Raw genomic sequence first — 57,671 nt, 5'->3', positions numbered from 1 at the left:
TAGTTATCTGACACCACTTTTATTTGTCTAAGCGGTACAACTCTGTCGTCATAAATACGGTCAATGTAATTGATAAGGTTTGATAATGTTCCGATTGTGAAGATGGTTGCAAGAATAAAAAACACAGCAGGTATGCCTGAAAGCGACAACAATCTGCTTTTAACTGAAACCCTATTTAGCATAATCTGATTTATATTTTGGTAGACACTGAAATAAAGTATTACTCAAAGTCTTGGATTTACAACTCTAATTTTTAGATTGCGCAATAGTTTGTTGCTCCAGGTCAATTTATAAAGGTTTTTGCAATAAGCTATTCAAAACAAAGTGAGAACTATTTTTCTCTATATTTACCTTAAGGGTGATAAAATCAGACCGACTTCAACCCTAAATTAAAGGGGGACGCTGTACTACATCCCCTTTTATAATTTTACCTCAACATTACTTAGCTTCTAGATGGCTAACACTAAAGTCGAATACGGGTAGCCCGCCATCTTTCGCAACCAGTTCCCAATCAAATTCTAGAGCAATATCTTTATGAATATAAATAGGTTGCGCTAAAGTCATTAACTTCTGGCCACCATAGAATATCTGCAGTGAAATATCATAATCTTCACCTAAGTTAGCCAACGCCTGCTCGACCTCTTTCCCTTCTAACGCTACATCGTTGATCAGCCATTTAAATTCTAAGCTTTCAATTCCTTCACCTATAGCCTGTAATTTAATCACATTATTATACTGACTAAAGTTGATTTTCGGCTCAACTAAGGGCGGCTGGGTAGGATGAATATTGACTAACTTGGTTGCTGTAAAATCAGCATGTTGATCTACTCTCAAACTTAATTTAACCGCATAAATACCTTCCTGATTATAGGCATGGGACACATTCGGATCTGTGCTTTCCAAAGTAGCTTCATCCCCAAAACTCCAATAATAGGTAAGTTCTGATGGTATTTGGTCATGCTCAACCGTAAAAGAACATCTCAACCCTTCGGCTTTTTTGCATTTGAACTTCAAGTTTGGATCCGGGACTTTGACTATTGCAACGTCTTGTTGTTTAACTACAACGTCTCCTTTTAATATACGATAACTTACCGAATCCACGTTTTCTTTGAGTTTCAAGTTAAGTGTCTTATCTACCCCACGATACTCAACACCATCGATAACCCAAATAATTTCATATCCTTCTGGAAGCAGCTGGGATAAAGTAAAACTAAATAAATCATTCGTTTGTTTAATGACCACATCTACCGTAGGAACCTGATGTAATTCAATCACCTGGCTATGGTCAAACTGAACATTATCGTTGTTTAACAATAATGACAGCTTCACACTATGCTCACCATAATCCGCAAATTCATACTCAAACGGCGTATTATTACTGCGCTCAATAATTTCCCCATCAATATTCCAACGATACTTTAAAGCACCAACTATTTCACTATGTACGCTCTGTAACAAACAACGCCTCTCATTTTGTTGGCACTGGATTGCAATGTTCGGTACACTGATTGGCACAACAACTTTTGATATGCTTTTGACCGTTACATCATCCCGTATTAGATCAAGCTTTACTTCAATCCCTTCATCCAATTCACGAGTCAATGTGTAAGAACGCGTTTCAATAGTTTCTCGACCTATTGTCCACTTAAAGCTGTATGCATCACTGAATTGCTCTTGAATATTCAAAGTAATTAACTGATTTAACTGAGTATAAGAAAAACTTATTGATGGTGGCTGATATGTCCCACCTTTAACTGAAGACTTAACATCAATTACCTGAGCACTTTCATTCAAGAAACAAGTACTACTTCCTTCCGCTTCCTCTATGATAACCCTTAATAAAACGGGTCCTTGTTGTAGCGCATCAAGTGCCTCTAACGAAAAAGTTAACTTGTTGCCTAACTCAGTTCTTGATAGGACAGTTTCTGATTGTTCATCAAAAAATCCATTTCTATCTTTATCAAGTAGTACTTTGATAAATCGACCTGAGGTAAACCTTGCAAATTTAAGTATCTGTGGATTATCTATGAAGATATCATCTTGCAGAACAACGCTTGTATAGCCATTTTCTAAATCAAAAGATTCTCCGTTAAGCTTTAGCTGCTCCGCGTTGCTTGCTGCAACGTTCTCAGGCACACACAAAGCAGAGTTTATTAAAAATGCTATGCGTTCACTGGTAAACTGATTTCCATTTTTATCAATGATCTGCCACCTAATAGAGTGCTCTCCTGCACTAAGCGTTAAGGTGGCCTTGTGGGCTGCTTCCCAAGGAATACCACTGCTTTCACTCCACGAATAATACAGCTCATCGTCTACATGTATTATGAGTGTTTCAACGCTACTTTCCTGAATTCGAGGATCTGTAATTTGATAATGTACTTCCTCTAACAACCTTGACATATCTACTTTTAGTGGCTCAATTCCCATCTTCTGCGAATGGAAACCTACTTTTTGAGCCAACTGTCGGAGGTGAGTTTTATCCTGTTCATCTGCGCTCTCAATAATGCATTGAGTAGCATGCGCCATATCCGTGCTTTCATCAAAGCAAGATATCATCGCTTTAATAACTAAAGAGAATGCGCGTTCAACTCCCCAACCAGATTGGCTGGCGAGTAAATAGAAAAATTTATTTAACGCACCGGCACGGAAATGCGACTGTGTAACATCGTCATAGTCCCTATAATCATCGATGCTAACACCATCTAGTCGCGGTTGTTTAACATTACGCAAGCTAAGATCTCTGACGAATGCATCCCAACCAATTCCCCACATATTTTCATCATCACTGTATAGTTTTTGATATGCGTCGCTCTGTTTCCAATTACCCTCTGGTGGTGTTGCTGACAGATGGCGTGCATAATAGTCTTTTACACCCATCGCAAAAATATCAGCAAAGCTTTCGTGAAAAGCCAACCTCTGACTTCTCGTCTCAAGCGGTTCAGCGCTCACATCCGAAACAATGTTATTGGTATTCCACTCCAAAATCGCATGGCCCATTTCGTGAGCTACGATATCCAAAGACGTACCATGAGAAAAACGACTAAGATTAGCGTTCTGATTTGGTGCTAAATTAATAAATTCACCGTCCCAGCTACTTGAATAGTCTGAGTCTCCTCCAAGCCTTACTTTAAAAGGATTTACACAATAACCATTGTCCTCACAGAACTGTGATTGCTGGGGATACAATTCTTTAAACTTTGAGAGAATTGTCTGTACTGTTACACCGGCAAATAGGTGTGCATCATTGACCGGTTTGAATACACCAAATCGACTGTAATATAGATAAGGGTCGCTATCTATACCATGACTTTCTACTACCCCACTCGGACAAGGATAACTATAAGGTTCACTATCTGTGTCTACATCATAGGTAGTGATCCATTCATTTTCATATAAGCACTTACCTTGCTCAAGCTTGACAATCATTGGATAGCCAGAAAATGTTTCGAATGCACCAAAACTATCAGGTCTAAAAAACAGCTTGCTTCTTATTGGGGGGTCGGGCCACCGCGCTTTTGTCATTGGATGATCTAATGGGAGTACTGCGTTTTCACACAATTGCGTTCGCATATTTGGGGCTTGATGACAATTTAAGCCAATTTTATAATTTCCGGTCATCGTCGCTACAGCGTGATAGCTAAAAGCGGATGTGGTTACGTTAGGGTGCGCCTGAAGTTTCTGTTCGCCTGAATAAGAATGCTCAAGCAATGAAGTGTGAGCTAGTGCGGGAGTTGAGCTCAATAACAATGCACATATACTTCCCAGTATTCGCATAGTGTTTTCTCCTTAATATGCAATACAAATATTTTACATAATTTTGAAACTCAATCCAGTTTTTAATCTTCCTATTGCAGCACTTAGAATAACTGCCATTAAGTTGCGCTTGATTGCAATAATAAAAAAGCTGATCGTATGATCAGCTTTTTTATTGCTTAAAACGCATCTATAAATTTACTTCTTATCAATCTCTAAGCTATTTAGATAATCAGCATGCCATTCTTGAGGAAGGCGCTTTAATACATCTTCAACAGACTCTTTGCTAGTATTGACTTCATTTTCAGTTTGCATCGCAAGATCCCCGACCGAGATTCCATTTGCATACATCACAAACGTTTCTCCTTCTTCTTGCTTACCGTTTACGCGGGCTAACTTAAGGTTATAAACATTGTCTTTATAATCAACTTTTTCATAAGAAGTGATTGTCGCAAGACCTTGTTCGGTTTGAATAACATCACCTTGCTGCACATTCAAAGCCCATGCAGCCATTCCGCCTTCACGTACCAACGGGTGCGATTCAGTTAACGTCAGGGTTTGGCCCTTATCCGTAGTAATTTTTATCATCGGTAAATGTTCCACACCGACAGACATATCAACTACTCGTAACACTTCTTTCTTCTTGGTTGAAAACTCACTAGAACCCATCACCAAGTCGCCAACATTAAACTGCTCAATTGATTGAGACTGCCCATTCGGCATAAGGATTTGCGTACCTTTTGCTAAGCAACTATAGCTAAATTGTAATGGTGCCTGATTATATACAGCACTATCTTTGGGCAATTCAGGTGCCTGAGATGAAGCAATAATATAGGAAGTGTAGCCAGTTATGTCATTGTACTCTGCCTCAGAAACCCCAAAGTACGTTTTCGCGTCTTCTAAGTTCCCCATCCAGTTAACTTCTAGGCCAATATTCATGATCCAAAAAGCATCAGCCCGCCTTGTGAAGATCCCTGGCTTAGCAAAGATGCCTGCGTTTCTTGGAATGTCCCAAGACAGCACGGAAACAGGCATCCAATCTGCCGCATTAAAGTGATACTCAACTTTAAAGTATTTAGCAAAAATGCTTTTCATATTCGTATTGTTATAAGACAACCTATCAATAAAACTGTCCTTACCTTGGACTAAAATATCAGTAGGCGTAACGTTGTTATTTTCAAGCTCTGCATCCTCTTTAAACAACACTCTTGAGATATATGTTGGTAGCGTTATTTGGCCCTTGAATGGGATAGTTACATGAGGGATATCATTATAATCCCCTCCAGCTAATACCGTCGGGTAGTCACAATCACCATAATCACGATTTAAACAAACCATAATTTTACCATCAGCACCTGGTACACTATATTTCTGATCTGGCGCTGACTTTCTCCAATCTTTAGGATGTTCAACCGTATGTTCAAAAAAATCACCAACACTTGTCGTCCCAAAGTGCTGAGTTTGTGCTAGCTGGTTGGCTTGTTCAAGTTTATTCGCAACAAGTGGATAAGATGCAATCGTAGCAGCTTTGTTACTAAGCGGAAGACCAAGCTCTTTACCGAGCATGCCTAGCAGTGCATTACGGTCGTACTTCACTCTGACTTTTTTGAATACTTTGCTGTCGTCATTAAAAATAACAAAAGCAGAGCCTTCTGCATAAACCTCTTTAGAACGACTAACATGCTCATATGCTGAAGACAAAGTCGCTTCCCCACCTAAAACATCGCGATGGTCATCCGGAGTCTCCGCGCCAAAGAAGCGTCTTGTCTGTTGCGTTGTAATTTGCTCGCCTTTCTCATTGACAAGTTTTATGGTCAATGTCGTTACTTTTGTTAATTGCGGCTCTGAATTTAAAAGTCGAATTTTAAATAGTTTGGAATCACCTGTTCCAATGATATTAAAACCTAAATGGCTAAAGTAAGATTCCAGTTCCATTTCCTCAGTACCGAGGCTTTTCACCATCGCTAGAGGTGCAATTTTTGTGCTCTTGTTTTGTGGCGTATGAAGTTGCTTAAATAACTGAGGGCTATTTTTTTCATTCCAACCAGCGTCATTGAAAATGCTTTTCAGCTCTGCAATAGCTGCAGGACTATCTGGATCAAGGTATTGTACTCCATCTCTAGCTTGTTTAGTTTCTTGCTGAGCAAGTTTTGCATCAAGAACAGTTTGAGCGTGAGCAGGTAAAGAACCAAAAGCAATAGTAGCTCCGATTGAGAACGCAAGTAGCTTAATTTTCATTTTATTTTCCTTAAAGTTATATTTAGAAATTACTGCACAATTTTAAATTGCATGCTGTCCCTTCCTTGAGTAGGGTCACATGGTACTACCGAAGGTCCTTGAGCCTCTGTATACGCAACTACACATACATTTACAGCGCCCTCAGACAAATTAAATGTCGACGTTATATTTTTTTCATTCGTTTGAAATTGATTATCTCGATTAAGATCAATCCAATACTCACTCAGAACAGCGCTACCATCACTGCTAGAGCCATCTACAGTGATTTCCGAAACACACGCTATAGGAAAGTTCCAGTATGAATTGAGTTCATTATCGCCTTTTGCCAATTGGTGAAGCTGAGAGTGATAACACATACTATATGAGCCATATTTCATCATCACTTGAGCTTGGTTAATGGTTGCTTTTGGCTGTTGGGTATTTGCTTTTACATTGATGCTCTTGCTTGTGGTATGGATACTTCCATGACTATCAGTAATCGCCATATAAACTGTATGTACACCAGGCTCACTAAACGTATGCGTCCATGTTCCGGATAAGTCAGATTGACGCACCCAACTTTGTTCGATATTCCACCTAATGTCAGTCACTTCCACTCCAGCTAAATCTGGCGTAAATATAAGTCGCTGACTATTGCTTGCATCAACACGATAATCGAAGTTGAAATCAGGAGTAGACGTGCTGATATTGACCACAGTCGTTGCTTTGAATTGAGTATTTAACTCATCAATAAATAGCTCAAGTACAGCTTCATATTGGCCATGCTGTCTATAATCGAAGTTAAAGCTGTTAGCGTTATAGCGAGTATCTTTGGTGTTATTTACATCACCGAATGTCCAGAAATATCTCGCACTAGCTGGCAACTGCTCATGAGAAATATTAAATTCACAACTGCTACCTGTTACCTGACATTGGATAGCTAAATTAGGATTTGCTACTGGTGAAACAACACGCTCTTCACTTGCTACCACTTGGCCTTTAGAGAGCATATCAACTCTCACTAATGTTGCGCCTGACAAGACTTTAGTAAATTGAGTTTTATTTTCTGCAACTAAGTGACTATCAAAATACCAGTTATAACTTAAATCAGTTGCACCTGTTCCATTAGCTTTAAATGTGACATCGTTATTTACTTGAGAATGGCTAAAGTCGACGGCAAGATTACTTCCCCCTTGTTTGAAATTAACAAGAAAGTCAACTACCTGACCGGAATTAATCGCATTGCATGCAGACTCTTGTTGGTCATCAATTCGAATGCGCATTAGTAGCGGCCCAGCCATAACTGAGTCAGGATACTCAAAACGAACAGCGACACTATTGGCTACATCTGGTTGACCAAAAATAAGTTCATTGCTTAATGGATCCGAGAACACCTCAAATACTCGATTACGATTGCTATCACTAAATAATGAAACATAACGATTGTTCAGCGCCGTCAAAAAATCTATTTTTAGTTCATCCAAAGAGTGAATAGGAGTATTTAATTCGACGAATTCATAACTATTATCCAGCCTAAACAGTTCACCGTTTATGCGAATATCAGTCAGTGCAGGAGTCATTGAGTTTGGTATACATCTTGGCTCTGATGCACCATACAGTAGACGATAACCTGTTTTTATTTGGCCATTTTTCAACTCCAGTTCTAATGCTAATGTATTTGCCCCCTGCTGAAGTATTACTCGACCCCCCTTAACAGATTGGTAATTACCCTGTCCGTTGTTTTTGCGCCAATAGAGCTGAGATTCACCGTTTACTTTTACGTTTAAAGACTGAACTTGGCTGTTGTAGAAACTATTATCAATAATTTGATAATTAGCCTCATCAAGTAACCTATCAATACTAAAGTCTAGGTTATCTACATTTGCGTTAGAAGGGACGATCCCTACTTGTTGTAACAAGTGGCTTACAAGCTGCTTTTCAACTGTAGATTGAATTAGGCAGTAACCAGCATGTTCAATACTGCTTTGTCGGTTGAAACAATCTTTGGCCGCAGTTAACACTAATTTATATGCTCGTTCGATATCCCAGCCATTTTGGTTGCTCAGCAGATAAAAAAACTTATTTAGCACACCTGACTGCTGATGAGGTCCTACAGCATCTGCCAGATCCCTATGATCATCAACACTATATAAATCTAAACGAGGATAGTTCAAATAACGGACTGGACTTTGCGAAAAGTTACGATCAATACCAAACCACCATTTTTTTTGATTGTCTTGTTGCCACGCGAGAGCCAACGGACTGGTGGTAAAATTACTCTCTGTTACTTGTAGATGTTTAAAATAATAATCTCGGACAGCGACAGCAGTCATGTCGGAAAAAGCCTCGTGGATGGCTGACTGCTCCCCCCCCTGATACAGCAAATCACTATTCCAACTTAAAATGGCATGACCTATCTCATGTGACACAATATCTAATGCACTACCATGAGCAAATTGCCTAAATGTATTTCCTCCAGGAGCGAGATTTACATACTCCCCATCCCAATTACTGCTGTAATCTTGGCCTTCATGTGAGTAGTTCACTCGAAGTTGAACCTGCTTTATACAATAACCTGAAGATGGGCATAACTCCGCTTGGTTAGGAAAAAGATCTGAATAATAATCCAACGCCATCTGCATCGTAACACCAGCATAAAAATGCGCGTCATTTTGTGGCTGGAAGGCGCCAGATACAGTATATTTATAGATCATTGAGCTATTATCAAAACTCTCTCTATTCCCCTCAGAACAAGCGTACTCATAAGTTTTAAATAGCTCAGGTGATACGTTGCGCTCGGCTAAGATAGTATTCACGAGTGGGTTGCGTAGGTAACAAGTGTCTTGCGACATCTCTACAACCATGGGATAACCCGAAAACTCACTAAAGGCCTTCGCACTCGGGTTTCGATACATCACATTGTATTGAGAAGGCGGGACAGGAAATTGCGCTTCTATTCTTGGATTGGTGGGTGGAATAAATTGCTGGCATTGGGATGCAATGCCATTATTACCAGCCTCAGCTGGTGCATGAACACAATTAATGCCCATTTTAGCGCTACCTGTAAAAGCAGGCACTGCTTTATATTGTGCGGCATAACTCGATGACGCAAATGCAAGTGCGCACATAGTAGCGCAAATAGAATACTTCACTTTAATCTCCTTTTAGATATTTCACAGGGGTATTTCAGATATAATTGAGTGTTGTTTTGTCCGTAAATTCAGTAAGAATTGAGCGTGATAGCCCTGCCTGATCCGCTCATAAAGCAGAAACTCGACATTAAGTAATTGATATGAAATCGTACCGGTCTTTAGCTCGATATCGGTTCCCGAGGTATTATTGTAATAGAGCTCAAATGTAAGACCGTTGCGATCGTCAGCGATTATACCGGACACAAACCTATCAACCCCAGCGCCAAGATCTATCTGCAGGTTGCTGCCAATTGCAACTTCATTCATAGATACAATGTTAGGTTTATAATTACCGATGAGCCTTTCGACAGCGTTAATATGAGCGATATTAATAAAGGTACTGGCGTCGTCCGCTAATACCACTTGATCATCACCACTTCCCCCGTCCAATAAGTCGACTGATGAACTCAGTGTAAAAGTGTCATTGCCAGCTTCACCATAGAAATTACCTTGGCCAGCATGGGCAAACATTAGATCATCACCGTTGCCTCCAAACACGGTATCCTTACCTGAAAAGCTAGTAATTTGGTCATTACCATCCCCTCCCATCAAGGTTTCATTTCCGTTACTGTCATAGATTTGATCGTCACCTTCCAAGCCCATCACTTTACTTATACCGCTTGCAGGAACTAGTCGGTTCCCTAAATGGTTACCAACCATCATTTCTACGTCTTGAATATATGTTGTGAGTGCAATTAAGTCCGTGCCACCGCTCAGTTGAATTGTATCTTGCCCTCTACCTCCAATAATGTGATGGCGATTTAGTCCTGCATCATTTAATAAGAAAAAGTCGTTCCCTTCACCACCATCGAACTGATCTGTTCCTTCAGAATCATAGAAAGTATCATCTCCCCAGCCACCTTCTAAAATGTCATCCCCTTGCTCACCATAGAGATGGTCATCATCATCACCACCTTTTAGGATATCATTACCCGCACCACCAAAAAGATGGTCTCGGCCTGCATTACCAGATAGCCTATCAGCCCCCTCATCACCATAGAGTTGATCATCACCACCGTCACCATAAAGCACATCATCGTGCAGACCACCGCGGAGTATGTCTTTCCCGTCCCCACCTTCTAGGTAATCTTGTCCCGACTCTCCAAATAGGGTATCTTCGCCATCGCCGCCAAATAACTCATCGTCATCATTCCCGCCTTTTAAGGTATCGTTACCACTACCACCCCAAAGCTTATCTCGACCTTCATTACCATAGAGTTCATCGTGCCCAGCATTACCATAAAGTAGGTCGTTTCCAACTCCACCATCTAAATAGTCATTACCTATTTGGGAACTAAGCTCATCGCCCAAAAGAATATCGTCTCCACTTTCACCATATAATTGGTCGTCACCATCGCCTCCGTTCAATTCATCATTTTCAGAGCCGCCCTTGAGCACATCATTTCCTTCCCCACCATAAAGCTTATCTAAGCCTTGGCCACCGAATAATTGGTCATCTCCACTATCACCATATAAGCGATCGGCTCCTTCTTCACCGAACAAACTATCTTGGCCTTGTCCTGCGCGCAAAATGTCATCATCTTGACCGCCATGAAGTACATCATCACCACTCTCTCCATTTAAGGTGTCGTTTCCACTGCCACCAATAAGCTCATCATTACCCTCACCGCCTATAAGTAAGTCTTCCCCTTGACCACCATCTAGTTTGTCATTACCAGCTAATCCCACTAGCTCATCATCGCCGTTATTACCGATAAGCACATCGTCCCCATCTGTACCCAATACAGGCTCGTTAATCGTCAGAATATTGACAAAATTGGCAATGTCATAAGACTGTCTCGGATAGATCAATGCAGTCTGTTTTATCTCAAACGGTAATTGCGCTAAGCTTTCCGGTAAGTTTGGGTTTATGACTGTCATAGCAACACTGAAACTAATTATCACCATCTCTATTCCTTGATTCCTTGGCTGTTCATGTCCCGCACGAGCATTACTGCTGCCCCTGCAGACTCAAGATCCCATGATTGGATCTGTAAATTATCCACATTCAGAAGTAATAATCCTGCTGAAGCTCCCGATGCACCTGTGGTCCCGCTCCACACACGGTTCAAATTACTCGGAAATACAAAAACCGAATTACGTTGACTCGCGGTACATTCATCTTCGAATAAAGCATGTAACTCCTTAACGTTTGGTAATCTCCAATCATCATATCCCGCAATACTTGTCGCTGCGGCAGTTTCAATTGCACTAAACCCAGATACGTTTATTCGGTTTAAAGTCGGCGTCACACATTCGTTAAGTGATAAGCCAACAACACAATTAACCCAACTAAGGCGATGCTTTAAATCATGTACTACCTGCTGCGAGTCAGATTGAAAGCGTGCTGCAGGCGAGATATCACAATTAGCAAATACATTGCTGCAAACGAGAGTCAATAAGGTAATCATCAATTTGTTCATACTATTGTCCTGCCATCAGTAAGAAGTGCAATTCACTCTGTTCACTCCGCCATAACGTGCTTAATTCAGTGCCATACCAATTCACGGTGTAGACCTTCTGATCTTTAACGGCTGTGGTACGTAGGCGTAGGTATGGAATTGCTGCATTTAGGTCATTCGTCAACCAAGTAAGTGTCGAAGCATTACGATTCAAACTTAATACAGAAAGCAACTGAACAGGGCTTGGTAACCGCCAGTCAGACTTGCCGCATTGCTGCTGTCGGTTGAGTTGCAACTGGATCTGTTCAATACTACACTCGGCCACCTCACACGAAGAGGCTAATGGCAATTGCTGGGTGATAGCGTGGCGCTGTGCGTGTTTGATTAACCACACAAAGCCTGTGGCGTTATCTTGAAGACATCTTGCAGTATCTGAAAAGTCAGGAACAATCGTACCGTCACTTGAGAGAAAGGAAAAATCAAAGCCATCAGGACCATTACCTAGCTTCACTAGATCAATATCAACATCTCGACCTACCTGTGCGTCTAAGCGTGGTAATAAAAAAATCGAAGAAACATTTGAAGTCCACTCACCTTGATCGGAGATATGGCGCTTATCACCGGTATCATTAAGCACTTGAGTTGCGACGGTCTGAATTTGTGTAACAGCAGAAACCACAACATTACCACTTAGTTTTACTGCAATTTCAAATTCATATTGTTGAGGTAGATGCAAGGATTCAAATCCTGACTGCAACTCAACATAACTTAATAGCTCTCTTGAGCTACCCGCTATTTGCTGCCAATGTATTTCCTTTATATCTCCAGCTTCAACCGCTAAATGCGCAATCAACGGAATGTTACTTCCTGCATAGTGTGTAGATTGATGCTCAAATTGAATCTCGGGTAATGCCTTTATACTAATTGGGATATATTCGAGACGCTCATGACCGTGTATATCGGCAACTCTAAGTTCAAAGTTACCTTGCAGAGGATGATCAGCTTTAGCCGTGATCTTGTAACTTGTATCTGATAGCTTTTCTAATAAAAACTGCTGTGAATTCGGGTTTATAACAACAATACTGTATGCTTCTTGCTCAGGCTCACTAACCGTGATATCCAACAAAGCGGAACCTGTGCTCCAAAGCTCATTTCTTTCTAATTGATAACTAACTTCCGGACTTCTGTTAGGCTCAATTGTTATATCAAACTCTTTTTCTAACACAGCTTGTTGTGTTTGAGTGGTTATCGTAGCTTGTATTGATAACGTGGCTTTTTTACTTGCACCAACATCCTCGGCAACCAATCCTACCGTTTTGAAAGCTGTCCCCTGCAGCTCGACAACACTTCCTTCAGGTTGTTTAATCACCGACCATAAATAAGAAATCTCAGCCTCTGAGGGAATATTTTCAAGCTGCACGGTAGCGCTTCCCTGAACTAATGCAGTGTAATTCGGGTCTAGCTGCAAGGTTAGTTTCGGATTAGGCTGATTAACCCCAACGCTTAATGTTTTATCAACTTGATATTGCCACCCTTGAGTTGTGACAAACGCATACAACTTAAAAGTGCTGCTCCCCGAATATGTATCTGTTACCAACAATGTAATCTGAGTACCATTTTGCTCAACTATAACTTCTCGCAGCTCTCCATTTTCATCAGCGACTTGCCAAATCACATGAGCATCAGAAGGTAAATTTTGCAAACTGAAATAGCTAGCTTCACCTTTTCGTAAATTATCAGCACCAGCTATTGTGGCATTTAAAAGCGCAGGCTTATCGGTACGAACCATTAACTCCGAGTTTGCTATATCGTAATTCCAACCGTTTAAACCAAAAGCACGCAATAAGATTTGTGAGTCTCGGCTTAGACTATCTAAATGTAGCTGTATAAGATGCTGCATTTCACCACCTGGCATAAAATCCCCTTGAAACCTCGAGGTTTGCCACTGGATATCTTCATATTGCTGATAGTCTGGAACAGATAGGATCACCGTTTCACCTGGCTGAATATATTTCGGGCCGATGATTTCCATCGCCTGAATAGAAAAAGAGAAGCAAATCGCAAGCAATAGATATGAGCACCTACACAACATAAGTAACTTTCCTTATAAATTTGAGATCAGGGCCAGTTTATATGGCCCTGTAAATCAGAGATTATTACTGTGCAACAAAGGTTAGGTATTTATCCTTTGGCATATAGGTAATTTCTGTAGACTTTTCCGTGTAGAAGCGACTCTTGTCGCTGTAGAAGCGGCTGTAATTACGACGATTGTCTAGCGTGCCAACAATCCAACCAATCGCACATCCGTAAGGACCGAAGCTACAACCAATTTGTTTAGCACCGTCAGACCAACGCTGATGTTCATCATCATTAAGTGGAGCTGCTGAAATTCGAGGGTAGACACTGTCTAACACACCAAACGCTATACGACGAGCAATTGCTTCGCGGACCGTTTCTTTCATATCTTCAGTCCAAAACTTACTATATGGTGCATTTGTGAATGTGATTTCAAAATCTTCGCTGTTTTTACTCCACTCGTAGAAGCTACTCTTACGCTTCTTCCAGAATAAAAATCCACTTGATTTATTTGATGAAACTTGGCTAATGATACTATGTGCTTTATATTTTGCTTCATAGCCAAATGGCACTTCAATCAGCCACTGTAGGCGTAAGCCCGTTTGAATATAAGAGTCCATTTTAGACGCAAGTTCACTTTCGGAAATGTTGTCCTTCTTAAGCTGACAGGCACCGAATAGGTTCATTGCAACACTCGCACTTGAAGAACCAAAGCTACCATACACCAATGTATCCACATCATTAGGGTTGATGTTATTCATGTATGCGCCATCTTCGGTTGACTTATCTTCGCCGTCATAAGATTCAAACAGATTCGAGAAGCCTTTAGGCTGGAAACTAATCAATTGTTTAGCCACATTCACAGAGTGAATTGGGTGTAGATTATTCAGTACTGCATCATCTGGATCGGCTTGCTGCATATACGCAGGGTTCATGTTTGTGAAGAACTCAGCCGCTACCAGTGGCATTTGACGCCACGAAGTAATTTGCGGGATATGGCCATTTAAACGACGTAAATTATCTACATGAGCTTCATAATCTAGCTCATATACAATTTCGGTATTTGCACCATAAATGGTCGCAAGTTCGATGTAATTTGACTTTGAACGATCTTCAATATCGTCTGCATAGTTATCGTACTTGATAATGCGGTCATCAATCGCCACGATTTGATCTTTTAAGCCTTCAATTTCAGCTGTTAACTGATCGATTTTATAAAGGTTTGTGCGGTTTTCCGCGCGGTAGTTATTATAGGCATCACGAGCTTCAAAATATGCAGTCTCAATGCCTTGCTTTTCTGCGATACAATCGTCTCGAGTACGCATCGGATTGTTTAAACATGCACTGTATGTACTATAACGGTTACTATATTCCATCAAGTTAATTTCATAGCTTTGTTTAAGCGCACTAAACTGCCAATAATCGATTTGTGCTTTCAACGTATCCAGTTCAACTTGAGACTCGATTTTTGCATCTTCAAGAGGTGCTTGCTCAAGAAGTAATGCTTCTGACTTATCACGCCATACCTTTGCTCGCGCTTGTGAACTGTCATAGTCATCTTTGGCAACGTCCATATTTGAACAAAACTCAATGCCTTGTGTTTCAACATGGCCACCTAATGATGCTCTGCCCGTATTTGGCGGAGCGACATAAGCTGTCTTACAATTTTGGCTAAACATTACATCAGCCCCACCTGTATTTACTGTACCACCGCTAAATTGGCAGTCTTCACGTAAACTAGGTAACGCCATTGCTGTGGACGGAATCGTCACGATGGCTAATGCTATAAGCGTTCTTTTCACTGTCTTCATCCTTATAAATTAATTTGAGTCCCCAGACTCATTTAGTGAGTTATCGAACTTCATTTTCTTCGTTTATTACTTCATGTACTTCTTGGTTTTCCATTTTCTCTATTTCCCGCTTCCACTCCCTCCTTGCTTGCTTACGTTTTTCTAATGTCTCAGCCACGGTATTACGTACAAAGCGCATATCCTCAGCAAACGCATTTTCTCCATAAGTATGCGTAAACTCTCTTTCTATGTGCTCTGCCTGTAGCTCACTTAATTTTCTAGTAACTTGATTTAAATGCGTATATGCACGCTTTAAGGCTGCGATATCTTCGGTAGATAATGCATCATCATTTACTTTCTCCACCGCCTGCTTAGATTCAAGTTGTGCGCGTACAAAATCGTATTCAGATTCAAGTTCACGAATATCGTGCAGCTCTTCTAATGGCCTTAACGGGAAATCAAAGAGTGAATTTGATGTTTTTGGAACTAATGCAAGCTCGCGTTCCAGTGATTGTGATTCTTTTGGTATTGCCGTATCAGATTCGGTTAACACAATTATATTGCTTTGCTTCCCTGTATTAACGTTTGCAGCAGCATTGGCTGCATCTGCGTTATTGTCTATTTTATTTACGAGCCATATTGCACATAGCGCCGCCGCAACAAGCCCAACCACGAAGGGTGTATGCCTTTTGTTCACCTACCTCTCCTTGAGTATGCACAAATGATTCTTTAGTGAATGTAAAGAGTTATTCGTGTTTTGAGTAATTAAACTAAATAAATTATAAACACTATCAGGTACAAAAAATCAACAATTAATTTTACATTTTGTTAATTTTAATTATACAAATAAACACATTTAAACATTATTGAAACAAATAAATTAACAAATTTCGCCTTCTACATGTAGCAAACTTGTCGACTAAGCATTGAATCATGGTTAATATAACGAGAAGAAAATCGACAGGAGTTCAACATGTACCTTAAAAGGATATTTTTGTTACTTGCTCTTTCATCCAGTCATCATGGGTTTGCTACTGAGTATTCCTATATGTGGCAGTTTGGTGACGGGCAAAGCAGCACAGAAAAAGAGCCTCAGTATCAATATAAACAGCCTGGTTTCTATACAGTTCAGCTGGAAGTTTTTGCTAATCAGAACCTTAGTTATAGCAAGACACACGAAGTGGATGCGGTTACCCCCTTCGTTAAAATGTTAAACATTGCTTCATCCAACAATATTATGCTCAACAAACCAACAACCCTGAGTGCCGAATTGCAATCCGTTAAACCATTAGCGCTTGATTACCAATGGAATATGCCTGACGGTTCGGCTAAAAAAGGAAAGAAAATCACATATACTTTCACCCAAGCTGGTGACCAAAAAGTAAAGCTCATAGGCTCATTTGAGAATAGGGAAATTATCAGTCAAGAAGTTAGCTTCAATGTAAAAGCTTCTGATAAAGATGGTGATAGAGTGGATGATGATGGCTCTGGAGGAAGTTTATTTTGGCAATTGCCATTGTTAGCTTTACTATTTCTTCGCAGACGGTTTGTATTTAACCTGAGCTGCGGATAATTAATGCCTTTCTAGCAGCCAGTTTTAGCGCTAACTGCGTTGAATTCACTTCCAATAGCCAGCTATTGGTGCGTAAATTCGCCTTGCCTACAGGATGTAGGTACCTTAGCGAGAGCAGGACACGGAAGCGGTGTTTTCCCTAAAACTCTCTGGCTAGACAAGGAAAAAAGTAAGTTGTGCTCTAGAAACAATGAGTTGGAACATTCCTTATCCAAACCTCAGGTTATTTAAACAACAAAAAAGTATGGTGTAAAATTTTTACACCATACTTTTTAGCCAAAAATGCTAGTGTTTAACACTCTTCGTTTTCAGCGTTCAGGTTCTCTTTTACATCTTCACAGGCATCTTCTACGCTGTTTTCAACTTCTTGAACCGTTTCATCGAAACGCTCTCCCGCGTCTTCCGCCGGACCTTCACTACAACCAAAAAGTGCTAAAATTGAAACAAAACCAAATGCTTTCGCTAATGTAATTGCTGATTTCATAATCTATCTCCTAAAACCGTTTTAGTACGTTAAATCCCTTTTACCTGGGAGCTCGTGCTTTGCCAAAAATAAACGAAATAATCATAAAGGCGATAAACACAAAGAATAGAATTTTCGCCATACCTGCCGCAGCGCCCGCGATTCCGGTGAAACCTAACACGGCTGCGACAAGTGCTAGGAATAAAAACATTACAGCCCAACTCAACATAACATTCTCCTTAGGCAGTTAGCTCTTGCAACTGCTTCATTTGATCGTGACAAGCTTGCATTCTGGTTTGGATTTGCAGTAATACACTCTTGCATTTAGGTGGAAGATCTTTGCTTAGCGCTTTATCAAGCTTGCTCAACACTTTGTCTTCCACTTCTTCTAGCTGAGAAATATAGGTGTGCTCTTTGTCGGTGCTCACCATACTAACCAACTTGGTGTACGATTCACGAATGTCGATGCTAAGTGCTGAATCAGTCTCTATTTCACCCTCGTCGATAAGAACAAATGGTTGTAGATCCGAGATTGCTTGCGCTTTATCTACAATCATTTGGTCAAATACGCGGTTTAATTCGATATTATCTAGCTTCTTCTTAGCTTCGGTGTAAAAATCTACACCACCATTTAATACTTTAATGAGCTCTTTTACCGGCTCCATGTCGTAATTTGAATCTGCCATAAATAACTCCTTTCGATTAAATATTTAATAAATGCATTTTGCAAATATTATTTCTGTCCTTTTCGTTAATGCAAATTAAATACCAAATTATAAACCATTATTTTACAAGGGTTTTTAATATAAGCACTTTCAGAGCGGTGAAAATATTACAAACTAGATGTAAATTATTCCTGTGATAATTGCGCACTTAAGGTCGTACTGCCTTTTGCATTGAAGTCCATCGTCCTAATAGGGAAAGGAATTAAGATATCGTTATCGGCTAAAACACGGTTAATTGTACAAATTGCTTGGTGCCTGACCACCATAAAGCCGGGATCAGCTGGGTAGTCTATCCAAAACCACACGAGTAGATTGATAGAACTATCACCAAAAGACTCAGCATAGACATCCGTTTCTTTTTGGTTTACTACGAAATCAAGCTTGTTAATTGCCTCAACAATCACCTCTCGGGCTTGTTCTGGGTCATCCGCATAGGAGATACCAACTGGTACTTCTATTCTTCGCTTACCAAGCTTAGTGTAGTTTTGTAACTCATTCTTAAAGAGAATTTTGTTGGGAATATAAGACAGCTGGCCGTAAAAGTTTTCTACTAAGGTATTTCTCAAATTGATTTTACTTACCGTGCCAAAGCAATCCTTGGTTCTGATAATGTCACCGACCATAAAGGGCTTTCTGACTCCCATCACAAATCCAGCGATGAGGTTCTCGGTCATATCTTGGAATGCAAAGCCAATAGCAAGGCCAATGATCCCCGCCCCAGCCAACAGTGACATTACGGCACCTGATAGTTTTACTATATCTAAAGCGAAGAAAATCCCAATGGCAATAATAGAGACTTTAAATATGGAACTAATAAGAGAAGCAACTTGTTCTGTCTTTATTGCTTTTTTAATCGCTTTAGAAAACCAAATAGATGATATTTTAGCCAGCGCTGTAAAGAATATTAGTATCATTAAGGCTAGGATCATATTCGGTAGTAACTGCACACCGGATTCAAGCCAAGAGATTAACTTATCATTAATTAACGTCCAAAACTTTTCTAAATTCATAATTACTAACTCCTATATAAGTACGCAACAACGATCGAATGCAGTAATCATTCCTACTGATATTAATTAGCCGTTCATGAAAAAGGTAATTATTACAAAGTAATGTACACATTTTCTCGGTAAATTCTTCCTTAAAACTTACCAACAAAATAAAAATATATAAAATTCAGCAATTTACAACATGGCACAACAGCTGCAATAGGTAATTCGACTACGAAATTAAAGGAGTTTAATTATGAAAAAGACATTAATTGCAACTGTACTTGTATCTTCACTTACTACTGCTTCAGCTTTTGCTGCTGATAATTCTTGGGAAAAAGAAGCAAGCGATGCTTGGATAGACGGTAAAGCAGAAGCGACGCTACTTTTCAACGGTGAGCTGAACAACTTTGACATTAACACAGATGTGAAAAATGGCGTTGTAGTGCTAACTGGTAAAGTTGAACACTCAGTAGACAAAAAGCTAGCTGAAGAACTGGTACTAGGTATCGATGGCGTAAAAGAAGTGAAAAACGACCTGACTATCGTAGATATGTCAGATGAACGCAAAAAAGAGCGTAACTACGAAAGCGATAGCGGCTTTACTGACGCAAAAATCGCAACAGTAATTAAGTCTCGCTACCTGTTTGACACGGATGTAGATGGTACTGACATCGATGTTGATGTGGAAGGTTTAGTCGTAACACTAAACGGCCATGTTGGTAGCGAAGCTGAGCGCAAACTTGCTGTGCAAATCGCGAAAAACGCCAATGACGTTAAAGATGTAAAAGATAACCTTCGCGTTACTAAAAAATCATAAGCAATTTTGATTTGAGGGGGCACTCCCCCCTCCCATATTTATATTGATTTAAGGAGTAAAGATGAAACAATTAACTATTGCCGCTGCGCTACTAGCTTCTCTAGGTCTTGCATCTACCGCTGCTCACGCGGAGTCTGATTTTGGACTAGAAGATTATAAAATTTATACAGGTATCGGTTACGGCCAATACTCTTTTCAGTGGGAAGATCGTGAGAACGACACCTCTTTCGACGATGACTCTTCTATGTTAAAAGCGTATGTGGGTACGAAAATTAATCCATATTGGAGTTTTGAACTGGCCTATGAAAACTTCGACGAAGCAAGTGACATAGACAACTCTGCTGAAATCGATGGTATTTCTTTATCTACTCGTATCTCAGCCCCATTAAACGAATACTTTTCAGTTTACGCAAAAGGTGGTTGGCTTGAATGGGATGCAGATATCTATGCTGATATTCCAGCTGTAGGTCGTGTTTCATCTAACCTTGAAGGTGGCGACTGGCTTTATGGTGCCGGTGTAGAGTTTCACCTTAACGAAAACATTAACATGCGTTTAGAATACACGCGCTACGAACTTGAAGACGATATCGATCCAGATATGGACGTAGCTGCGGTCTCTATCGAGTACCAATTTTAAGCAGTAATGATGGCTAATTTATAGCCTCCCAATTATTTCCCCTTTGACTCAGTCCTGGCTCTTTCACAAGAGTCTGGTTTTGGCGCTACCACTGGTAGCGCCTTTTTTGTTTTCAGCGTATGGCTCTCATATTGAATAATGTGAGTGCTTTCTCGCGATTCCTTTGTTTGCAGAAAACAGCATTTAAAGATAGAAAAACTCTAGATGTAATATTTGCCATTCACAGCTAGAAATAAAACCTGTCACTTTTTTTAAACTCTACACCCTGTAGGTTCTGCTATGTAACATTTACACCCTTCGTATCGCATCTACCGACACAAAACATGAGATAAATCTAATAGACTGATATTACTCAACTTTTAAGTTGGCAAAGGGTTTGCAACGAATACAGTGAACTAAACGAATAAGGAGTAGTTTATGAGTAACCAAGCAAACCAAACACAGACAAGTAACACAGCAAAACCACAGTCAAATGGCCATGATTCTAGTCACCCAGTTACGGATCAAATTGCAGATACATTACATGCGTCAGTAGATTCACTGCACGCTTCAGCGTCTCGCACTGAAACCTCGCTGCGTGAAAAAGGTCATAACTCAAGCGAAGCCATTGGCGCCAAGCGCAAAGAGTGGGAACGTGCGTGGAATACATCTGGTGTGAAAAAGTATGCAACGGAAAACCCAGTAAAAACGGCTGGTATCGCATTTTCACTCGGTATGTTGGCAACTATGCTGTTAAGGAATAAGTAATCATGCAAGACCAAGCTCAAATAAGAGACCGTCAAGCAGCAGCTCACGAGCGCACGCCTGCGCTCGCTGAGCTTAAAGATTCTGTGTCTCTATTATTCGACAGTTATCAGCAAATCGCTGAAGCACAAATTAACCTAATAGGTGCGAAGTTCAGAGCTAATTTAAAAACTTTATGTATCGCGCTCGGGTTAATTCTGTTTTCTTTAATTTTAACAGCGATGGTATGGGGCAGCTTGCACGTGTTATTTGCTTACGCCTTAACCTACGCAGGCCTAAGCTGGTTTATATCGGCGGGTATTGTACTTACTATCAATATCGCAATGATTTATTACCTGATCGTCACCGGGCTAAAGCTCTTTAATAACAGCATAAATGACCTGACGTCTGGGTTTTATACTTCAGTTGCGAAGCAGGAGGCTAGCAATGACGAAGCTCGCTGAATTCATCACTGATAAGTTGCACCAAGAAGTGGTGATAGAGAAGAAAAAGCTCATTACCGCTAGACATTTTAATCACCTTACCCAAGTGAAAGCCAAAAAAGTATTTACCGGCGCGATTAGCTCTCCTCAAGGGTTGGGCTTCATGTTTATGTTTGGCGCACTCAGCGCTAAATATGGCAAGTTTGGTGCACTAAGAAAAATCGTACTTCTACAAAAAATAGCGCAAGGTATCATTTAATTCCTTGCGCTATTTTTTGGTTCTTAGCTAAACCAGCTTTTCTTTAATTTCTTTCAGATCCACCAGTGTAATAGGCTTTAACAACACGTCATCTACTTGTGACTCAGCCAATTTTTCCGGCTCTGGATCAAAACCACTTGCAATCACGATATGCTGGTTAGGATCTTGTGCTTTAATCTCTCGCGCAAGCGTAAGCCCAGACTTATCGGGCAGACCTATATCCAGTAAAATCATGTCAAAGCGCTCAGGACCAACAAAATGCTGCCAACAAGTTTGCGCGCACTCTGCCGTAACCACATTCACTTGCAGTGAATTAAGTAACAGCTTAAGCAGGTTGCGTGTATCTGCGTCGTCTTCTACCACTAAAAACCGCAAAGTACCGGTAGTTTGCGCCACATCATCGCTAAATGTTGCCAACTCGTCACTCAAGTAGTGAGCTAAATATTCTCCTAACTCAGAGACATTAACAGGCTTGCTCATCATATCGCTAAAGCCAAGCGCCATTAATTCTTCTTTTGTGCCTTTTTGAGCGGCCGCTGTTAGTGCGACAACAGGTAAGTCAATACCACGCTCTCTGAGCGCAACAATAGTGTCTCGACCATCCATTCTTGGCATGTGCAAGTCCATAAAGACTAAGTCATACTTATCTGGATCATCCTTAAGCATCGCAAGCGCTTCAATGCCATCGCCCGCAATTTCAGCGGTTGCGCCGGTTTGACCAATCAGGGTGCGCAACAACATCTGGATCTCACTAATGTCTTCAACGATAAGGATATGCCCTTGCAAATCAGATGGAAGCGAGTTATCGGTCGCATTTTGGGTTTTATCTAGCATCAATGGCGCCAGAGTCATTTCATTGATAGCACCAAGATCAATACTAAAACCAAACTCACTCCCCTCTCCCAAGGTTGACTCAACCGCAAGCTCGCCTCCCATCAGTTTAATGAGTGCAGAGCTAATAGCTAAACCAAGACCAGCACCTTCATCCGTGCGCGTTGTGACGTTTTGTACTTGTTCAAAAGGTTTAAATATACGCTTAAGCTTCTCGCAAGGAATACCAATCCCTGTATCAATCACCTTGAACTCAAGTTTTGCATCAGCTTGTAAGGTGATCTCAACCTTCACGAAACCGGAGCTTGTGAACTTAATTGCATTATAAATAATGTTGATAAGTACCTGTTTTAGTCGTGTTTTATCAACCTTTACATCTTGAGGAAGTGGTGTTTTAGCTTCAATGCTAAAACTCAAGCCTTTCTTGGCTGCGGCCATTTTAAACAGACTATATAAATCACTTAGAAAGCTATTCAAACACGTGCTTTGTTTATTTAGCTGTAACCGGTTTTCATTTAGCTTGGATAGGTCGAGTACATCATTTAATAAGTTAAGTAAGTGCTCGCTATTGTTATTGATTATAGAAAGCTCGGGCTTAACATTCTGCAACTCTTCCCGAGACAGGAGGAGATTGGTGTAACCTAGAATAGACGTTAACGGCGTTCTCAACTCATGGCTTAAATGTGCCAAAAAGCGGTCTTTTGCTCGACTGTCAGACTCGACTCGCAATCGCTCCAGGCGTTCACGTTCAAGTTCTTTGCGTGCCAAAGCATAGCGAATGGAACGAATAAATCGAGCGCTGCTTATTTCTGACTTAAGCACGAAGTCTTCAGCACCCGCTTTTAGGGCTTCGTTATCTAACACTTCATCTGATTGCCCCGTCAGCATGATTATCGGCGTATGAACCTGTCTTGCTCTGGCTTCTTTTAACACGCTCAAACCGGTTTGTGGGCCTAATTGATAATCCAATAAGCAGAGATCGAAGCCATTACTCTCCAGTGCTTCTAGCGCTTGATGGTATTGGCTTTGCCAAACGAGATTAAATTTAAAGTTAGGAATAGACTGTAAATAATCTAAGGTTAAAATATAATCGTCTTCGTCATCTTCAATGAGCAGCACATTGACTTCACTGACCGACTCCTTTGTCATACTAGCCTCCACAAATGAAGTGATATTAATTCGTTTGGGTCGTCACGTTATGTTGAAACAAGTATAGGACGACTTGCGGTGAGGTAGCGCTTGTTTGCACAAGCGCGATGGGATTAATTTGGCAGCTCTACTATTTCAATCCAGTACTTGCCTAAATGTTTCATCAAATCAACTAAACCATCAAAATCCACGGGCTTAGTAATATAAGATGCAGCGCCTGAGTCATACCCTCTCAGTTTGTCTTCTTCCTCTTTGGAAGTAGTTAAGATAACCACGGGTATAGAACGTAGTATTGGATCTTTTTTGATTTCTTGTAACGCTTCTCTACCATCCATTCTTGGCATATTCAGGTCAAGTAAAATGAGGTTCGGTCTTGGATATCGTTGTTTATCAGTAAACTCTCCCTCATTTCTCAAATATTCCAAAAGCTCAACCCCGTCCTTAACAAACTGAAATGCATTGAGTACTCGGCTTTCTTCTAAAGCGTCTTGAGCCAACAAGCGATCATCTTCGTCATCATCCGCCATCAAAATATGGATTGGCTGAGTTTTTTTATAGTTCATTCTTCAGTTCCTGAATAATTGGTGTTGGTTCAGCGAGTAATGTGATCGTGAATTTAGCACCTTTACCATCTTCACTGGTCGCTGAAATCGTTCCGCCGTGTCGCTCAACAATGCGTCTACACACGGTTAAACCAATGCCAGTACCAGCATATTTTTTTCTGTCATGTAGTCGTTGAAAAGGCGAGAATATTTTCTCAGCATATTCAGCATCAAAGCCAACGCCATTATCTTCTACCACAAAAGTATAAGCATCTTGACTCATCAATTGGCTGCTTTCAACCGTGATTGTAATAATCGGATCGCGCCCTTCTACTCTGAATTTAATAGCATTGGAAAGTAGATTTAAAAACAGCTGGTGTATTTGACTAGCATCACATTTTATTGTCGGTAACACGTCCGAGTTTACGCTCGCACTACTGTCATGAACTGCAATTTCTAAATCGTCCAACACAAACTGTAAAACTTGGTTGAGATCCTGTTCTTCAAAAGGCTTTGCTCTGGTGGTAACTCGGGATAACTCAAGCAAGTCAGTGATAAGCGTTGACATCCGCTGTGCGGCACTCGTCATTCGAGCCAAATAATCCTTGCCCTTGTCATCAAGGTGCTCGCCATAATTCTTTTCGATGCGATCACCAAAAGCGCGGATCTTTCTTAGTGGTTCTTGCAGGTCGTGAGAGGCAACAAACGCAAAGTCTTCGAGCTCTCGGTTGCTACGATTTAGCTCTTCAGCGTAATGTTCTAGTGCTTCGGTACGCGCTTGCACCTTTTCTTCTAAATGATCGTTTGCTTCTTCTAACTCGCTCTTTGCTTTCTTTGCGCTGCGTAGATTGACGACCAAAAGTAGCAAAATAGCAAAAATCATCACGGCGCTCAGCAAAGTAAATACAACGATATTAACTTGCGCTTCTTTGCGGACACGTTTTAACTGATTCAGCTGAATAGTCCGGATGTCCACTTCTGCGGCCATGATCTGAGTGAACTCTTCTCGTAGATCCCCTCCAGAGTCCGCAGCTCGGTCAAGTAATAAAGCTTCATTACCTGTATCGGTATTACGTGCAACAATCACCGTACTTTGCAAAGTTTTAAATCGCGCTTTTACCCCTTCGATATAACGATTAATTTTTTGCTGCTGTACATCGCTTTCAGAGTGATTCTGACCAACTTTCGCTATGCTCTCATCAAGGTTTTGCAATGCTTTTATAAAAGGTGCTAAATCGCTTTCTTTATTTGAGATTAAAAATGCTCGTTGTCCTGCCTCCGCATTTAACATCGCAATATGCAGCTGATCCAGAGACATCATTACTTCGCTGGTGTTTCGGATACTCTCTTGAACTTGGTTTAATTCTTTAACATTGTTAAAACCGATTAGGGCATTGGACGCTACAAGGCCAACACTCACAACAACCGCAAACCAGATAAAGTTAAGTTTATTACTTAAGTTCATAAAATAACTAAACTTGGACTCATTGTTCACTCATCATTTCCTTGCTCCACCAGCGTCTGTAACAGCTCGCTACACTCTTTGGTTGCTTTAATAATCGTATTTGCTATCTCGATTATCTGTTGTTGAGAATCAGGTTGTTCAGCGATAAGTTTGATCAACTCTGAATTCATTGAAATTTGATTCAAAGGCTTGCGTGCGTCATGCACTAACTTCGCGAGCGTACCTTGATCATGTTGTGTCATTGTTCCTCCCCGAAATTATGACTGTGTTTCTCCCTCATAGGCGTTTAAACGGTTGTAGAGCGTTTTTGTACTGATCCCAAGCATTCGCGCGGCCAGCGTCTTATTTCCTTCTACTGATTCTAACGTTTGATAGATCAATTCTCTTTCTACTTCTTCAATCGTTTTACCTGGCTTCATTTCAGGCGTTGGTACTTGAATCGCATTTGCTCTGCTTGACGTGCCCACCTGTGGTGGAATTGAAGCGCGATTTAACTGCGCATGCTCCACCATGCGTTTCGCCTGTGCGAATGGTGAGGCGAAGTTCGCATCAAATACTAAGCTATGGTCATCGTGATCCGCCATAATATAGGCACGATGGATTGTGTGTTTGAGTTCACGTACATTACCGGGCCAATCATATTCAACCAAGCGGCTCATATCTGCCGCCTTAATTACATACTGACTATTACCTTTTTTATTCAAACCCTGGAGAAAATGCTCGGCGAGTAATGGAATGTCTTCTTTTCTCTCTCTCAGCGGTGGAATATGGATTGGAAATACCGCCAAACGGAAATAAATATCTTCTCGAAGTACGTCATTGGTAGCAATATCTTCGACGCTACGGTTAGTAGCCGATATTACCCGACAATTAACTTTTATCGGCTTTGTGCCACCGACTCGTGTCACCGTATGTGTTTCGAGTACACGTAGCAAGTTTGGCTGTTGCTCGATGGGCATTTCGGTTAACTCATCCAAAAACAAAGTGCCATTCTCTGCTTGCTCAAATACTCCGACTTTTTGAGCATTTGCTCCCGTAAACGCGCCTTTTTCGTGACCAAATAGTTCGCTACCGATCAAGTCTTTCGGGATTGCACCACAGTTTACGTTAACCAAATCCCCTGTCACTGTGCTGGCATTGTGAATTGCGCGGGCAAACATTTCTTTACCTACACCGCTTTCCCCCATCAACATCACATTAGCATCAGTACCCGCAACGCGCTCTATCATCTTATATAGATGCTTCATTTTGGCAGACTCGCCCAGCAACACACCAAAATGTGCTTGACTCTCGGTTCGCTTGGCTTTGTTCTTAGAAGGGCTTAATGCGTTTCTAAAATCGTCTGCATCAACTGGTTTAGTGAGATAATTTAACCCATCATGACAAAGCTGCGACAATGCTGACTTTACTGATGGATGTCCCGTAACCATAGTTATTGGTGTACGGATCCCTGCGGCTCTGATTTCATCAACTAGATGTAAACCACTGCCATCTGGCAGCATAAAATCAAGAAAGATATGATCAAAACTTTGCGTTTCTAGCCATTGTCTGGCCGACGCCAAGTCATTCGCTAAACACGCGTCATGGCCTAAGTATTCGACAATGCGACAGGCCAGCTCTGCAAAATCATGATCATCATCTACTAATAAAACGGTTTTCAATTGAGTCCCTCTCTCAATGCTCCAATAGTGCTTCCACTTTTGATTTTTATCTCACACACTAAATGAATGGCCGCAAAATACCTAATTCGGAACCATTACGTTCAGCGCGTGTTTCTGGATCACTATTTCAATACTTTTTGCACTAAGCACTTCACCATCTAGTGCAAAGTGTTGTTCTTGCTCAAATTCTATGTTTATCTTTTCGCACTGCTCGGTGCGAATATTAGAAGGTTTGCCGTCTAATTTAGGTAAAATAAGTTCGGCTACCGTAAGATTCTGCGCACCATCCGGCTCAACCGGTAAAATCGTAATATCTAGTTTGCCATCGTCATAGATTGGCTCTCCATGACCTTGAGCAAGAATTGTGGTTTTTGGTGCTGCATTCGCTACAACCAGACTAACACATTCTATTTGAGATTGCTCAGCACCATCAAAGCTCACTTTAAAATTAAGAGGCTTATTTTCACTTACCGCCTGCCAAAGGCCTCGAATATAGGCTAATTGCCCCGAGTTGTTCTTTTCTTCACGCCCAGCCTTTTCTATCATTTCCTGACCAAAGCCAACGGCTGCCGCTAAAAGCGCGGTGCGGCCATTACAGTTCATTATATCAATAGGCTTAGTTTTACCCGCTAAAATTGCTTCACAGGCACGGTTAATGGGATCTATTTTTGACAATGAACCGAGTAACACGGTCGCTAAGGAATTTGCAGTACCTAAAGGCAATATACCAAACAGTACATCGTTTTGATGAACACCATGAGCAACACTTGCTAATGTGCCGTCACCGCCCCCTGCGATGATGATATTTGGCTGTGTATCAGACATGATTTGCTTAGCCAAAGCCGCGACATCTGTCTCTTTCTCTGTAAAGTGAATCGATAAGTTATATTTTTCCGTCAGCATACCCACAATGTCATTTTCATAGGTAAACCATTTACCCGATCCTGATACAGGGTTAATGACTAACGCCGCCTGCTCACTATGGGTAAAGTTTTGGCTGTGATGTAGCTTTGTCAGCCCTTTTAGCTGATGCTTGTTTAACCTCGCTGTTTCACGGCGGTTTTGTATTTTTTCGAGTGCTTCACGGACGGTATAATCAGGGTTGGTTGCAAGTAAATAAGCAGTACAAAAGAACACTGAGCGTCCTCGACCTAACGCACAATGCACTACAACCTTTCGCTTTAATTCGTGCTGCGCCGCTATCCATGCCATGCCATGCGCTAACTGCTCTGAGGTAGGCGCTTGATGATCTAACACTGGAATATTGAGGTAGTGTAAGCCTTGCTGTTCTGCCGACCAGTTTAACCCATCGAACTCAGCAGTTACGTCTAAAATGGCTTCAATCCCTTCCGCCTTAAGCATATCCACATCGCTTGGAAATAACCGACAAGCAACAAATAAATTATCTGTAAGCGGCTGAAATGCATCAACAACATCTCTACCTCTTTCAATCGCATTGTATAAATGTACACAGCCTAAATAAGGCCAAAATAGCCAAGTTATATACCAAGGAATTTTGCCTGTACCGTGCTTTCTAAATATGTGCGGATAGTTGGTTGCATAAGCAAAAGTAACTAAAGAAATAGAGACGGTAAACCACGCAAGCGGCAACATTAGCCAAGATCCAATACTGTGGATCGTAAGTGCGGCTAAACAGAGACTTGCAAACAGGTAGTACTTGAGCATTTTCATTGCCTTTCCTTAATTATTTTTTGTCGCCTACGGCTTTTTATTATCGCCTTATGCGGAACTCTCTTAGGTTTGTACATATGTAACTAAGTATAGGTATGCATTTCTTAATCTGCGCTGATTCATCAACTTGTTTATGATAATCATGAAGATACTTAACTATAGCTGAGACTATTCGCAAAGAAATAAAAAGTGCGTCTGGGTATTTGTAACGACTTATGCAAGCGCTGCTACATAAGTATTCAGCCACCATTAATCCATTAAAATTTCTAATGTGAAAATCATAAAATTTATCAGTTGAATGAAGCATAAATGATCACCATAATGGCGATCCTTTAAACGCATTTGGAGAACCAAACAGACAATGGCAAACGAGCTCGACTGGCTACTTAACTTAATATTACTTACTTTAGGTTTTGGTGCCTTTTTTATTAACCATAAAACGCTACTAAGAGTAGCTGCTGTGTGCGCATGTGGCGTACTTTTTATCTCGTTTAGCCTTGATCTGATGAACACCAGTGTAATTTCTAACCTTAGCTTGATTTTGATAAATACTTTTTATCTATTCAAAGTCTATACCTTTGGTCAGCTGGAAGTTCACTAGTTCGCAGCGACTAGTTCCCTATTTCACTTCGGTGCGCTAAAATCATGGCCATCATTGCTTGTTAATGGAGAAGCAGTATGGCCATGACTGATGAAGAGCTATTTTTAGCTTCAATGGGCGACGTCACTCCGCTCGCCCAAGACAAAAAAGCAGAATTACGCCGTCACAAAAACGAACCTACTATTTCGCAACTCGCAAAACGCGAGGCCGCCGAGCAAGAACTTGAGTTTGATCCTAATTACTTATCTACAGAGTACGTAGATCTATTAGATCCACACGATCTACTCGCCTATAAAAAAAGCGGCGTCCAAGATGGTGTATACAAAAATCTCAGATTAGGTAAATATCAAGTTGATGCTACCTTAGACTTACATGGCAAACCATTTCATGATGCCCGTAAAGCCTTGTTTGACTTTGTGACAGATTGCCATGCAAAAAGCATCCGAGTGTTGTTATTAAGGCATGGTATCGGTTTAAACAGTAAACCCTTTCCCGCTGTACTGAAAAGCTATACAAATAAATGGCTGCAAGAAATGCCACAAGTGTTGGCATTTCACTCTGCATTAAAATGCCATGGTGGTAGCGGCTCTACTTACGTACTACTAAGAAAGAGTGAAGAGAAAAAACACGAAAATAGAGAGCGTCACGCTAAACGTTAAAAAACAAAAAGCCGAGTAATACTCGGCTTATTTGCTATTTGCGGTGGGTGTCATCCCCTGAAGTTCATTTGCACTAGCTTGATTAAACCAAGCTGATACACCTAACAAAATAACCGAAACCACAACAAGTGATAATTTCGCGCCACCTTGACTTTGCTTCATGGGTTAGACCTTTTTATTATTGTTTTTTTGTTAAATTAATGCATCATTCATAAACACTCAAGATGTTTTTTTATACAGTAGTTTATACTATTCTCTTTACACCTTGCTCTGTGGTTAATTACAACCATTTAATCAATTAGTAACCCTGCTTTTTCTGAACTAAATGAACGAGTGTTTTGCCCTCCTGCATCGCTAAATAGTTGTTAACAATTTGCTGAGCAGCCGTATTTAAACTGGTTAAGGCAGCAACATGGGGAGTAATACTAATGTTTGGCTGCTGCCAAAAGGCATGTGATGCAGGGAGTGGCTCAGTGTCAAATACGTCTAAAATAGCTCCGCCAAACGTCTCAGCCGCTAATGCATTGAGTAAATCCGCCTCGTTAAGATGACCTCCTCTTGCGACATTGATGAGTACGCAATGATCTGGCGCGAGTGCAAACAGCTGGGCGTTCAATATCCCTTTTGTTTGTTCAGTCAATGGCAGAAGGCACACAAGATAATCGATGTCCGAAAGAAAAACAGCTAGCTCATCTTGCCCACTGAAGTGCTCAATATTGTCGAGTTGTTTTGCAGAGCCGGACCAACCTTTGATGGTAAATCCATTTACGTGTAGCTTATGCGCGACCGCAAGGCCAAGTTGTCCCATCCCCATAATACCAACCGTGCGACCTGCTCTTGCGCGCCTTGGCTTCCATATTTGCTGAGATTGGTTATCCCCGTACTCTCTAACTCTAAGCTTATGGCTTAATAGTTGGCCTAATACATATTCAGCCATATCATCCGCTAAATTTGGGTCAACGATACGCGCAACCTCTACATGTGGTGGTAATAGCTGCATCGGAATGCTATCAACACCAGCACCGTAGGAATGCACTACTTTTAAATTAGGAAGCTGTGACCATAGCGTCTCTGGCGCATTCCATGCCAGCACAAACTCGACCTCCTTTAATAAGTTAACATCATCAACGGGCCATTCAAGCAAGGTTTGCTGCGGCAACAGTGCTGCTAACTTAGCAACTAACTTGTCATTATTACGACCAGTAACACAAATAAGTAAAGCCATATTGTTCCTTTATTCTCGCTACACGCTATCACTGCAAAATAAATGACATACCAATGCAACATGCTTGTCATTAATAGTTTTTACTCTTGCAAAAAAGCGCCAACAGGTGATGAAAAATGATCAGTGTAGATAAAGTCATTGAAGCAAATCTTCCACAACTTGAAAACTCCCCAAAGGTAAAAGGTTTAGTAAAAAAAGGGCTTGGTTATCTCTTGCATGAGCAAGAGTTTGTCGCGTTTGCTGACACCTACCCCCATTTGCAAGGGCTAGAGTTTGTCGAACAAGTGCTCGATGAATTAGATTTTGATGCTCGCTTTAAACCAAAGCAAATAGAGCATATCCCAAGCGAAGGTCCGGTGGTGATCGTCGCAAACCACCCTATTGGCTCTTTAGATGCACTGGCACTAATCAAAGTGCTGGCGCAAGTACGGCCTGACTTAAAGGTTGTTGCTAACCGGATGTTGATGTCAGTTACGCCAATGCATCCACTATTACTGCCTGTTGATAACCTCTCAGGAACCAGTAAAAAGCAAGAGCTGGCAAACATTCACAAGCATTTAAAATCGGAAGGGGCGCTACTAATCTTCCCAGCTGGTGAAGTTTCTCGCTTAAGCCCAACCGGTATTAAAGACTGCAAATGGAACTCTGGCTTTTTAAGAATGGCTAAAAAAGCCAATTGCCCCATTCTACCCATTTTTATCAAAGCGAAAAACAGTCCGCTCTTTTACGGCACCAGTATGATTTATAAGCCTTTAGCCAGTTTATTATTGGTCAAAGAGATGTTTAAACAAAGGCAAAAATCGCTAGAATTTGAAATAGGCGCCAGCATTCCTCCAGAGTCTTATCTTATTGATAACCTAAAAGACAAAGAGATAGTAGCACTTATTCGCAAGCAACTTTATCGCCTTGCCAGTAAAAAGCCACTGCCACTCAAAACGCAAACCCCTATTGCAGTACCAGAAAATCGCAAAGAACTTAAAAAGGCAGTGGAAGCGTGCGAATGTATCGGTGAAACACCCGATGGCATGCAAATATACGTTTACCAATACACCGGCAGCTCAGTGATATTTAGAGAGCTTGGACGCCTTAGAGAAATTGCCTTTAGGGCCGTAGGAGAAGGGAGTGGTAACCGTCGTGATATCGATAAGTACGATATGCACTACCACCACTTATTGTTATGGGACACGAAACAACTTGAGCTGGTGGGTGCCTATCGCCTTGCAAGTGCCAAGCAAGTGATAGAAGAACACGGGCAAACCGGGCTTTATACCGACAGCTTGTTTTCGTACAGTGAAGCCATGACCCCATACTTTGAAAAAGGCCTCGAACTTGGTCGCAGCTTTGTGCAGCCCAAGTACTGGGGTCGCAAGAGCCTAGATTACCTGTGGTATGGGATCGGTGCATTCGTAAAGCGCTACCCAGAACACCGTTATATGTTTGGTGCAGTCAGCCTCTCAAACGCGTTACCGGATGAAGCAAAAGCCATGTTGGTGTATCACTACCAACATTACTTTTCAAACCTTGCAGGTATCGCCACACCGAACAACGAAATGAAGCTAAGTAATGATCAACTTAACCGTTATCAACACATGTTTAGTGGCGATGACATCAAAGAAGATTTCGCAGAGCTCAAACATATTCTTGCTAATATGGGTGCGCAAGTTCCTACATTATTTAAGCAATATACGGAGCTTTGCGAACAGCAAGGCGTGAACTTTCTGAGCTTTAGTATAGATCCCGACTTTAATAACTGTATCGATGGTCTGGTACTCGTTGACTTAGCGAAATTAAAAGAGCAAAAAGCGAAACGCTACCTAGGCGACAACCCGTACGGTTAAGCTCAAATACATTGATCCGCTGCAATAAAGATCGCTACACTGCGGTCTTTATTGTTGCTTACTGTTATCACGGGATCATTTGTATGCTCAAGCTACTTGGCCAAGCTTTCATCATTGTGCTGGTATTTTTCGCCGTCTCAGCCTATCAAGAAAGAAACATGCTTGCCGACTCGGGAGAGCAAACGGCGCCGCCATTTCACCTACCCATTTTACAATCCAAGCAAACTTATTCGTCTATCCAGCTTAAAGGTCAACAAAGTATCGTGTATTTTTTTGCGCCTTGGTGCGGCGTATGTCGAGTGAGCATGCCGAATATTGATAAACTACATCAGCAAGGTAAAGTCAAAGCAGTGGCGATTGCGTTGGATTATCGTTCCACCGAAGAAGTAACAAAGTTTGTCAGCGATCTACAATTAGACATGCCCGTATTACTCGGCAATCAGAGCACGGCACAAGCGTATAAAGTGCAGGCTTACCCTACATATTATGTACTTGATGAAGACTTCAAAATAACTGAGCGCTCTGTTGGTTACTCATCCGAAATAGGGATCAGAGCGAGATTGTAAGAAACCTCAGTAAACCGCTTACAGTTAATTACGACTCTCTGAAATTAATCAACAATTATTTCGTTTAGGCTAATGCACATCTTAACAAAGGATGAATAGGAAGCCGACCATGCGCCACGCCCCACACTTTACGCTCAGTAAAATTTCACTCCTCGTGCTCTGCACTACCCTTGCCAATCATGCATTAGCCGATGAGGAGAAAATTGAACACATCGAAGTTATCTATAAACGCAGCTCAGTTATTTCAGAAATTACCGAAGATGCACAGAAACTTGTAGACATGCCAGGAGCCATGGGCGACCCACTCAGGGCAGCTTTTGCTCTACCTGGTGTTGTTGCAGCGGGTGGCTCTATGGGCGCACCTGCTGTGCGAGGTTCTTCTCCTGACGACAATATCTTTGAAGTGGACTTTATGCCCGCAGGATATATCTTTCACGATTTCGGCAGCTCTATTTTCAACCGCAATACAATTCAAGATTTTCAGCTAAATTCTGCTGGGTTTGGTACCAGTTACAGCAATGCCACTGGTGCCGTGTTTGACGTCACGCTGCGTAATCCAAAATACCAAGATATTGCCACCACACTTGATTTAACCATGTTTAACGCAGGTATTTTTGTTGAAGGTAAAGCAACTGAAAATTCTGCATTCTATGTGTCAGCAAGAAAAAGTACCTTACCGCTGTTTTTCAGTGATGGCGAGGAACTTGAGGACGATGATGGCAAGCCAACAGGGATCACCATTAACGATCCACCGGATGATCACGACTATCAAGCCAAGTGGCTGTGGGATATCAATGCAAATAATACCTTAACGGTAAATATCAATGGCGCGGAGGATTCGGTTGCGGCTGGGTTTTCAGGTGCGTCAGATCTTGCCCTTAAAACTCCAGAATATCAGGGCGATGCTCGCTATATTCGTAAATTCAATAGTCAGAACATGTTGTGGGATCACTACGCCAAAGACTTACATATTCGCGCTGGCGTCGGTTATCTCAACCACCAAGCCACTATGCGCTACGGTCAACGCGCGACTTTATCTAATGGCTACTTTGAAAATTTTGAAGAAGAACAACTCAGTTATAAAGTACGAGCCAGTTATAAGCTAAATAAAGAGCAACGTGTCATTGCAGATGCCGGCTACTACGACAAAAAATCTACCTACCGCTACGATGCTTTTAATTATGTTTGCACCGAGTTTGACCCCGACTGTGACCTAAATAAAGGTGAAAGGATTAAGGGCACATCGAGTGCTGGAACAGATTCTGCCTTTATTGGGGTTAATCACGTTTGGCAATTTTCACCAAACTGGCAAAGTGAACTAGGAATAGTGGGTGAATATTATGACTACAGTGATGAGACGATTGTCCATCCACGCCTTGCGCTCAATTACTTCTATAACGATGACACAGTGATCTCAGCTAAGGCTGGCACTTACAGCCGCATTCAAGACCTTGAATACATTTTACCTGTTGTTGGTAACCCGGAACTTGAAGCACAGCGTTCAACTCACTATACCTTAGGTTTTAAACAAGAGTTGAAAAATGAGTGGTCATATTCCGTCGAGACCTATTATAAAACCATGGATGACCTGCCAAAAAGCGCCCCCTTATCTCAAGTAAACTACATCAATGGGACTTCCGGTACAGCCTACGGTGTTGATTTTATTGTTAACAAAAACAAAACCGATGACTGGTATGGTTGGATTGCAGTAAGCCTTGCAAAAAGTGAGCGTGAGGATGAGCTAACCGGTATTAAGCGTGACTATTATGCCGATACCCCTTTTATTTTGAATGCCGTGTTTCACTATGACTTTGGCGAAAAGTGGTCTGGAGGCTTTAACTTTACCGCTCGCAGCGGTCAAGCCTATACCCCAATTGTGGGTGTAAAAGAGAACCCTGAATTTGCAAACCGCTACTTGCCTGTGTATGGCGACCCATTCTCAGAGCGTTTTGACACTTATCACCGCCTAGATATTCGTTTTGAACGCAAAACAGAATTATTTGGTCTCGATGGCAAGCTAATTTTGGAGCTAATGAATGCATATGGCCAAGATAATACAGCCTATGTTGACCTTGACTACGATAGAGTCAAATCAATCAATGATTTATATATAGAAGAGGAAAGCGATGACTTTGAAATGCGTCCTTCTATTGGTTTCAGCGTAACATTTTAACTTGCCATAGGCGCACAAGCTCTGCATGATCGCATTTATTTTGTTAATGAGAGTCCCTTCATGCCTAAAGCGTGCGCCTATCATATTTTAGTAAAAACCGAAAAAGAGTGTTTAGACATCAAAGCCAAACTAGCCAAAGGTGCTGACTTTGGCAAATTGGCTAAACAACATTCCCTATGTCCTTCAAAAAAGCGCGGTGGCGACCTTGGTGAGTTCAATAAAGGGGATATGGTGAAGGCCTTTGACGATGTGGTATTCAAAAAGCCGTTATTTGAAGTGCACGGTCCTGTGAAAACCAAGTTCGGCTTTCACTTGATCAAAACCGTCTATCGGAGTTAATCGCTTTTTTGGATTAATCTCATCATTTTAATTCAATTTACCTTCATGATTAATCCTCTATACTGAAGCTAACCGTTTAAAGGAGAAAAAGAATATGTTTACTGTTATTTTTGGTCGTGAAGGTTGCCCGTTTTGTGTTCGTGCAAAAGAAGTGGCTGAGCGTTTAACGCAAGAGCGCGATGACTTCAATTTTCGCTATGTTGACATTATCAAGGAAGGCGTAAGCAAAGCCGATCTTGAAAAGTCAGCGGGTAAACCTTGCCCTACCGTACCACAGATTTTTATCGACCAAGATCACATTGGCGGCTTTACTGAATTTGAAGCCTATGCAAAAGCAAATTTAGGCCTTTACCAGTAAATTAGCAAAATCACACAGATTAAATTTTAACCAATATCAGGCACATATAAAATAGTGTGATTTTATGCAAGCTTTTATTTTATCTTTCCTGTACAATGCGCGCCTCTTTAAAATAGTTGAGGCGCATTAATGTCAGAACCAGTTACGTTTGAATCTTTAGACCTTTCTCCTGCAATCTTAAAAGCAGTCGAAGAGCTGGGATATAAAACACCTTCTGAGATCCAAGCTCAATGTATACCGTTATTGCTAGAAAGAAAAGACGTACTGGGACTAGCGCAGACGGGTACAGGTAAAACGGCAGCATTTGCACTGCCATTGTTAAACCAAGTAGACGCATCCGTTAAACAACCGCAAATTCTTGTGCTTACGCCAACGCGTGAGCTAGCTATTCAAGTTGCTGAAGCATTTCAGCAATATGCTAAATATACTAAAGGCGTTGAAGTACTAGCGCTTTATGGTGGTCAAAGCTACGGCATTCAGCTAAGTGCTCTACGCCGTGGTGCCCAAATTATTGTGGCAACACCAGGTCGTTTGATTGACCACATCAACCGCAAGACGATTGACCTTTCTGGTCTAAACGCACTTGTACTTGATGAAGCAGATGAAATGCTACGCATGGGCTTTATCGATGATGTTGAAAGCATCATGGAGAAAACACCGGAAGAGAAGCAAACTTGTTTGTTCTCTGCGACTATGCCAAAGCAGATCCAATCAATCTGTAATAAATATTTAGATAACGCTGAACAAGTTAAAATCACTCCGCGTAACTCTACAGTATCTACGATCGAGCAAGTTTACTGGCGTGCAACCGCACACAAAAACAAAGCTATCGTACGTTTCTTAGAAGCGGAAGATTACGACGGTGCTATCGTGTTCGTACGTACACGTAATGACACTGTTCAGCTTGCAGAGCTACTAGAGCGTGAAGGCTTCTCAGCTGCACCGCTCAACGGCGACATGAACCAGCAGGCGCGTGAGCGCACAGTGGACCGTCTAAAGAGCGGCTTACTAGATATCGTTATCGCAACTGACGTTGCGGCACGTGGTCTTGACGTAGAGCGTCTAAGCCTTGTTGTTAACTACGATATCCCACAAGACTGTGAAGCTTATGTTCACCGTATCGGTCGTACCGGCCGTGCAGGTCGTCAAGGTAAAGCAATCTTGTTCGTTAAGAACAACGAGCGTTATTTACTTAAAAACATCATGCGCCATACGCGCTCTGATATTGCACAGGTTGAATTACCAAGTGCGAAAGTCGTTGAAGAAAAGCGTATTGGTGCATTAGAGACTAAGATCTCTACAGCGCTTGAGCACAAAGACATTGAGTTCTTCTCAAAAGTGGCATCAGGCCTTGCACAAAAGCTAGAGCTGAGCCAAGAAGACTTAGCAGCAGCGCTATTGTGTCTTGCACAGCAGCAAACGCCGCTGAAAGTTGAAGATATTCAAATTCAACAGCGTGAGCGTAGAGAACGTGACGACCGTCGTGGCGAGCGTCGTGACAGAGATGGTAGCCGTGGTGAACGTGGCGAGCGTGGTGAACGCAAATCTCGTAGCCGTGACCGTGCATCAGGTCCAATGGATACTTACCGTATCGAAGTGGGTCGTGATCATGGTGTTCAAGTTAAGAACATCGTTGGTGCTATCGCAAACGAAGCGGATATCTCAAGCAAGTTCATCGGTGAAATCCGTCTGTTCAATGAACACAGCACGGTTCAATTGCCACAGAATATGCCAAGTGATGTACTTAGCCACTTCAAGAGCGTTCACATCTGTCAACGCCCTATGAACATGACTAAGAGCACTCACCCTGCCGACCAAGGTCAGGGCAGAGGTGAAGAGCAAAGAGATCGTAAGCGTAGCTTTAAAGACCCACGTAGTGGCGGTGGCGATAAACGCCGTCCTGAAGGTCAAAGAAGAGAAAAACGCGAAAGAAAAGAAATTAGCTTTTCTTAATCGACGCTCTTAAGAAAAAACCGCTCAACTGAGCGGTTTTTTATTTTAGCTAGCATCAATAATCCTCTACTGTCGTTGCCAATCTCTTGGTTCAAACTGATAGTAGTCTTTTAACAAATTATATAGTTCTGGGTTTTCCTGTTTTAGTTCATGGGGCTTTTCAATAAAGGTTTCTGTTACCACGGCGAAAAACTCCGCTTCGTTTGTTGCGCCGTATGAATGAATAGCATGGGGCATATTGTAAGACAGCTGCATTTTTAAGTGCTGGTAAGCCTTTGATAGCACCCTCCCCCAGTCTTGGTAACTCATTCCTACAGGTAACGCAGGCGTTCCATTCGTCGCACCAGTTTGTTGGTCAAGTTGATGGGCAAACTCATGAAACACCAAGTTGTGGCCATCCTCAGGCAATCGATTTCCCTCAAGTACATCGTGCCAACTCAGCACTAAAGTACCTCCAGGCCAAGACTCTCCTTGACGAACTGTTTGGTGAAAACTAACCAAACCTGCACCATCTCTAGAGGTTTGTGGCGCGTAATAGCTACTGGGATAGAGTAATATTTCTTTGACGTTGGGATATAACGGCCAAGCTTGCTTAAGAACCAGTAAACAGGCATCTGCGGCAATAATTAGGGTCATAGGTCGTGATACCGTTAACCCATCTCTACCCAACACCCGTTTCTCGCCAAGAAACCAGACAATATGTTTTTCCAGCTGTGCGCGGTCAGCATCTGTCATCTTACGATAGATAGGCATGTATTTTAGCAATACTTGCTTATCTGAGGCGCTCAGCGTTTGATCTTGGTATTTCCTTTGCCACTGCAGTCTTTGAATTTTTTCCCAGTTCCAATACAGAGAAACAAATAGAATAAGGCCGATAATAAGCACTATTTCTATCATGGCTGTTGGCCTTTATAAAATAACCTGAACTAGGAATAATAACTTGTTCTCTAGCAGTTGTTATCCCTTACTACTGCGTTAAATTTGTTTGCAATAGGCTAGCTATTGACGCACAAATTTGCCTTGTATTAAGAAAGAACATCTGGCTAGAGTTGAATAATGTTAGAAGGCGTATTTTAAATCAGTTCCCTAACTTCTTATTCCAAGTTCAGGTTGAATAATCCATCAAATATTAATTGGTACTGACTCCGACTTTTTCAAGCAAACTTTGTTACTATGACGGAAAAATGCAAATGAACTACTATGTCTTTACCCATTGAATCTTTACAGCCTCAGTTTACGCAAACACTAAGCGAACAAAATGCGATTGTTGTATGTGCGACAACAGGTTCTGGCAAATCAACCCAACTTCCGCTTTGGGCCTCACAACATGGCAGAGTATTAGTCATTGAGCCTCGGCGTATTGCTTGTACCTCTTTAGCTGAATATGTCGCGGCTCAAAGTGGCTCACCGCTTGGTGATAAGGTGGGCTTTGCTATTCGGTTTGAAGGGAGGTTTTCACCAGACACTCAGGTAGTTTATGCAACGCCTGGTGTCGCATTAAGGTGGTTTTTTGAGAGCAAACTTGCAGAATTCAGCGTCGTTATATTGGATGAGTTTCATGAAAGACGCTGGGACATGGACTTATTCTTAGCGCTCTTAAAGCAAGCTCGATCACACAAACTCATTGTTACCTCGGCCACGTTAAACAGCCAAAAATTAGCCTCTTACTTAGACGCCCCTATCTTAGAGTCAGAAGGATTCATTTACCCCGTTGAGGAGTGTTTTCACGCCCCTGACCCAAGAACTATGCCCCAAAAAGAGCAACTCGATACTCGAGTTTTTGTAGCTTGCCAATACGCATTGGAACATTGCCAAGGCGATATTTTAGTCTTTTTACCTGGTAAGGCCGAGATCCAAGCAAGCTTAGCTAAAGTGAAAGCGCTGCCAGCGACTACCGTTGGTTTATATAGTGGCTGCTGCCCAGAAGCTCAGCGCATTGCATTAACCGCACAAAGTACACGCCGAATTATCCTCGCAACCAATGTTGCCGAAACCTCGCTCACTATTCCCAATGTCACTTGCGTGATTGACTCAGGGCTTGAGCGTCGTACTCATTTACGCCTTGGAAAAACCGTATTAGGCTTAGATGCGATTGCAAGAGATTCGGCAAAGCAACGTCTAGGACGCGCAGGACGTACGCAACCGGGACTATGTATCCGGTTATATGGCCAATATGCACCTTTGATAGACAGCACCCCGCCTGAGATCCAAAGAGAATCATTGGCAGAGCTTGTACTTGCAGCGGGTTGTGCAACAACGGGCGTTTCGTCTATTGATTTTATCGACCCACTTCCTGAAAGCTCACTAAGCAAAGCTAAACAACAGCTATTAGCATTAGAAGCCATTAATGAACAATATATAGCAACTCCGCTTGGCAAGCTGCTTTACCCACTACCCGTCGATTTTGAGTTTGGTTATGTGATCCATAAATTGACCTCAAACACGCTACGCCAAGCGGCTATTGACCTTATTTCGCTTCTATCTGTACCAGCCAGAGTTTACCAGCTACCTAATGATGTAGAGCGCTTAACAAGATTAAATAGCCGATTTACTCGAGGCTCAGATATAGAAATCGCTATCGCGGTGGTGAGAGGACAAACTGAAGAATTAATTGATGTTACGCCTGAGGCGCTCACAGAAGCACAGCAATTTAGCACCCAATTGCGTGAAGCATTTGCACTACCGCCTTTGGAAAAGGCAGCCAGTTTTGACCATGACAAACTTGTCATTGAGTTAGCTAAGCTAATGCCACATTGGGTTTATATCAATAAGCAAAACCGTCGTAATGGTTTTAATAATGGCTTCGCTGAAGTCATGCCTTCAAACCATACTCGCGTACCGGAACAGGCAGAAGCACTACTGGTATTAGATACTTTTTCACTCGCAGGTAAAGGTACCAAGCAAGCTAAAACACTCGCGATGTGTAATGCGCTACTAACGAAAAAGCAATTACTTGAAATGGGCCTTGGCAGTCAAACACTGTGCTCAGCTTATATTGATAATGATGAGCTTTGGGGTGAGTTTATTACACATTACGGTGACGAGGTTTTAGGCCAAAAAGCTAAGTGCCTTGATAACCCCAGAGACATTGTTTCTGCCTTAGTATTTCTTATCCAAAATAATACGCTGTTTTCAGGTTTGGCCAAGCAGATAGAAGCCAATATTGAGCAGACTGCATTGTTCTACCAATTTCATGAACGCGATGAACTTGTGCCCACACTCAACTCATTTTTAAGTGACAAGCTAACGGCACTTGGTATAGAAAGCTATGACGATATAGAACTAATCAGCGAACAAGATTTGTTCTTCAATGAAGTTGAAGCGTGGGAATTAACACCATTTGTTGAAAAGTTTCCGCTAACATGGTCGATTCCAGCGCTGACAATGGCAGTAAGTTATAATTTTAAAGGAAAAAGAATCGAACTTACTTATATCAACGGTACAAGGAAAGACGCACCAAAAAGGTGGGAACTGCCAGCCTGGAGTGGCTTCAAAATACGCTATCGTAAAGCCAGTAAGGTCGTCGATATAAGTTAGCATACATGACTTTTGGATGACGAATAACTTATATAGTTAAGCACAGGTAGATCTTTATCCAATAGCGCATTAAACCAACTCAATTAATTAAATTATCTATTTTTGGACTGGAAAGTTTTCAAAAACAAAAAAGCCGCTCAATGAGCGGCTTTTTATCACTATAAAAATTATAGCTTGATGTTCACACCAACAGTAGCGCGACGACCGATTGGATCGTACCAGCTAGTGTCTTCAAACGCTAGAGGATGTCTAGGTGGTGTTCTGTCGAACATATTTTGAATACCGAAACGCAGATCTACGTTTTCAAGTACTCGGTAGTTCATTGATAAATCGAACGTTGTATAAGAAGGAATATCGTTATAGTTATGTTGCTCGATAGTCCAACCATTACGCTCGTTTACAGCACTGTGACGATAGTTTGCAACTAATACAGCTCTGAAATCTCCGTACTCATAGCTAGTATTCAAGCGACCACGCCATCTCATGTGATCTTGCTCACCCGTTTTAACTAGCAGGTCAATAGGGTTACCTGTTTGGTTAATTTCGTAATTTTCAACATAAGTTGCAGTCAGCTTAACACCGAACTCACCAATACTAGTTTCAAAGTCGTATACAGACTCGATATCAACACCGCTCTTCTTCTCTTCAGCTGCGTTCAGAGAAGTTTGGAAGAAGCTAGTAACTTCGTTGTTTGCACCACGAGTAATAAAACCACAGAATGGGTTGTCTAGACTATCAGCACGGTAGCAGTTTCTTTGTAACTCGCCATAGTCATAGTCTTCGATTGCATTTTCAATCTCAAAGCTCCAGTAATCTACAGTGATATCAAAACCTTCAATAGAAGTTGGTGTATACACAAAGCCAAACACAACATCGCTTGAAACTTCGTTGTCCAGCTGGTTGTTACCGCCAAGTTTACCTTCAATACTACCGCTATCTAACCACTGTTGAGATGGCATCCATCCAGCTGGAATACCTGCCGCCGCACAGTTTTTGACTACATTATCACGATACTTGTCATCTGTTTTCGCAATTTCGTCCGCAGCACATTGATCAAAGCGTCCACGTGACCAGTACTGGGTTCCAGCAGCTGAATACAACTCATTAACGTTTGGTGCACGTACCGACTCTGCTTTAGTTGCACGGAAACGAATGTCATCATTAAGCTGATAAGTCAGACCTACTTTATACGCAGAATCACCACCTGTTGATGAATAATCCATGTAACGATACGCAAGCTCAAGATTTAATTCTTGTGCCCATTCATGATCGGCAATTAGCGGAATAATGACTTCTGTTGCGTATTCTTTCACATTCACTGCACCAGAATATGCTAAACCTGAGTTACCAAACACTAGATCTTTACGGATACCGGTTCCCGGCGTTTCGTATGCAGAATCTCTACGCCATTCGAAACTGAATGCAGTACCAATTGGACCTGCTGGTAGTTCATAAACATCACCTGTAATTGTGGCTCCAAAGCTTGTTTGGGTAGCACCATGTTCCGCAGTCGCTACTGTAGAGATGTAATCAATAGTCTCTTGTGAGTGACCTGGCGCACCTAATACATTGATTGGTGAACAACCAAAAATCGATCCAACAACATTACCGTCATCATCACGTTGCGCACAAACAATTTCACCATTGCGCTCAACTGCGTCAAGTGCATTTTGGAAATTATTCTTTAATACTTCGCCGTGCCAAGACGTATCTTGCTGTAAGCGGCTGTGCTGGAAGTATGTAGAGTACGACCAATTATCATCGATGTAACCATCAAGCCCAATTGACGTTCGGAAAGTAGTACGATCTTGGTTGTATTTTCTTGAACCGAAATCATCACCTAAACGGCGTAAAGAAATTGTTTCTGCATTATTTTCTTCCATCAGCTGACGTAAATCGTCCTTGATAAAAGCGTTATCTTTGCGAATAACAATATCGCCTGTACGCCAAAATACAGGTGAGCCCTGGCCGAAAGCTTCGCTGATAGAATAGATAGTATCGAAGGTCAACTTGTGATTTTCGTTTATCTCGTAGTTACCAGCAAGGTTAAATGTATGACGCGTTAAAGGCGTACGGAAGAATTCATCAAGACCTTCTTCAATACCATCTTTATATTCACCTGGGTAATAGCGATAAGTGCCTGCATCCGGGTCGCTCGGTAGATAACCACTACCAACATCGAACTCTCGTAGATTTTTATTTTCATCGAATGTCCAGCGCTTGCCGCCTAAAACAAACTCACTCGACTCATCATAAAGACCGAAATGCTTTCTGCCTTCATATTTAATTTCGGAAGGAACGCCGTCATCACCGTTTTTGTTATTCGGGTTAGGTACAAGAGAGACCGGGTTATCATACCACCATGATTTATCTTTTTTCGCCATTTGCTTTTGATCAGCAAAGTCATAGTTAAAGATGAACCCGCCGCCATCAAACTCTTTACCAAAAACAAGAGAGCCAAACGTTTGTTCGCCTCCACCTTCAAATGGACGAGTCGTTGCAGCATCAATTTCAATACCATCGAATGATTTACGCGTGATAATATTCACTACACCAGCGACGGCATCAGCACCGTAAACTGCAGATGCACCACCAGTTGAAATTTCAATACGCTCGATCATTGAAGTCGCAATGTTGTTCAAATCTACAGTGTTATCACCTGCAGAACCACCGATAAAGCGACGACCGTTCACTAGAACAAGAGTACGGCTAGAACCTAAACCACGCAGGTCGGTTGTATTTAGACCGTTGGCATAGATATAGTTATTAGAGTTTTCAGGACTTAGACCAACTTCTGCAGCTGGCATTTCAGATAGGAAATCATTGACGTTGCTGACACCTGCATTTTCAAGCTCAACACGACCAATAACAACGACAGGCGTTGGCGCAGTAGCAGCGATACGCTTAATTTTTGAACCTGTAATTTGAATACGTTCTACTTCTTCAGTGTTTTCTTCAGCTGAAACAGCTGTACTCGCTAACACAGCAGTCGATGCTGCGCCGAAGGCAATAGCTAAACGAACAGCCTTACTTATTTTATTATTCAACATGATTGATGATCCCTGATTTTTATTTTAATGAACAAAAACTCAATAAAAACAACAGATTAAAAGAGCTTAAATCTAGTACCTAAAATCGCTTGAGTTATCGTGTCGAGAGCTATACTACTTTTAGTACCAACATAGGGTCAACAATCATTTCATAAAACAAACCAAAAAACGCTTTATTTTAACATTAAAATAGTTTTTTTCTTTTGTTTTTCATGACGTTATAAAATTAAAAATAAGTTCACTTTTTTTATCACTTTTGTAATTCATCGCAAAAAATCACACTTCACGCAACAATAAAGGTACAAACACTACATTTACACATGGCAATGAATAACATTCGATAAACATAGACAACTCATATCTACAATAAAATAAACACTCATCGAAGAATTTGTTATAAATTGGGCGGGTTTACTACAAGAAGAAGCTAGCTAGAATGGAAAATTAAAAAATCGACCTCAACAGAGGCCGATTTGGGTCAAATTTGCTAAATTTCGGTTAGAACTTCTGAGTTACACCTAAGAAGAACTGGCGTCCGAATAGCTTGAAGTTACTTTCGTCAGTGTTCGCGTTGAACGCTGTTTCGATATAAGGAGGTAGTTCGTCTGTTAGGTTGCGAATACCTGCTTGCACCGTTGTGTTTGTATCAAATGAGTATTGTGCTGTTAAATCGTGGTACACATATGAATCAACTTTAGCAACTAAACCTACCAATGAATCATAGTTATCACGCTTAATGTAAGTTAGATCACCGTACTCAAGACCAGACTGGTAATTTGCAGCCCACACAACACGTAGGTTGTCTAGGTCATAACGTAGATTGAATAAGATTTTGTCTTCAAAGTAAGACGTATCATCTTCAAATCTACCAACTAGATCTTCAACGATAAATGTACCTGTTTCACCATCAAAGTTTTCTTCGCCACGCTCTAAGAAATGTGTCCATGATACGCTAGCTACAAATGCACCGAAGTCTGTGTCAAATGAATAGTTCACATCAAGGTCGATACCACGAGCAGTCATGCTTTGTAAGTTTGTTGTACGGCTGTCTACACGATCAACCGAGCCATCAAAGCCACGTGAGATTTTTGCACACATATCTTCGATAAGGCCGGCATAACAACCCTGCAGAATATCATCAGTTGCTAGAGAACCAATTTTACCGTCAATGTTGATATCCCAGTAATCAATAGTAATACCTAAGTTTTCAACAAAGTCAGGAGCCCACACAAAACCAATAGTGAATGTTTCACCTTCTTCAGATTGAACACCTGTGTTGCCGCCTAAACGTGTACGAACTTGCGCATCAGCACTGTTGTGGCCGCCAGCTGGAGCACCCATTTCAAGACATTTAGCCTGACCTGCTGCAGATAAACCACCAATGTTTGCCGCAGAACACGGATCTGAAGCGCTTTCAAATGAATCAAGCTCTGGCGAATACAAATCGCTTAGTGTTGGTTCACGATATACTTCTGAATAGTTTGCACGGAACTTTAAGCCATCAAAAATATTTGACTCAATTTTAGCCATCCAAGAGAAGTTTGAACCAGTTGTGCTAAAGTCGTCATAGCGTGCACCTAGCGTCAAATCTGCAGATTCAACACCTAAATCACGTACTAATGGGATTAAGAACTCTGCCGACGCAGCTGTGTAGTTCTTAGATAGACCTGTTAGTGGCTTGCTGGTGTTACCAGTCACTGAATCAAAGAACTTACCAGAATCATTTACTTGTTCAAACTCAGTGGTGTAATACTCAAGGCCAAATGCACTTGAAACATACCCTGCTGGAACTTCAAATAGCTCACCAAATACGTCTACACGAACTTGGTGGAATGAATCATTGTAGTGATCGCCTAGTGGTGCTGTAATGTAATCAAGCATCTCTTGAGTCACAGTACCTGGGCCACCAAATACATTTAGCGATACACAGTCAGAAATAGGTGCGTCAGGCGTACCACATACCACATTGCCAGCGTCATCTTTGAATGATGGACCTAAAGCTTTTGCTAGGTGTGGGCCGTAAAGCTGACCAAAGTCAGTATCTTGAAGGCTATTTGCACCATAGTTGTAGTAAGCATCGAACTGCCAGTTGTCGTTAATTGCGCCCTTTAGACCTGCAACTTGTTGGAAACGTACATAATCTTGTTCGAAGTAACGACCACCTTCAAGCATACGACGACGAGAGCGATAAACATCTTCACCGAATGGGTTGTAGTAGTTATCAGCTGATACACCGTTAGCCGTCGAACCATTTGAAAGTGTAACTACATAACCTGGATCATAGGCTGTGTCGAAAGGTACAGCCGCAAGTTCCTGTTTTGAAGTACGCTTATTGATGCGTGTTTCTGTATATACGACAAGGTCATCGTTTAACTCAAATGAAGTATCAACAAAGAAGTTAATCACTTCAAAAGGTGTTTGCATTAAGTTTACTGGGTTGTAGTTGTAAGTATCGTTTACTTCACCACCGCCGACAAATGGGCGCATGTCACTTAGAGAAGGCTTACCGTCGCCACCACTTGGGCATTTATCGTTAGTAAAGTTACCTTTACCTTCAACATAGAAATTACCACAAGGAGTAGAACCCGAACCTAAAATGAATACGTTCGCATTGTCACCATCTGGAATTAAACCGTTCTCGTAAAAACTCTTAGCACCTTCTTCTGAAAGCACCTGCCAAGGATACTGGAAGAAGTTAACGTCTTTCACATCACCCTGATAGATTGGATCCTGCTTGGTATAATCGAAACCTACTGTGATATGGCCTGCATCGAACTCTTTACCACCAACTAGTTGGAAGCTTTGCTCTTTACCACCGCTAAACATGTCGTACCAAGACGTTGTTGCTTTAACTTCAACACCTGTAAGTTCTTTTTTAGTGATGATGTTTACAACACCAGCCATTGCTGACGAACCATACGCAACCGAAGCACCATCTTTTAGAATTTCGATACGGTCAATCATTGCAGCAGGAATATTCTGGAAGTCTGAACTTACAGGCTTACGACCGTTGATAAGTACTAGCGTACGCTCTGAACCTAGACCACGTAGTTCTACAAAAACGCCACCACTACCGCCGTTGTTACGCGTTGTTGTTGCTGGTGATCCAGACATAACTGGGTTTGATTGAACAAACTCACCAACGTTGCTGATACCCATATCGCCAAGCGCTTCGCCGCCGATAACAGTGATTGGAGCAGTAGATTCAAGGTCGGTGCGCTTTAAGCGAGAACCTGTAACTTCAATGCGCTCAACGCTTTTCGCGCCTTCTTCTTCAGCAACTGCATTGGTTGCAAACACGGCAGCGCTAGCGCCACCAAACGCGATCGCTAAGCGAACCGCCTTAGTTAACTTATTGTTTAGCATGTGAATCACCCTGGATTATTTTATTGTAAACAGCTTGTATTAATTATTATTTTGTCGCCTTGTTAATTTCTAAAATAGCAACATTAGGGGCAAGATATTAAACAAACACCAGACCAATGATCAAGGTTAATTATACTGTTTTTTGCAATTACCAATTTAAGGCACAAAAAAAACCTATTACAACCAACTGAATTAAAAGAATAAAACATAATTTTGGTTAAAATTAAAACCGATAAATCCTCAAAAACAAAACAATAGAACAAAAAACAAGCAAAAGAGTGGTTTTTAAGTTAACAAAAAAGGAACTTTATTTTAGTGTATTTAACTGACTAATTAATTTTAAAACTGGAAGACGCTGGCAGTTTGATTGTACGAACTCGATTAAAGCAAATCGAAACTTTGCTGCCCATCTGAACGAATTGATAGCTTAGAAGCATTGGGAAGCATCTGATATATAGGCAGAATTTGCTTTTCAACGTATTGATAATAATCAATATCTATGAGCTTGCCTTGCTGTGCGAACTTAGGTCCATCGGTACTTAAATAATACGGTATTTGTGCCCCCTTTTTGGCGGTTTGCAGCAATCCATCTTCGATAGCCTGTTTCGCCGCTTTTACTTGGGGAGGGATATTTTTTGTATATAGTTCAACAGACTTACCAAGCTTCTTTTTATAAATGAGTTTTTCGTCTACTTTTCCAGCGAAAATCTCATTTATGTATTGATGAGTGATCTCAACGGTGTCGAGCCCGTCAAACAGCGCGCGAATAATTGCTTGTTGATATTCCTTTGCAATTTCCGTCCAATCACTACGTACGGTCTCCATGCCTTTAAAAACCAGCTTTTGCTTGCCAAGTTCGGTGATCTGCCCAACATATCGCTTTTTAGAGCCGACTTCTTGGCCACGAATGGTGGGCATAAAGAAAGGGCTATAATGTGTTTCAAACTCTATTTCTAAATGACTGTGGAGGCCAAAGCTTTCCATCAGCAGTGCGCGCCAGCGCTCGTTAATTTCAGCCATTAGCTGCTTACCTATTGCTTGGCACGCTTCGCTACGCAAAGACTCGGGTAAACAGACAAAAGTTGAGTCGGTATCGCCGTAGATCACTTCATATCCAAGCTGTTCAATCCAGGTTCGCGTTTGTTGCATAATCTGATGACCGCGCATCGTTATTGAACTCGCAAGACGAGGATCGTAAAACCGACACCCCTTAGATCCAAGTACACCATACAAGCTATTCATGATGATTTTAATCGCCTGTGAGAGCATCATGTCTTTGTCTAATTTAGCTTGTTCACGTGCGCTGGAAAGCGCTGCGACTAAACCCGGTAAGTGATGTTCCGTGCGGCTAAATTTACCTTTATTAAAGCCATCTATGGCACGTTCAGGATGTTGTAATCCTTCTATTAACCCCATAGGGTCAATGCAAAAAGTGCGGATAATTGAGGGGTAAAGACTTTTGAAATCGAGTACCAAAATATTTTGGTAGAGGCCCGGCTTTGAGTCCATGACATAACCGCCGGGACTGTCAAAGTTAATGCCATGCTCAGATAGATTTGGTGCAATGTAACCGCTACGGTGCAGTAATGGTAAATACAAGTTGGTAAACGCAGCGACTGAGCCGCCCATTTTCTCGAGTTCCAGTCCCGTCAACTGAGTTCGAGCGAGGGCAAATTCAAGTAAGTTAAGTTTGCTAAAAATGTCGAGCACCAACTGACAATCTTGTAAGTTATACGCTGCGAGCGCCGGTTTATCATGATGAAACTGCCTGATGATTTCCTCAAGCCTGTCGTCCTGTGCGATAAGCTTGGTAGCACCCAAAATCTTCTCAGCCACAAAGCTCAGTTTAAATGTTTCAAAGTGATAGGTCGCATTTTTCATCATATCAATGCCATCTAGCATCACTCGCCCCGGAATAAACACCCGGGTATAGTTACCTTTGAAGGTTGACATCGCTCCGCCATCTCGCCCTATCGCAAGTTCGACGCCGTTAGCCTGCGCGCGTTCCACAAGTATTGCGGCATCGAATTCAATCACGTTCCACCCGATTAACACATCTGGGTCTAAACGATTCACTTGCTTGACCAGCTCTTCTAATAACGCAATTTCATCTTCAACCCAAACGACATTGACGGCAGCGTGCTGCGCCTCACCTATCATGATCACCAGCTTTTCCGTATTGGTCACTAAACCCACCGAAAATAAGACCCCCTCGCCGTTACATTCTATATCTATAGAAAGCATTTCAAGGTGTGGCCTATAATCATCACAAGCTTTAAATTGCGCCTGAGTAATTTCGATGTAGCCTGACTTTTGCATGGCTTTACCTTTGACCCAAGCGGCTCCGCGAATAAAGCGCTCCATTAAATAGCGGTCGGAATGGCGAATATCCTCTTCATATAATGCGACTTTATTTTCAAGTAGCTGTTTTGCCTCATAGAAGTGATTCAAGGTACGAAATTTCACAACACAAACAGGGGTTTGATCGAAGTGCTTTAGTTGACTTGGCGAGATGCTAAACTGCAACTGAGTGCCACTTAGCAGCAGCTCTACTTCCATTTTTTTATCTTGTTTAATGAAAAAAAGTGGCTGTTCCTCCTCTACCCATACCTTGAGTAACTGATGTTGCGATTTGAGCCAATAACACAAGCGCAGCTGGCCATTTACCTGCATCTGCTGTCTCGATAAAACAAAGCCCTGATATATCGCTTGTGCCAACTCCAATACCACCCTAAAATAGACGAATCACTGTAATTATATCCACCTGTTTATTGAACATAAAGTCACAAACAGAATAAAACCTATCCGTTAACGCAGTGATTAACTAAAAATCGAGACTCAAGTGGTAGGCTTGCTTCATATCAGAACTCTAGGCTAAATAGATTATGCTCTCAGACAAACTAAAAAAAACCATCCGCCAAGCACATCAAAATGTCGCCTCCGCTTTAGATGGCTTTCGTCCTCGTCCGAGTCAAAATTATCTGGTCGCCGAAATCGCAAAAACACTTTCAGGTGATTATCACCGCACTCAACGAATTTGCGTGATTGAAGCAGGAACAGGTACCGGAAAATCTTTAGCCTATCTACTCGGCGCGCTTCCTGTTGCACTCTCAAGTAAAAAGAAACTCGTCATTTCAACTGCAACCGTCGCCTTACAAGAACAACTGATCAACAAAGAGTTGCCATTTTTAAAAGAACATTCAGGCATAGACTTTAAATTTGACCTCGTAAAAGGCCGTCAACGCTACATCTGTGTACAAAAACTGATGGCTGCTGTCAGTGATGATGAGATGCAAATGTCGATGATGCCGACAACCAGCAGCCCGCTTTCTCAAATGGAGCAAAAGTGCTTGAGAGAGTTAGCACTTGCTTACCAAGAAAAGCGCTGGCAAGGTGACAGGGATAGCTGGGAAGACACAATTCCAGATAAAGTTTGGAATGTTATCGCTTGTGATAAACACGCCTGCCAACGGCAATTAAAATCTCATCACTTATGCCCTTTTCATTTAGCTCGACAAAAGATTGCACAAATGGATGTGTTAGTGATTAATCACGCTTTGTTACTGGCCGACTTAGAACTAGGTGGCGGGACGATATTACCGGAACCAGAAGAAACATTTTACGTAATTGATGAAGCGCACCACCTGCCTCATATTACAAGAGATTTTTCTTCTGCAGCGGCAACGATTAAAGGCACTATCGAGTGGCTTGAAAAGCTACTTAAGTTTAGCGGAAAGATGGCAAACACCGTGGTTTCGCAAAAAGCCATTGGGCAGAATTTCAAACTGAACGATGCAGCCAATGACGCGGCGAAATATCTCAGAGCGGTAAGAGATATACTCGATCAGAGCGACTTTACCTATAACGATGACGATACCTACCGCTTTAGTCATGGCGAAGTACCTGAAGCGCTCACCGTAAAAGCAAAAGACATCGCAGATGCCACGCAAGATGCATTGCGTTGTCTTACCAAGATGCATGATGCTCTGTCGGGCGATGTTTCAGACGGCGATGTGCAAGCATTTTTAGCCGACCCGTTATTGGTTGAAAGCGGTCAATATATCAACCGACTTGAACAACTCAACAAACTCTGGTTTAGCTATGCTCGAAAAGGCGACAGCGTGCCACATGCAAGGTGGATAAAGCGCTTAGAATACAAACACCATCACGACCATTTACTTTGCGATTGTCCGATTGAAGTCGGCTATTATTTGAAGGATAACCTCTGGCGAGAGTGTGCAGGCGCGGTGCTCTGCTCCGCAACCCTCAGTGCTTTGGGCACATTCGATCATTTCGCCCACGAAAGTGGGTTGGCAAAAGAGCCTGGTGTTAAATATATCAAGGCTGATTCTCCGTTTGATTATCCCAATCAAGCAACATTGCATTTGCCAAAAACCCAAACAGATCCAACGGACAAAGCCTTTAGCGATTATTTAGCGGATGCCCTGCCAACCTACTTAGACACCAGTAAGGCTAACCTTGTACTGTTTGCTTCTTATTGGCAAATGAACCATGTAGTAGAAAAATTAAGAGGTAAAAATCTCAATATTTTGGTGCAGGGTGAGCTTTCCCGTGATGCCTTACTCACTCGTCACAAAGCAAATATCGACTTAGGTCGCGGCAGTATCTTATTTGGTACACAAAGCTTATCCGAGGGGCTAGATTTACCCGGAAAATACCTAGAGAACCTAGTGGTGACTAAGATCCCTTTCGCCGTGCCAACCTCTCCTATTGAAGAGGCTCAAGCGGAATTTGTGCAAAGTAAAGGGGGGAATCCATTTTTATCTATCACTGTACCCGATGCTGCAAAGAAATTAGTACAAAGCTGTGGTAGACTGCTGCGTAAAGAATCAGACTCCGGCCGTATCACCATCTTAGATAGACGTTTAGTTACAAAACGTTATGGCAAAGCCATGCTTGATACTCTGCCACCATACAAAAGGCAAATTGATTAATAATGTTTGAACTCGCTTTAGATCCCACTACTTGGGGGTTACTTTGCTTAGTCGCACTGGCTGCTGGATTTATTGATGCAATTGCAGGTGGTGGTGGGCTGCTAACCGTACCTGCCTTGCTTACTGCTGGCCTTCCTCCGCATTTAACCTTAGGTACCAATAAGCTTGCCGCGAGTTTTGGCTCCTTAACCGCGAGCTTTACTTACTACAAAAAGCAGTTATTCAAACCTAGCTTTTGGATTGGCTCTATTATTGCCACTGCGATAGGTGCCGTATTGGGCACATTACTTGTCGACTTTTTAAGTATCGAGTTTTTAAATAAACTTATCCCCGTTATTATCATCGCTGTCGCAATTTATAGCTTGGTCGGTAGACTAAGCCCAACAGATTCCCATACTTTGCCAGAAGCGAATCGAGCACTCAAAATCAAGCAATGGGCGCAAGGTTTATCATTGGGATTTTTTGATGGTATGGCAGGACCTGGTACTGGCACGTTTTGGACTGCGTCTAACAGTATGCTCTATAAAATGAGCTTACTTTTAAACTGTGGTCTTGCTCGTTCAATGAACTTTGTTTCCAACTTTATTTCGCTTATCACCTTTGTAGCCTTGGGCCATGTTAACTTTATGCTGGGTATCACCATGGGCGCCTTTTTAATGTTTGGTGCTTGGCTTGGTGCGCATTCTGCAATTAAGTTTGGCAACAAACTGATCAAACCACTCTTTAACACTGTGGTCATTGTACTTGCGGGCAAGCTCATTTTTGAGGCTTATTTCTCGTGAGTACAGGACTTATCAAGCTTGAGCAACAAGTCAGCCGCTTAAAGCAACAAGCAGCACAATTTGACTCCGCGAAATGGTTTGATAAGAATCGTTATATGCAGGCACAGCCCAGCTTATTTGATGCCCGTGTATTTCGAACTAAAAGCTTAAAGCTCAGCGACTATGTTGAAGAAATAGCTGAAGCAATGTCCCACCTGCCGCCAAGTGAACAGCGCCACGCCTTTACATTTGCCATCGAGCGGATAGGTTCACAAATGGAAGCCGTGTTGAAGGTGTTAAAATCAACCCCGGTCTGGGCGAAAGAAAACAAACTAAATACACCAAAAAAAGCCAAAGTGTATAAGAAGGCTGTGCAGAAGATTATGCAATCGTCCCATGAGTTATATCAGGAACTGTCGCAAAATCATGAATTTGAGCGTCGATTGCAAGAAATGATTGATCTCAGAAGACTACAGATGGACAAAGCAGATCCCACTCAGGCTGCCAAACTCAATGCCGAAATATTAGCCCTTCATGCCCGCCTTGGCCGCTGCAGAAAGGCCATTTCCGCCACCGAGCAAAAAATTCAAGAAGTTGAGAAAAGTCAGAGCCGTTAATGCTTTACTACCACCCTATTTATAGCGAGCTAAATCTACCTGAAAAGCACCGCTTCCCTATCAGCAAGTATAAAAAATTATACCAACGAATAAACGCCAGTAAATTTGCTCAATTTATCAAAGAGCCCGAGCAAAAAATCACAGCTGATGCACTGCAACTTTGCCACGACAGTAATTACGTTGATGCCTTTCTAAACGGCACGTTGAGCGAAAAAGCCATTAAGAAAATAGGCTTCCCTTGGAGTGAACAACTAGTTGAACGCACTTTGATTTCTCTAGGTGGCGGTTTAGCGGCAGCAAAGTATGCGCTCGAATATGGATTTGGAGCAAACTTAAGCGGCGGCTATCATCACGCACATCGCGATTTTGGTAGTGGCTTTTGCATATTTAATGATTGGGCGGTAATCGCAGCAACGCTCATTGCACATCAACGGGTGGAGCGAGCGCTTATCTTTGATTGTGACGTGCATCAAGGCGATGGCACTGCAACGATCGTTGCAGGTAGAGACGATATCATTACCTGCTCCATCCACTGTGAAAGTAACTTTCCTCGTGTTAAACCGCAATCCGATTTGGACTTTGCCTTGCCTGTGAATACACAGGACGCGCAATATGTGGCAACCGTCCGCGAAGCCTTACAATTGGCGGTTCGATTATACCAGCCAGACATCATCCTCTATAACGCCGGTGCAGATGTGTATCAAGGCGATGAACTAGGACACTTTAGTGTTTCAAAGCAAGGTGTTAGGGCTCGGGATTCGATTGTTTTTGAGTATGCTCATCACCTCAATATTCCGTTAGCTTTTGCTCTTGGTGGGGGCTATCAGCGCGACGTTGATCGTCTTGTAGATATACATCAACAAACCTTTTTGGCTTTGTTCGATAACCCCGCTATTATGATATAAACTTAAAAGGAATGTGCAGGAGGCTGTATGAAGTTACATGATGATATTCATAATTATTATGAAAAGCTGGTAGTCGAACATATCGTCCGTCGTAAGTTAGATAAAATCTATGATGAAGACGTAATGGCCGACTTTTGTTGTACTGTATTGAACCAACTTCCATCGCGTTATATTCGCTACGATGTCGACATGGAGTTTTACCTGCCTCAGCCCGAGCGTGTAAAAATGGAACAAGCGGTAGAAAGTGCGATTGACTTTGCCATTGCACAAATCGCTAAAAAGGAACAATTTCAAGTATGAGTACCCCTCTAGAACAAGCGCCAACTCATGTAAAACTTGCCGTCGACCTTATTATGTTGTTAGAAGAGCATGATCTTCCTGCAGAAGAAGTCATGGCTGCACTTGAAATTGTCAGATCTGACTTTCAAAAAAAGCTAAACAACCAACAAAAAACTTAACATTAAATATACATTTAAGTCATACTTCTTTTTTAATCTTAGATTCTAATCGATAGCGGTTGTGCAAAACGGCACAACTGCATTTATTAAGGAAAGCAGTATGACAACAACACAACTCCCTTTATTGTCCCTCGCAATTGTTGCAGCGTGTACACAATACGCTTACGCCAATGACTTTGCGGCATTAGACGAAGCCCTACCAGCCCCCTACATTATCAATGGTACTGAACCTGTGTTCGATTTTGACGGTGATGGTTGCCTGCCTAGCGCAGGGATCAGTAGAACTGGCGTGCAAAATTCAGGGCTAAAAACATCGGGGCGCATCACAGGTGATTGCCGAGATAATCAATTTTTAAATACTTCTAATACTGTGCATCGCTACGCTTGTAAAACAACGACTAGCGGCGAGTATTGTGGACACTTCTATGCACTTTACTTCAAAAAGGATCAAGTGTTTGATTACTTTGGTGGTGGTCACCGCCATGATTGGGAGTATGCAGCGGTATGGACTCGAGATGGGATAGTTACACACGGTAGTTATAGCGCACATGGCGACTTATTCACTAAACCTGCTAATGAGCTACCATTCGAGAATGGCCACTTAAAAATTGTCTATCATAAAGACGGCATTTTGACCCATGCACTGCGCTTCGCCAAATCAAACGAAATCGCTGAAAACCACTATTACCGCTTTGTCACACCCGCTATCATCAGTTGGTACAAAATGGCTGGAGATGGAATTTCGAACACGGAGTTACGAGAAAAGCTCAATCAATATGATTATGGCTCTGCCACCTTGCCCGTTAAAGACAGTCGCTTCCTCAATAACCTTAATCGCTTTAAACCCAGTGACTACCCAGTGTACTCACAAAGTGATGTAGATAACGCTCAGTAATTGCTATAACTAAC

At 41.8% G+C, this 57,671-nt stretch carries 47 protein-coding genes (1 of these 47 only partly in view); 22 read left to right on the top strand and 25 right to left on the bottom strand.

The genetic code is table 11. The annotated features are described in order from the left end of the window. From EXT48_RS04395 to EXT48_RS04355, 9 genes are all read right to left on the bottom strand, one after another. On the bottom strand, nucleotides 1–182 hold the 5' portion of the coding sequence (locus EXT48_RS04395) for a methyl-accepting chemotaxis protein (RefSeq protein WP_130163695.1). Its footprint begins 1,444 nt before the window's first position; only the first 182 of its 1,626 coding nucleotides appear in the window; its start codon is at nucleotides 180–182; the stop codon falls past the left edge of the window. A gap of 256 nt (nucleotides 183–438) precedes the next feature. Next, nucleotides 439–3,618 carry a M4 family metallopeptidase gene (locus EXT48_RS04390; protein WP_165384085.1) on the bottom strand — a complete coding sequence of 1,060 codons (3,180 nt, stop codon included), beginning with the start codon at nucleotides 3,616–3,618 and terminating at the stop codon, nucleotides 439–441. 333 nt (nucleotides 3,619–3,951) lie between these two features. Then, entirely contained in the window at nucleotides 3,952–5,991 is a 2,040-nt protein-coding gene (locus EXT48_RS04385) for a Hint domain-containing protein (protein WP_130163693.1), read from the bottom strand. 29 nt (nucleotides 5,992–6,020) lie between these two features. After that, entirely contained in the window at nucleotides 6,021–9,122 is a 3,102-nt protein-coding gene (locus tag EXT48_RS04380; protein WP_130163692.1) for a M4 family metallopeptidase, read from the bottom strand. A 21-nt stretch (nucleotides 9,123–9,143) separates the two neighbouring features. Next, a complete protein-coding gene (locus EXT48_RS04375) occupies nucleotides 9,144–11,069 on the bottom strand; it encodes a calcium-binding protein (protein ID WP_130163691.1) in 1,926 nt (641 codons plus the stop codon). 2 nt (nucleotides 11,070–11,071) lie between these two features. Beyond that, the gene (locus tag EXT48_RS04370) at nucleotides 11,072–11,584 is read right to left on the bottom strand and encodes a DUF1566 domain-containing protein (RefSeq protein WP_130163690.1); all 513 of its coding nucleotides are present in this window, start codon (nucleotides 11,582–11,584) and stop codon (nucleotides 11,072–11,074) included. Between the two features lies 1 nt (nucleotide 11,585). After that, nucleotides 11,586–13,655, bottom strand: a complete 2,070-nt coding sequence (locus tag EXT48_RS04365; RefSeq protein ID WP_130163689.1) for a hypothetical protein — start codon at nucleotides 13,653–13,655, stop codon at nucleotides 11,586–11,588. Between the two features lie 64 nt (nucleotides 13,656–13,719). Further along, entirely contained in the window at nucleotides 13,720–15,441 is a 1,722-nt protein-coding gene (locus EXT48_RS04360) for a hypothetical protein (protein ID WP_130163688.1), read from the bottom strand. Nucleotides 15,442–15,490: 49 nt separating this feature from the next. After that, the gene (locus tag EXT48_RS04355; RefSeq protein ID WP_130163687.1) at nucleotides 15,491–16,126 is read right to left on the bottom strand and encodes a hypothetical protein; all 636 of its coding nucleotides are present in this window, start codon (nucleotides 16,124–16,126) and stop codon (nucleotides 15,491–15,493) included. Between the two features lie 276 nt (nucleotides 16,127–16,402). Here EXT48_RS04355 and EXT48_RS04350 point away from each other — a divergent pair, with 276 nt between their 5' ends. Next, nucleotides 16,403–17,002, top strand: a complete 600-nt coding sequence (locus EXT48_RS04350) for a PKD domain-containing protein (protein WP_130163686.1) — start codon at nucleotides 16,403–16,405, stop codon at nucleotides 17,000–17,002. 292 nt (nucleotides 17,003–17,294) lie between these two features. Here EXT48_RS04350 and EXT48_RS04345 read toward each other — a convergent pair whose 3' ends face one another. From EXT48_RS04345 to EXT48_RS04330, 4 genes are all read right to left on the bottom strand, one after another. Then, nucleotides 17,295–17,486, bottom strand: a complete 192-nt coding sequence (locus EXT48_RS04345) for a hypothetical protein (RefSeq protein WP_010378936.1) — start codon at nucleotides 17,484–17,486, stop codon at nucleotides 17,295–17,297. A gap of 40 nt (nucleotides 17,487–17,526) precedes the next feature. After that, a complete protein-coding gene (locus EXT48_RS04340) occupies nucleotides 17,527–17,694 on the bottom strand; it encodes a DUF1328 domain-containing protein (RefSeq protein ID WP_010378934.1) in 168 nt (55 codons plus the stop codon). 10 nt (nucleotides 17,695–17,704) lie between these two features. Beyond that, complete coding sequence (locus EXT48_RS04335; RefSeq protein ID WP_039496879.1) at nucleotides 17,705–18,151, bottom strand: PA2169 family four-helix-bundle protein; 447 nt, start codon at nucleotides 18,149–18,151, stop codon at nucleotides 17,705–17,707. Between the two features lie 164 nt (nucleotides 18,152–18,315). Beyond that, nucleotides 18,316–19,200 (bottom strand): mechanosensitive ion channel family protein, encoded by an 885-nt coding sequence (locus EXT48_RS04330; RefSeq protein ID WP_130163685.1) that lies wholly within the window; start codon nucleotides 19,198–19,200, stop codon nucleotides 18,316–18,318. Nucleotides 19,201–19,435: 235 nt separating this feature from the next. Between EXT48_RS04330 and EXT48_RS04325 the strand changes: the two genes are divergently transcribed. The 5 genes from EXT48_RS04325 (at nucleotide 19,436) to EXT48_RS04305 (ending at nucleotide 22,061) form a co-directional block, all read left to right on the top strand. Next, nucleotides 19,436–19,999 (top strand): BON domain-containing protein, encoded by a 564-nt coding sequence (locus EXT48_RS04325; RefSeq protein ID WP_010378923.1) that lies wholly within the window; start codon nucleotides 19,436–19,438, stop codon nucleotides 19,997–19,999. 61 nt (nucleotides 20,000–20,060) lie between these two features. Continuing rightward, the gene (locus tag EXT48_RS04320) at nucleotides 20,061–20,636 is read left to right on the top strand and encodes an outer membrane beta-barrel protein (protein WP_130163684.1); all 576 of its coding nucleotides are present in this window, start codon (nucleotides 20,061–20,063) and stop codon (nucleotides 20,634–20,636) included. Nucleotides 20,637–21,053: 417 nt separating this feature from the next. Next, complete coding sequence (locus EXT48_RS04315; protein ID WP_130125970.1) at nucleotides 21,054–21,383, top strand: hypothetical protein; 330 nt, start codon at nucleotides 21,054–21,056, stop codon at nucleotides 21,381–21,383. Nucleotides 21,384–21,385: 2 nt separating this feature from the next. Continuing rightward, on the top strand, nucleotides 21,386–21,823 hold the full coding sequence (locus EXT48_RS04310) for a phage holin family protein (protein ID WP_130163683.1): 438 nt from the start codon (nucleotides 21,386–21,388) through the stop codon (nucleotides 21,821–21,823). Further along, on the top strand, nucleotides 21,807–22,061 hold the full coding sequence (locus EXT48_RS04305; protein ID WP_130163682.1) for a hypothetical protein: 255 nt from the start codon (nucleotides 21,807–21,809) through the stop codon (nucleotides 22,059–22,061). The genes EXT48_RS04310 and EXT48_RS04305 overlap by 17 nt, the downstream gene beginning before the upstream one ends. A gap of 27 nt (nucleotides 22,062–22,088) precedes the next feature. Here the strand turns inward: EXT48_RS04305 and EXT48_RS04300 are convergent, their stop codons facing one another. The 6 genes from EXT48_RS04300 to EXT48_RS04275 form a co-directional block, all read right to left on the bottom strand. Beyond that, a complete protein-coding gene (locus tag EXT48_RS04300) occupies nucleotides 22,089–24,041 on the bottom strand; it encodes a response regulator (protein ID WP_130163681.1) in 1,953 nt (650 codons plus the stop codon). Between the two features lie 113 nt (nucleotides 24,042–24,154). Next, a complete protein-coding gene (locus EXT48_RS04295) occupies nucleotides 24,155–24,604 on the bottom strand; it encodes a response regulator (protein ID WP_010378908.1) in 450 nt (149 codons plus the stop codon). After that, nucleotides 24,594–26,078: a sensor histidine kinase gene (locus tag EXT48_RS04290; RefSeq protein WP_130163680.1), complete on the bottom strand. Its 1,485-nt coding sequence runs from the start codon at nucleotides 26,076–26,078 to the stop codon at nucleotides 24,594–24,596. Before EXT48_RS04290 ends, EXT48_RS04295 begins: the two co-directional genes overlap by 11 nt. Further along, complete coding sequence (locus tag EXT48_RS04285) at nucleotides 26,075–26,290, bottom strand: histidine kinase (protein WP_010378905.1); 216 nt, start codon at nucleotides 26,288–26,290, stop codon at nucleotides 26,075–26,077. The genes EXT48_RS04290 and EXT48_RS04285 overlap by 4 nt, the downstream gene beginning before the upstream one ends. Nucleotides 26,291–26,305: 15 nt before the next feature. Next, entirely contained in the window at nucleotides 26,306–27,709 is a 1,404-nt protein-coding gene (locus tag EXT48_RS04280; RefSeq protein ID WP_069020214.1) for a sigma-54 dependent transcriptional regulator, read from the bottom strand. An 81-nt stretch (nucleotides 27,710–27,790) separates the two neighbouring features. Then, nucleotides 27,791–29,401 (bottom strand): diacylglycerol kinase family protein, encoded by a 1,611-nt coding sequence (locus EXT48_RS04275; RefSeq protein WP_130163679.1) that lies wholly within the window; start codon nucleotides 29,399–29,401, stop codon nucleotides 27,791–27,793. Between the two features lie 361 nt (nucleotides 29,402–29,762). On the opposite strand from EXT48_RS04275, the gene EXT48_RS04270 reads away from it, so the two are divergent. Then, a complete protein-coding gene (locus EXT48_RS04270; RefSeq protein ID WP_010378899.1) occupies nucleotides 29,763–30,002 on the top strand; it encodes a hypothetical protein in 240 nt (79 codons plus the stop codon). 77 nt (nucleotides 30,003–30,079) lie between these two features. Beyond that, a complete protein-coding gene (gene smrA, locus EXT48_RS04265) occupies nucleotides 30,080–30,661 on the top strand; it encodes a DNA endonuclease SmrA (protein ID WP_039496860.1) in 582 nt (193 codons plus the stop codon). 27 nt (nucleotides 30,662–30,688) lie between these two features. Here the strand turns inward: smrA and EXT48_RS23995 are convergent, their stop codons facing one another. Continuing rightward, complete coding sequence (locus EXT48_RS23995) at nucleotides 30,689–30,823, bottom strand: hypothetical protein (protein ID WP_276320163.1); 135 nt, start codon at nucleotides 30,821–30,823, stop codon at nucleotides 30,689–30,691. A gap of 136 nt (nucleotides 30,824–30,959) precedes the next feature. Then, nucleotides 30,960–31,886: a glyoxylate/hydroxypyruvate reductase A gene (locus tag EXT48_RS04260; protein WP_130163678.1), complete on the bottom strand. Its 927-nt coding sequence runs from the start codon at nucleotides 31,884–31,886 to the stop codon at nucleotides 30,960–30,962. Between the two features lie 116 nt (nucleotides 31,887–32,002). Between EXT48_RS04260 and EXT48_RS04255 the strand changes: the two genes are divergently transcribed. The 6 genes from EXT48_RS04255 (at nucleotide 32,003) to EXT48_RS04230 (ending at nucleotide 39,113) form a co-directional block, all read left to right on the top strand. Then, a complete protein-coding gene (locus tag EXT48_RS04255) occupies nucleotides 32,003–33,724 on the top strand; it encodes a lysophospholipid acyltransferase family protein (RefSeq protein WP_130163677.1) in 1,722 nt (573 codons plus the stop codon). A gap of 83 nt (nucleotides 33,725–33,807) precedes the next feature. Beyond that, entirely contained in the window at nucleotides 33,808–34,290 is a 483-nt protein-coding gene (locus EXT48_RS04250) for a TlpA disulfide reductase family protein (protein WP_069020178.1), read from the top strand. Nucleotides 34,291–34,399: 109 nt separating this feature from the next. Then, complete coding sequence (locus EXT48_RS04245) at nucleotides 34,400–36,463, top strand: TonB-dependent siderophore receptor (protein WP_130163676.1); 2,064 nt, start codon at nucleotides 34,400–34,402, stop codon at nucleotides 36,461–36,463. A gap of 60 nt (nucleotides 36,464–36,523) precedes the next feature. Then, on the top strand, nucleotides 36,524–36,802 hold the full coding sequence (locus EXT48_RS04240) for a peptidylprolyl isomerase (protein WP_010378882.1): 279 nt from the start codon (nucleotides 36,524–36,526) through the stop codon (nucleotides 36,800–36,802). 94 nt (nucleotides 36,803–36,896) lie between these two features. Next, nucleotides 36,897–37,160: a GrxA family glutaredoxin gene (locus EXT48_RS04235; RefSeq protein ID WP_010378880.1), complete on the top strand. Its 264-nt coding sequence runs from the start codon at nucleotides 36,897–36,899 to the stop codon at nucleotides 37,158–37,160. A 129-nt stretch (nucleotides 37,161–37,289) separates the two neighbouring features. Further along, nucleotides 37,290–39,113, top strand: coding sequence for a DEAD/DEAH box helicase (locus tag EXT48_RS04230; RefSeq protein WP_010606583.1), 1,824 nt, complete (start codon nucleotides 37,290–37,292; stop codon nucleotides 39,111–39,113). A gap of 66 nt (nucleotides 39,114–39,179) precedes the next feature. Here the strand turns inward: EXT48_RS04230 and EXT48_RS04225 are convergent, their stop codons facing one another. After that, nucleotides 39,180–40,010 carry a M90 family metallopeptidase gene (locus EXT48_RS04225; protein ID WP_130163675.1) on the bottom strand — a complete coding sequence of 277 codons (831 nt, stop codon included), beginning with the start codon at nucleotides 40,008–40,010 and terminating at the stop codon, nucleotides 39,180–39,182. A gap of 303 nt (nucleotides 40,011–40,313) precedes the next feature. Between EXT48_RS04225 and EXT48_RS04220 the strand changes: the two genes are divergently transcribed. Continuing rightward, nucleotides 40,314–42,650, top strand: coding sequence for a DEAD/DEAH box helicase (locus EXT48_RS04220; protein WP_130163674.1), 2,337 nt, complete (start codon nucleotides 40,314–40,316; stop codon nucleotides 42,648–42,650). A gap of 167 nt (nucleotides 42,651–42,817) precedes the next feature. Here the strand turns inward: EXT48_RS04220 and EXT48_RS04215 are convergent, their stop codons facing one another. From EXT48_RS04215 to EXT48_RS04205, 3 genes are all read right to left on the bottom strand, one after another. Beyond that, the gene (locus EXT48_RS04215; RefSeq protein ID WP_130163673.1) at nucleotides 42,818–45,700 is read right to left on the bottom strand and encodes a TonB-dependent siderophore receptor; all 2,883 of its coding nucleotides are present in this window, start codon (nucleotides 45,698–45,700) and stop codon (nucleotides 42,818–42,820) included. A gap of 498 nt (nucleotides 45,701–46,198) precedes the next feature. After that, nucleotides 46,199–49,066, bottom strand: coding sequence for a TonB-dependent siderophore receptor (locus EXT48_RS04210; RefSeq protein WP_130163672.1), 2,868 nt, complete (start codon nucleotides 49,064–49,066; stop codon nucleotides 46,199–46,201). Nucleotides 49,067–49,447: 381 nt separating this feature from the next. Then, the gene (locus EXT48_RS04205; protein WP_130163671.1) at nucleotides 49,448–51,784 is read right to left on the bottom strand and encodes a DNA polymerase II; all 2,337 of its coding nucleotides are present in this window, start codon (nucleotides 51,782–51,784) and stop codon (nucleotides 49,448–49,450) included. Between the two features lie 167 nt (nucleotides 51,785–51,951). On the opposite strand from EXT48_RS04205, the gene dinG reads away from it, so the two are divergent. From dinG to EXT48_RS04170, 7 genes are all read left to right on the top strand, one after another. Beyond that, the gene (gene dinG / locus EXT48_RS04200) at nucleotides 51,952–54,021 is read left to right on the top strand and encodes an ATP-dependent DNA helicase DinG (protein WP_099029414.1); all 2,070 of its coding nucleotides are present in this window, start codon (nucleotides 51,952–51,954) and stop codon (nucleotides 54,019–54,021) included. Between the two features lie 2 nt (nucleotides 54,022–54,023). Beyond that, nucleotides 54,024–54,803: a TSUP family transporter gene (locus EXT48_RS04195; protein WP_010606576.1), complete on the top strand. Its 780-nt coding sequence runs from the start codon at nucleotides 54,024–54,026 to the stop codon at nucleotides 54,801–54,803. Further along, a complete protein-coding gene (locus tag EXT48_RS04190; protein ID WP_039496840.1) occupies nucleotides 54,800–55,399 on the top strand; it encodes a primosomal replication protein in 600 nt (199 codons plus the stop codon). Before EXT48_RS04195 ends, EXT48_RS04190 begins: the two co-directional genes overlap by 4 nt. After that, a complete protein-coding gene (locus tag EXT48_RS04185) occupies nucleotides 55,399–56,304 on the top strand; it encodes a histone deacetylase (protein WP_130163670.1) in 906 nt (301 codons plus the stop codon). The genes EXT48_RS04190 and EXT48_RS04185 overlap by 1 nt, the downstream gene beginning before the upstream one ends. 27 nt (nucleotides 56,305–56,331) lie before the next feature. Further along, complete coding sequence (locus EXT48_RS04180; protein WP_039496836.1) at nucleotides 56,332–56,604, top strand: late competence development ComFB family protein; 273 nt, start codon at nucleotides 56,332–56,334, stop codon at nucleotides 56,602–56,604. Beyond that, nucleotides 56,601–56,762: a DUF2496 domain-containing protein gene (locus tag EXT48_RS04175; RefSeq protein WP_010375809.1), complete on the top strand. Its 162-nt coding sequence runs from the start codon at nucleotides 56,601–56,603 to the stop codon at nucleotides 56,760–56,762. Before EXT48_RS04180 ends, EXT48_RS04175 begins: the two co-directional genes overlap by 4 nt. Before the next feature lie 100 nt (nucleotides 56,763–56,862). Next, nucleotides 56,863–57,657, top strand: coding sequence for an NPP1 family protein (locus EXT48_RS04170; protein ID WP_045989194.1), 795 nt, complete (start codon nucleotides 56,863–56,865; stop codon nucleotides 57,655–57,657). Nucleotides 57,658–57,671: the final 14 nt, after the last annotated feature.

Origin of the sequence: Pseudoalteromonas sp. CO348 (assembly GCF_004208845.1) — a bacterium.
GTDB lineage: Bacteria > Pseudomonadota > Gammaproteobacteria > Enterobacterales > Alteromonadaceae > Pseudoalteromonas > Pseudoalteromonas maricaloris.
The sequence above is the reverse complement of the archived record's forward strand: the minus strand, read 5'-3'. Positions and strand labels throughout refer to the sequence as shown.

What these genes read in the sequence shown, in the direction of transcription:
- EXT48_RS04215 (WP_130163673.1), bottom strand. Translation starts at nt 45,700, where the DNA reads ATGTTGAATAATAAAATAAGTAAGGCTGTTCGTTTAGCTATTGCCTTC.
- EXT48_RS04350 (WP_130163686.1), top strand. Translation starts at nt 16,403, where the DNA reads ATGTACCTTAAAAGGATATTTTTGTTACTTGCTCTTTCATCCAGTCAT.
- EXT48_RS04320 (WP_130163684.1), top strand. Translation starts at nt 20,061, where the DNA reads ATGAAACAATTAACTATTGCCGCTGCGCTACTAGCTTCTCTAGGTCTT.
- EXT48_RS04335 (WP_039496879.1), bottom strand. Translation starts at nt 18,151, where the DNA reads ATGGCAGATTCAAATTACGACATGGAGCCGGTAAAAGAGCTCATTAAA.
- EXT48_RS04390 (WP_165384085.1), bottom strand. Translation starts at nt 3,618, where the DNA reads ATGACCGGAAATTATAAAATTGGCTTAAATTGTCATCAAGCCCCAAAT.
- EXT48_RS04260 (WP_130163678.1), bottom strand. Translation starts at nt 31,886, where the DNA reads ATGGCTTTACTTATTTGTGTTACTGGTCGTAATAATGACAAGTTAGTT.
- EXT48_RS04235 (WP_010378880.1), top strand. Translation starts at nt 36,897, where the DNA reads ATGTTTACTGTTATTTTTGGTCGTGAAGGTTGCCCGTTTTGTGTTCGT.
- EXT48_RS23995 (WP_276320163.1), bottom strand. Translation starts at nt 30,823, where the DNA reads ATGAAGCAAAGTCAAGGTGGCGCGAAATTATCACTTGTTGTGGTTTCG.
- EXT48_RS04230 (WP_010606583.1), top strand. Translation starts at nt 37,290, where the DNA reads ATGTCAGAACCAGTTACGTTTGAATCTTTAGACCTTTCTCCTGCAATC.
- EXT48_RS04365 (WP_130163689.1), bottom strand. Translation starts at nt 13,655, where the DNA reads ATGTTGTGTAGGTGCTCATATCTATTGCTTGCGATTTGCTTCTCTTTT.
- EXT48_RS04255 (WP_130163677.1), top strand. Translation starts at nt 32,003, where the DNA reads ATGATCAGTGTAGATAAAGTCATTGAAGCAAATCTTCCACAACTTGAA.
- EXT48_RS04225 (WP_130163675.1), bottom strand. Translation starts at nt 40,010, where the DNA reads ATGATAGAAATAGTGCTTATTATCGGCCTTATTCTATTTGTTTCTCTG.
- EXT48_RS04300 (WP_130163681.1), bottom strand. Translation starts at nt 24,041, where the DNA reads ATGACAAAGGAGTCGGTCAGTGAAGTCAATGTGCTGCTCATTGAAGAT.
- EXT48_RS04310 (WP_130163683.1), top strand. Translation starts at nt 21,386, where the DNA reads ATGCAAGACCAAGCTCAAATAAGAGACCGTCAAGCAGCAGCTCACGAG.
- EXT48_RS04175 (WP_010375809.1), top strand. Translation starts at nt 56,601, where the DNA reads ATGAGTACCCCTCTAGAACAAGCGCCAACTCATGTAAAACTTGCCGTC.
- EXT48_RS04195 (WP_010606576.1), top strand. Translation starts at nt 54,024, where the DNA reads ATGTTTGAACTCGCTTTAGATCCCACTACTTGGGGGTTACTTTGCTTA.
- EXT48_RS04185 (WP_130163670.1), top strand. Translation starts at nt 55,399, where the DNA reads ATGCTTTACTACCACCCTATTTATAGCGAGCTAAATCTACCTGAAAAG.
- EXT48_RS04245 (WP_130163676.1), top strand. Translation starts at nt 34,400, where the DNA reads ATGCGCCACGCCCCACACTTTACGCTCAGTAAAATTTCACTCCTCGTG.
- dinG (WP_099029414.1), top strand. Translation starts at nt 51,952, where the DNA reads ATGCTCTCAGACAAACTAAAAAAAACCATCCGCCAAGCACATCAAAAT.
- EXT48_RS04340 (WP_010378934.1), bottom strand. Translation starts at nt 17,694, where the DNA reads ATGTTGAGTTGGGCTGTAATGTTTTTATTCCTAGCACTTGTCGCAGCC.
- EXT48_RS04325 (WP_010378923.1), top strand. Translation starts at nt 19,436, where the DNA reads ATGAAAAAGACATTAATTGCAACTGTACTTGTATCTTCACTTACTACT.
- smrA (WP_039496860.1), top strand. Translation starts at nt 30,080, where the DNA reads ATGGCCATGACTGATGAAGAGCTATTTTTAGCTTCAATGGGCGACGTC.
- EXT48_RS04240 (WP_010378882.1), top strand. Translation starts at nt 36,524, where the DNA reads ATGCCTAAAGCGTGCGCCTATCATATTTTAGTAAAAACCGAAAAAGAG.
- EXT48_RS04250 (WP_069020178.1), top strand. Translation starts at nt 33,808, where the DNA reads ATGCTCAAGCTACTTGGCCAAGCTTTCATCATTGTGCTGGTATTTTTC.
- EXT48_RS04375 (WP_130163691.1), bottom strand. Translation starts at nt 11,069, where the DNA reads ATGGTGATAATTAGTTTCAGTGTTGCTATGACAGTCATAAACCCAAAC.
- EXT48_RS04385 (WP_130163693.1), bottom strand. Translation starts at nt 5,991, where the DNA reads ATGAAAATTAAGCTACTTGCGTTCTCAATCGGAGCTACTATTGCTTTT.
- EXT48_RS04295 (WP_010378908.1), bottom strand. Translation starts at nt 24,604, where the DNA reads ATGAACTATAAAAAAACTCAGCCAATCCATATTTTGATGGCGGATGAT.
- EXT48_RS04315 (WP_130125970.1), top strand. Translation starts at nt 21,054, where the DNA reads ATGAGTAACCAAGCAAACCAAACACAGACAAGTAACACAGCAAAACCA.
- EXT48_RS04330 (WP_130163685.1), bottom strand. Translation starts at nt 19,200, where the DNA reads ATGAATTTAGAAAAGTTTTGGACGTTAATTAATGATAAGTTAATCTCT.
- EXT48_RS04210 (WP_130163672.1), bottom strand. Translation starts at nt 49,066, where the DNA reads ATGCTAAACAATAAGTTAACTAAGGCGGTTCGCTTAGCGATCGCGTTT.
- EXT48_RS04270 (WP_010378899.1), top strand. Translation starts at nt 29,763, where the DNA reads ATGGCAAACGAGCTCGACTGGCTACTTAACTTAATATTACTTACTTTA.
- EXT48_RS04170 (WP_045989194.1), top strand. Translation starts at nt 56,863, where the DNA reads ATGACAACAACACAACTCCCTTTATTGTCCCTCGCAATTGTTGCAGCG.
- EXT48_RS04220 (WP_130163674.1), top strand. Translation starts at nt 40,314, where the DNA reads ATGTCTTTACCCATTGAATCTTTACAGCCTCAGTTTACGCAAACACTA.
- EXT48_RS04180 (WP_039496836.1), top strand. Translation starts at nt 56,332, where the DNA reads ATGAAGTTACATGATGATATTCATAATTATTATGAAAAGCTGGTAGTC.
- EXT48_RS04275 (WP_130163679.1), bottom strand. Translation starts at nt 29,401, where the DNA reads ATGAAAATGCTCAAGTACTACCTGTTTGCAAGTCTCTGTTTAGCCGCA.
- EXT48_RS04305 (WP_130163682.1), top strand. Translation starts at nt 21,807, where the DNA reads ATGACGAAGCTCGCTGAATTCATCACTGATAAGTTGCACCAAGAAGTG.
- EXT48_RS04370 (WP_130163690.1), bottom strand. Translation starts at nt 11,584, where the DNA reads ATGAACAAATTGATGATTACCTTATTGACTCTCGTTTGCAGCAATGTA.
- EXT48_RS04345 (WP_010378936.1), bottom strand. Translation starts at nt 17,486, where the DNA reads ATGAAATCAGCAATTACATTAGCGAAAGCATTTGGTTTTGTTTCAATT.
- EXT48_RS04285 (WP_010378905.1), bottom strand. Translation starts at nt 26,290, where the DNA reads ATGACACAACATGATCAAGGTACGCTCGCGAAGTTAGTGCATGACGCA.